Source organism: Streptomyces sp. NPDC007875 (assembly GCF_042868035.1).
GTDB classification, from domain to species: Bacteria; Actinomycetota; Actinomycetes; order Streptomycetales; family Streptomycetaceae; genus Streptomyces; species Streptomyces antimycoticus.
Map to the genome: position 1 here is coordinate 1 of NZ_JBIADZ010000042.1, position 55773 is coordinate 55773.

The 55773-nt window shown below is 68.6% G+C and carries 47 protein-coding genes, 1 tRNA gene and 13 pseudogenes (1 of these 61 only partly in view); 31 read left to right on the plus strand and 30 right to left on the minus strand.

Going from position 1 to position 55773, the window contains the following annotated elements; all coding sequences use genetic code 11:
* Positions 1-109: 109 nt before the first annotated feature.
* From ACFYOY_RS44420 to ACFYOY_RS44430, 3 genes and pseudogenes are all read right to left on the minus strand, one after another.
* On the minus strand, positions 110-472 hold the full coding sequence (locus ACFYOY_RS44420; protein WP_388593647.1) for a hypothetical protein: 363 nt from the start codon (positions 470-472) through the stop codon (positions 110-112).
* Positions 370-1482, minus strand: a pseudogene (gene pgi / locus ACFYOY_RS44425) (glucose-6-phosphate isomerase); the annotation flags it as partial. The gene ACFYOY_RS44420 and the pseudogene pgi, both read right to left, overlap by 103 nt.
* 426 nt (positions 1483-1908) lie before the next feature.
* A complete protein-coding gene (locus ACFYOY_RS44430; protein WP_351902737.1) occupies positions 1909-4149 on the minus strand; it encodes an FUSC family protein in 2241 nt (746 codons plus the stop codon).
* A 449-nt stretch (positions 4150-4598) separates the two neighbouring features.
* On the opposite strand from ACFYOY_RS44430, the pseudogene fbaA reads away from it, so the two are divergent.
* The 3 genes and pseudogenes from fbaA (at position 4599) to ACFYOY_RS44445 (ending at position 7223) form a co-directional block, all read left to right on the plus strand.
* Positions 4599-5619, plus strand: a pseudogene (fbaA, locus tag ACFYOY_RS44435) (class II fructose-bisphosphate aldolase).
* Positions 5620-5784: 165 nt separating this feature from the next.
* On the plus strand, positions 5785-6252 hold the full coding sequence (locus ACFYOY_RS44440) for a YkgB family protein (protein WP_388593588.1): 468 nt from the start codon (positions 5785-5787) through the stop codon (positions 6250-6252).
* A 512-nt stretch (positions 6253-6764) separates the two neighbouring features.
* Complete coding sequence (locus ACFYOY_RS44445; RefSeq protein ID WP_351902741.1) at positions 6765-7223, plus strand: hypothetical protein; 459 nt, start codon at positions 6765-6767, stop codon at positions 7221-7223.
* A 300-nt stretch (positions 7224-7523) separates the two neighbouring features.
* Here ACFYOY_RS44445 and ACFYOY_RS44450 read toward each other — a convergent pair whose 3' ends face one another.
* Positions 7524-7745 (minus strand): helix-turn-helix transcriptional regulator, encoded by a 222-nt coding sequence (locus ACFYOY_RS44450; protein WP_037952025.1) that lies wholly within the window; start codon positions 7743-7745, stop codon positions 7524-7526.
* On the minus strand, positions 7745-8236 hold the full coding sequence (locus ACFYOY_RS44455) for a DUF2975 domain-containing protein (RefSeq protein ID WP_388593593.1): 492 nt from the start codon (positions 8234-8236) through the stop codon (positions 7745-7747). The genes ACFYOY_RS44450 and ACFYOY_RS44455 overlap by 1 nt, the downstream gene beginning before the upstream one ends.
* Positions 8237-8777: 541 nt before the next feature.
* Here ACFYOY_RS44455 and ACFYOY_RS44460 point away from each other — a divergent pair.
* The gene (locus tag ACFYOY_RS44460; protein WP_388593595.1) at positions 8778-9206 is read left to right on the plus strand and encodes a hypothetical protein; all 429 of its coding nucleotides are present in this window, start codon (positions 8778-8780) and stop codon (positions 9204-9206) included.
* Between the two features lie 417 nt (positions 9207-9623).
* Here ACFYOY_RS44460 and ACFYOY_RS44465 read toward each other — a convergent pair whose 3' ends face one another.
* Positions 9624-10004 carry a helix-turn-helix domain-containing protein gene (locus ACFYOY_RS44465; protein ID WP_351902749.1) on the minus strand — a complete coding sequence of 127 codons (381 nt, stop codon included), beginning with the start codon at positions 10002-10004 and terminating at the stop codon, positions 9624-9626.
* A 77-nt stretch (positions 10005-10081) separates the two neighbouring features.
* Here ACFYOY_RS44465 and ACFYOY_RS44470 point away from each other — a divergent pair, with 77 nt between their 5' ends.
* The 5 genes and pseudogenes from ACFYOY_RS44470 to ACFYOY_RS44490 all read left to right on the plus strand — a co-directional run.
* Positions 10082-10240: a hypothetical protein gene (locus ACFYOY_RS44470; protein ID WP_388593597.1), complete on the plus strand. Its 159-nt coding sequence runs from the start codon at positions 10082-10084 to the stop codon at positions 10238-10240.
* A complete protein-coding gene (locus ACFYOY_RS44475; RefSeq protein ID WP_388593599.1) occupies positions 10237-10905 on the plus strand; it encodes a DsbA family oxidoreductase in 669 nt (222 codons plus the stop codon). The genes ACFYOY_RS44470 and ACFYOY_RS44475 overlap by 4 nt, the downstream gene beginning before the upstream one ends.
* 270 nt (positions 10906-11175) lie before the next feature.
* Positions 11176-11817, plus strand: coding sequence for an NAD(P)H-dependent oxidoreductase (locus ACFYOY_RS44480; RefSeq protein ID WP_351902758.1), 642 nt, complete (start codon positions 11176-11178; stop codon positions 11815-11817).
* 107 nt (positions 11818-11924) lie between these two features.
* Complete coding sequence (locus tag ACFYOY_RS44485; protein ID WP_388593601.1) at positions 11925-12539, plus strand: DUF1330 domain-containing protein; 615 nt, start codon at positions 11925-11927, stop codon at positions 12537-12539.
* 40 nt (positions 12540-12579) lie between these two features.
* Positions 12580-12828: pseudogene (locus tag ACFYOY_RS44490) on the plus strand (GNAT family N-acetyltransferase); the annotation flags it as partial.
* Between the two features lie 1061 nt (positions 12829-13889).
* On the opposite strand, the gene ACFYOY_RS44495 reads toward ACFYOY_RS44490, so the two are convergent.
* Entirely contained in the window at positions 13890-14729 is an 840-nt protein-coding gene (locus ACFYOY_RS44495; RefSeq protein WP_388593603.1) for a class I SAM-dependent methyltransferase, read from the minus strand.
* 89 nt (positions 14730-14818) lie between these two features.
* On the opposite strand from ACFYOY_RS44495, the gene ACFYOY_RS44500 reads away from it, so the two are divergent.
* Positions 14819-14959: a hypothetical protein gene (locus ACFYOY_RS44500; RefSeq protein WP_351902767.1), complete on the plus strand. Its 141-nt coding sequence runs from the start codon at positions 14819-14821 to the stop codon at positions 14957-14959.
* Between the two features lie 400 nt (positions 14960-15359).
* On the opposite strand, the pseudogene ACFYOY_RS44505 reads toward ACFYOY_RS44500, so the two are convergent.
* The 3 genes and pseudogenes from ACFYOY_RS44505 to ACFYOY_RS44515 all read right to left on the minus strand — a co-directional run.
* Positions 15360-16129 (minus strand): annotated as a pseudogene (locus ACFYOY_RS44505) (IS5 family transposase); the annotation flags it as partial.
* Between the two features lie 123 nt (positions 16130-16252).
* A complete protein-coding gene (locus ACFYOY_RS44510) occupies positions 16253-17443 on the minus strand; it encodes an alginate lyase family protein (RefSeq protein ID WP_351902770.1) in 1191 nt (396 codons plus the stop codon).
* Between the two features lie 158 nt (positions 17444-17601).
* Positions 17602-17894 (minus strand): annotated as a pseudogene (locus tag ACFYOY_RS44515) (hypothetical protein); the annotation flags it as partial.
* A gap of 339 nt (positions 17895-18233) precedes the next feature.
* On the opposite strand from ACFYOY_RS44515, the gene ACFYOY_RS44520 reads away from it, so the two are divergent.
* Positions 18234-18428 carry a helix-turn-helix domain-containing protein gene (locus ACFYOY_RS44520; protein WP_351902773.1) on the plus strand — a complete coding sequence of 65 codons (195 nt, stop codon included), beginning with the start codon at positions 18234-18236 and terminating at the stop codon, positions 18426-18428.
* Between the two features lie 480 nt (positions 18429-18908).
* Positions 18909-19436 carry a hypothetical protein gene (locus ACFYOY_RS44525; protein ID WP_388593607.1) on the plus strand — a complete coding sequence of 176 codons (528 nt, stop codon included), beginning with the start codon at positions 18909-18911 and terminating at the stop codon, positions 19434-19436.
* 905 nt (positions 19437-20341) lie between these two features.
* Here ACFYOY_RS44525 and ACFYOY_RS44530 read toward each other — a convergent pair.
* Positions 20342-21247 carry a LysR family transcriptional regulator gene (locus tag ACFYOY_RS44530; RefSeq protein WP_351902779.1) on the minus strand — a complete coding sequence of 302 codons (906 nt, stop codon included), beginning with the start codon at positions 21245-21247 and terminating at the stop codon, positions 20342-20344.
* A gap of 214 nt (positions 21248-21461) precedes the next feature.
* Between ACFYOY_RS44530 and ACFYOY_RS44535 the strand changes: the two genes are divergently transcribed.
* Positions 21462-22400 (plus strand): SDR family NAD(P)-dependent oxidoreductase, encoded by a 939-nt coding sequence (locus tag ACFYOY_RS44535; RefSeq protein WP_388593610.1) that lies wholly within the window; start codon positions 21462-21464, stop codon positions 22398-22400.
* Between the two features lie 274 nt (positions 22401-22674).
* The gene (locus ACFYOY_RS44540; RefSeq protein ID WP_351902785.1) at positions 22675-23433 is read left to right on the plus strand and encodes a glucose 1-dehydrogenase; all 759 of its coding nucleotides are present in this window, start codon (positions 22675-22677) and stop codon (positions 23431-23433) included.
* Positions 23434-23814: 381 nt separating this feature from the next.
* Here ACFYOY_RS44540 and ACFYOY_RS44545 read toward each other — a convergent pair.
* A pseudogene (locus ACFYOY_RS44545) lies at positions 23815-23889 on the minus strand (helix-turn-helix domain-containing protein); the annotation flags it as partial.
* Positions 23890-24148: 259 nt separating this feature from the next.
* On the opposite strand from ACFYOY_RS44545, the gene ACFYOY_RS44550 reads away from it, so the two are divergent.
* From ACFYOY_RS44550 to ACFYOY_RS44565, 4 genes are all read left to right on the plus strand, one after another.
* A complete protein-coding gene (locus ACFYOY_RS44550) occupies positions 24149-24490 on the plus strand; it encodes a helix-turn-helix transcriptional regulator (protein ID WP_351902788.1) in 342 nt (113 codons plus the stop codon).
* Complete coding sequence (locus ACFYOY_RS44555) at positions 24487-25443, plus strand: hypothetical protein (RefSeq protein WP_351902791.1); 957 nt, start codon at positions 24487-24489, stop codon at positions 25441-25443. The genes ACFYOY_RS44550 and ACFYOY_RS44555 overlap by 4 nt, the downstream gene beginning before the upstream one ends.
* 94 nt (positions 25444-25537) lie before the next feature.
* Positions 25538-26461 (plus strand): phosphatase PAP2 family protein, encoded by a 924-nt coding sequence (locus ACFYOY_RS44560; RefSeq protein ID WP_388593613.1) that lies wholly within the window; start codon positions 25538-25540, stop codon positions 26459-26461.
* Positions 26462-26727: 266 nt separating this feature from the next.
* Positions 26728-27267, plus strand: a complete 540-nt coding sequence (locus ACFYOY_RS44565) for a GNAT family N-acetyltransferase (protein WP_351902797.1) — start codon at positions 26728-26730, stop codon at positions 27265-27267.
* Positions 27268-27495: 228 nt separating this feature from the next.
* Here ACFYOY_RS44565 and ACFYOY_RS44570 read toward each other — a convergent pair whose 3' ends face one another.
* Positions 27496-27750 (minus strand): hypothetical protein, encoded by a 255-nt coding sequence (locus tag ACFYOY_RS44570; protein WP_351902800.1) that lies wholly within the window; start codon positions 27748-27750, stop codon positions 27496-27498.
* 487 nt (positions 27751-28237) lie between these two features.
* Between ACFYOY_RS44570 and ACFYOY_RS44575 the strand changes: the two are divergent.
* Positions 28238-28378, plus strand: a pseudogene (locus ACFYOY_RS44575) (DUF6192 family protein); the annotation flags it as partial.
* Between the two features lie 65 nt (positions 28379-28443).
* On the opposite strand, the gene ACFYOY_RS44580 reads toward ACFYOY_RS44575, so the two are convergent.
* The gene (locus ACFYOY_RS44580; RefSeq protein ID WP_388593615.1) at positions 28444-29046 is read right to left on the minus strand and encodes a CGNR zinc finger domain-containing protein; all 603 of its coding nucleotides are present in this window, start codon (positions 29044-29046) and stop codon (positions 28444-28446) included.
* A 77-nt stretch (positions 29047-29123) separates the two neighbouring features.
* On the opposite strand from ACFYOY_RS44580, the gene ACFYOY_RS44585 reads away from it, so the two are divergent.
* Positions 29124-29927, plus strand: a complete 804-nt coding sequence (locus ACFYOY_RS44585) for an MBL fold metallo-hydrolase (RefSeq protein WP_351902806.1) — start codon at positions 29124-29126, stop codon at positions 29925-29927.
* Between the two features lie 249 nt (positions 29928-30176).
* Here the strand turns inward: ACFYOY_RS44585 and ACFYOY_RS44590 are convergent, their stop codons facing one another.
* Positions 30177-31070 carry an NADP-dependent oxidoreductase gene (locus tag ACFYOY_RS44590; protein WP_388593617.1) on the minus strand — a complete coding sequence of 298 codons (894 nt, stop codon included), beginning with the start codon at positions 31068-31070 and terminating at the stop codon, positions 30177-30179.
* Between the two features lie 70 nt (positions 31071-31140).
* Here ACFYOY_RS44590 and ACFYOY_RS44595 point away from each other — a divergent pair, with 70 nt between their 5' ends.
* Entirely contained in the window at positions 31141-31749 is a 609-nt protein-coding gene (locus ACFYOY_RS44595; RefSeq protein ID WP_351902811.1) for a helix-turn-helix domain-containing protein, read from the plus strand.
* Between the two features lie 700 nt (positions 31750-32449).
* Here the strand turns inward: ACFYOY_RS44595 and ACFYOY_RS44600 are convergent.
* From ACFYOY_RS44600 to ACFYOY_RS44625, 6 genes and pseudogenes are all read right to left on the minus strand, one after another.
* Positions 32450-33150: pseudogene (locus tag ACFYOY_RS44600) on the minus strand (ATP-dependent DNA helicase); the annotation flags it as partial.
* 187 nt (positions 33151-33337) lie between these two features.
* On the minus strand, positions 33338-33871 hold the full coding sequence (locus ACFYOY_RS44605) for a hypothetical protein (RefSeq protein ID WP_351902814.1): 534 nt from the start codon (positions 33869-33871) through the stop codon (positions 33338-33340).
* A 55-nt stretch (positions 33872-33926) separates the two neighbouring features.
* Positions 33927-34163, minus strand: coding sequence for a hypothetical protein (locus ACFYOY_RS44610; protein WP_351902817.1), 237 nt, complete (start codon positions 34161-34163; stop codon positions 33927-33929).
* Positions 34164-34235: 72 nt separating this feature from the next.
* Positions 34236-35069, minus strand: a complete 834-nt coding sequence (locus ACFYOY_RS44615; RefSeq protein ID WP_351902820.1) for a PIG-L family deacetylase — start codon at positions 35067-35069, stop codon at positions 34236-34238.
* Between the two features lie 363 nt (positions 35070-35432).
* A pseudogene (locus ACFYOY_RS44620) lies at positions 35433-35551 on the minus strand (IS5/IS1182 family transposase); the annotation flags it as partial.
* Between the two features lie 7 nt (positions 35552-35558).
* Entirely contained in the window at positions 35559-36125 is a 567-nt protein-coding gene (locus ACFYOY_RS44625; protein WP_351902823.1) for an HAD-IA family hydrolase, read from the minus strand.
* A 358-nt stretch (positions 36126-36483) separates the two neighbouring features.
* Between ACFYOY_RS44625 and ACFYOY_RS44630 the strand changes: the two genes are divergently transcribed.
* Positions 36484-37476: a GlxA family transcriptional regulator gene (locus ACFYOY_RS44630; protein ID WP_388593622.1), complete on the plus strand. Its 993-nt coding sequence runs from the start codon at positions 36484-36486 to the stop codon at positions 37474-37476.
* Between the two features lie 50 nt (positions 37477-37526).
* Here the strand turns inward: ACFYOY_RS44630 and ACFYOY_RS44635 are convergent, their stop codons facing one another.
* Positions 37527-40493, minus strand: coding sequence for a multifunctional oxoglutarate decarboxylase/oxoglutarate dehydrogenase thiamine pyrophosphate-binding subunit/dihydrolipoyllysine-residue succinyltransferase subunit (locus ACFYOY_RS44635; protein WP_388593625.1), 2967 nt, complete (start codon positions 40491-40493; stop codon positions 37527-37529).
* A gap of 74 nt (positions 40494-40567) precedes the next feature.
* Here ACFYOY_RS44635 and ACFYOY_RS44640 point away from each other — a divergent pair.
* Positions 40568-41005 (plus strand): annotated as a pseudogene (locus tag ACFYOY_RS44640) (molybdopterin cofactor-binding domain-containing protein); the annotation flags it as partial.
* Between the two features lie 427 nt (positions 41006-41432).
* On the opposite strand, the gene ACFYOY_RS44645 reads toward ACFYOY_RS44640, so the two are convergent.
* Positions 41433-42137 carry a GNAT family N-acetyltransferase gene (locus ACFYOY_RS44645; RefSeq protein WP_388593627.1) on the minus strand — a complete coding sequence of 235 codons (705 nt, stop codon included), beginning with the start codon at positions 42135-42137 and terminating at the stop codon, positions 41433-41435.
* A gap of 279 nt (positions 42138-42416) precedes the next feature.
* Between ACFYOY_RS44645 and ACFYOY_RS44650 the strand changes: the two genes are divergently transcribed.
* The 3 genes and pseudogenes from ACFYOY_RS44650 (at position 42417) to ACFYOY_RS44660 (ending at position 43746) form a co-directional block, all read left to right on the plus strand.
* Positions 42417-42494: transfer RNA gene (locus ACFYOY_RS44650), tRNA-Trp, on the plus strand.
* A 245-nt stretch (positions 42495-42739) separates the two neighbouring features.
* Positions 42740-42928: pseudogene (locus tag ACFYOY_RS44655) on the plus strand (hypothetical protein); the annotation flags it as partial.
* A 284-nt stretch (positions 42929-43212) separates the two neighbouring features.
* Complete coding sequence (locus tag ACFYOY_RS44660) at positions 43213-43746, plus strand: GNAT family N-acetyltransferase (protein ID WP_351902835.1); 534 nt, start codon at positions 43213-43215, stop codon at positions 43744-43746.
* A gap of 218 nt (positions 43747-43964) precedes the next feature.
* Here ACFYOY_RS44660 and ACFYOY_RS44665 read toward each other — a convergent pair whose 3' ends face one another.
* Together ACFYOY_RS44665 and ACFYOY_RS44670 are read right to left on the minus strand one after the other, a co-directional pair.
* Positions 43965-44921 (minus strand): phosphotransferase family protein, encoded by a 957-nt coding sequence (locus ACFYOY_RS44665; RefSeq protein ID WP_388593629.1) that lies wholly within the window; start codon positions 44919-44921, stop codon positions 43965-43967.
* 195 nt (positions 44922-45116) lie between these two features.
* On the minus strand, positions 45117-45617 hold the full coding sequence (locus ACFYOY_RS44670; protein ID WP_351902841.1) for a MarR family winged helix-turn-helix transcriptional regulator: 501 nt from the start codon (positions 45615-45617) through the stop codon (positions 45117-45119).
* A 136-nt stretch (positions 45618-45753) separates the two neighbouring features.
* On the opposite strand from ACFYOY_RS44670, the gene ACFYOY_RS44675 reads away from it, so the two are divergent.
* The 3 genes from ACFYOY_RS44675 to ACFYOY_RS44685 all read left to right on the plus strand — a co-directional run bounded on the left by ACFYOY_RS44675 (position 45754) and on the right by ACFYOY_RS44685 (position 48414).
* A complete protein-coding gene (locus tag ACFYOY_RS44675) occupies positions 45754-46506 on the plus strand; it encodes an SDR family oxidoreductase (protein WP_351902844.1) in 753 nt (250 codons plus the stop codon).
* A gap of 19 nt (positions 46507-46525) precedes the next feature.
* The gene (locus ACFYOY_RS44680) at positions 46526-47383 is read left to right on the plus strand and encodes an NAD-dependent epimerase/dehydratase family protein (RefSeq protein WP_388593632.1); all 858 of its coding nucleotides are present in this window, start codon (positions 46526-46528) and stop codon (positions 47381-47383) included.
* 173 nt (positions 47384-47556) lie between these two features.
* Positions 47557-48414, plus strand: a complete 858-nt coding sequence (locus ACFYOY_RS44685) for an alpha/beta fold hydrolase (protein WP_388593634.1) — start codon at positions 47557-47559, stop codon at positions 48412-48414.
* A gap of 109 nt (positions 48415-48523) precedes the next feature.
* Here ACFYOY_RS44685 and ACFYOY_RS44690 read toward each other — a convergent pair.
* Together ACFYOY_RS44690 and ACFYOY_RS44695 are read right to left on the minus strand one after the other, a co-directional pair.
* A pseudogene (locus tag ACFYOY_RS44690) lies at positions 48524-49109 on the minus strand (Tn3 family transposase); the annotation flags it as partial.
* A gap of 212 nt (positions 49110-49321) precedes the next feature.
* Positions 49322-50494 (minus strand): epoxide hydrolase family protein, encoded by a 1173-nt coding sequence (locus tag ACFYOY_RS44695; RefSeq protein ID WP_351902853.1) that lies wholly within the window; start codon positions 50492-50494, stop codon positions 49322-49324.
* Positions 50495-50597: 103 nt separating this feature from the next.
* On the opposite strand from ACFYOY_RS44695, the gene ACFYOY_RS44700 reads away from it, so the two are divergent.
* Complete coding sequence (locus ACFYOY_RS44700; protein ID WP_351902856.1) at positions 50598-51173, plus strand: CGNR zinc finger domain-containing protein; 576 nt, start codon at positions 50598-50600, stop codon at positions 51171-51173.
* Positions 51174-51541: 368 nt separating this feature from the next.
* Here ACFYOY_RS44700 and ACFYOY_RS44705 read toward each other — a convergent pair whose 3' ends face one another.
* From ACFYOY_RS44705 to ACFYOY_RS44715, 3 genes and pseudogenes are all read right to left on the minus strand, one after another.
* Positions 51542-51697: a hypothetical protein gene (locus ACFYOY_RS44705; protein ID WP_351902858.1), complete on the minus strand. Its 156-nt coding sequence runs from the start codon at positions 51695-51697 to the stop codon at positions 51542-51544.
* A gap of 134 nt (positions 51698-51831) precedes the next feature.
* A pseudogene (locus ACFYOY_RS44710) lies at positions 51832-52544 on the minus strand (NADH:flavin oxidoreductase/NADH oxidase); the annotation flags it as partial.
* A gap of 81 nt (positions 52545-52625) precedes the next feature.
* Positions 52626-54233 carry a glycoside hydrolase 43 family protein gene (locus ACFYOY_RS44715; RefSeq protein WP_388593650.1) on the minus strand — a complete coding sequence of 536 codons (1608 nt, stop codon included), beginning with the start codon at positions 54231-54233 and terminating at the stop codon, positions 52626-52628.
* Between the two features lie 707 nt (positions 54234-54940).
* Here ACFYOY_RS44715 and ACFYOY_RS44720 point away from each other — a divergent pair.
* Positions 54941-55773, plus strand: partial view of a triacylglycerol lipase gene (locus ACFYOY_RS44720; RefSeq protein WP_388593637.1) — the 5' portion only. It continues 91 nt past the right edge of the window; 833 of the gene's 924 nt are visible here — the first part of the coding sequence; it begins with the start codon at positions 54941-54943; its stop codon lies beyond the right edge, outside the window.

Consider the following 55773-nt stretch of genomic DNA (forward strand, 5'->3'; position numbering starts at 1 on the left):
AGCGGGTACTTCCTCGGGGCAGGCATCGTCAGAGCTCCTCTCGTGAGCCCCATCTGACCTGCTGTCACCTCTCCCCGCATCTCGGGGGAACCTCATGGAGCTACCCGCCTCACACACTTTCAGAGTCGGCCTCGGCCAGGACCCCGATGGCATCTTCGCCGGCGCCTGGCAGATACCACTGGTGTGGCGCGATGAGTTCGCTGACGGCCGGTTCGGAGCCCCACGAGCCAGGGGCGTGCGGCTGGAGCGGCGGGGGGTTGTCGAGCAGAGGGGTCGACGCCTCCCAGATGTGTTCAATTCCGTCCGAGCGGGTGAACAGCGACTGGCCGCCGAGCATGGCGTCCAGGATCAGTCGTTCGTAGCCCTGAAGTCCGTGGGCCTGGCAGAAGGAGTCGTTGTAGCGGAAAGCCGGGTTCCCTGGTGGATGAGCTGGTAGAAGCTGTGCTGGCCGTTGGTGCCCGGCTCTCCCCAGTAGACGGGTTGGGTGTCGTAGTCGACCGCGTGGCCGTCCACGGTGACGTGCTTGCCGTTCGACTCCATGGTGAGCTGCTGCAGGTAGGCCCGGAAACCGTTTCAGATACTGTTCGTAAGGCATGCCGCCGATGGTCTGGACCCCGAAGAATTCCACGTACCAAAACGGCGAGGAGCCCCATGAGCACGGGGAGGTTCGCCTCGAGTGGAGCCGTGCGGAAGTGTTCGTCCATGGCGTGGAAACCCGCGAGCATGTCGTGGACGTGTCGGGCCCGATCGCGATCATGGTGGACAGGCCGATGGCGGAGTCCATCGAATAGCGACCGCCGACCCAGTCCCAGAACGCGAACATGTTGTCCGTGTCGATGCCGAAATCCGCTACGCGCTAGGCATTGGTCGAGATCGCGACGAAGTGCCGTGCGACCGCCTCGTCGCTGTCGAGCGCACCCACCAGCCAGTCGCGTGCCGAGCGGGCGTTGGTCAGGGTCTCCAGGGTGCCGAAGGTCTTGGAGGAGATGATGAAGAGAGTTTCCTCCGGGGAGAGGTCGCGGGTCGCCTCCACGAAGTCGGTCGCGTCAAGGTTGGAGATGAAACGCAACGGCAGGTCACGCTGACTGCAGTGGCGCAGTGCCTCGTACGCCATGACCGGCCCGAGGTCGGAGCCACCGATGCCGACATTGACGATGTTCTTGATCGTCTTCCTTGTGTGGCCTCTCCACTGGCCCGACCGGATGCGCTGGGCCAACGCGGCCACGCGGTACAGGACGGAATGCAACTGGGCGACGACATCGACGCCGTCGACGACGAGTGAGTGCCCGCGCGGCATGCGCAAGGCCACGTGGAGGGCCGGGCGGTCCTCGGAGACGTTGTGATGTGCTCCCCGCGGAACATCCTGTCTCTGCGCTCCTCAAGTCCGCACTCCCGGGCGAGCTCGCACAGCAGGCGCACCGTCTCGTCGGTCACCCGGTTCTTGGAGTAGTCCAGATACAGTCCTGCCGCTTCCGCGCACAGGCGCTCACCGCTGCATCAAAGGGCCGACAACCCGGGCCTTCCCGGCGGCGGAGGAATTCGTCGAAGGGCTCCTTCCAGGCCGCCGCATGCACCACCGCAGTCTTGGTCAATACCCCATCCAGATCGGACAGACACGCGCATATGGCATCCGGGATACCCGGTCTTGTCATGATTTTCCATGCCCGTTCTGCTGCTCGTTAATCCCCGAGTCCGTGAACGGCAATACCGACAGGTCGGCCGTCGGAGCAGGCCCCGGACGAGACGACATCGCGTAATTCGCAGAGGATGAGGGGCTCCTCGAAATCGGCAGTGATGCTCTTCCTGTCAGTTGCTTCGGCCTTGAACAATGTGGGGATGGTGCCGACATTGGCCGTCAGGATCGTGGACTACTTCAGATACCGCTGGCTGGTCACCTGGAACCGGGGTTCATCCTTGACTGGTCATGGCTCGGCGTCCGCCAAGCCATGACCAGGGCAGGCACTGCCGAGACGCTGCTTGCGCGGGTCCCAGGATTGTTTCCTGCAGGCGTCTGACGGCGTCAATGTGGTCCTCGGTCCATATCATCTTCACGGCTGCTGCGGTTCCACGTCCGTCCGCTTCGCTGAGGTCGCGGCGCACCGCCTGGACGAGGAGGCAGGTAGGGAGCCGGCTTTCGATGCGGTCGGGAACGGTGCCCGTGCCCGCCAGCGCTCGTGCTGTCTTCTCGTACCAATTGACAAGCGGCACGCTTGCCTCAAGGACCTCTGCGCGTTCCGCGGTACGATCCCCTTTGGGCGCCGAGTCCTCGCCCCTCCAGAGGTGGAGGACGGCGTCGGCTGTAAGCCGGATGATGACGCCCGCATTGATCAATGTTGTTACACCCGCCAGGGGGACGTGCTTCGTGCCGCGTTCAGCGAGGAAGCCGCGGAAGGCTTCGTCCAGTCGGCGTGCCGCCGCTACTGCACGGTCTCTGTCGTCGCTTGGTATCGGAGCCGTCGGCACGCGTGCGTCGTAGCGGGTGAGGCTGCATTCGATCGCGCTGCGCAGGTAGCGAGCGCTGTCGGAGAAAGTCTCGGACAGGGCCTTGCCGAGTGTGGAACCTGCCCCCCGTGGCCAGAACAACCCCCCGGCCACGAGGCTCACTGCGCAGCCGATGGCCACGTTCTCAAGGCGAACGAGCCCGATGTTCCATCCCCCGGGCTCGACAATGTTGTACAAGATCAACAGTGCGGTGCTGAAACCGGCCTGGCTGACGGTGAACGAGACAGCTTCGGGTGCGATTCCGGCGAAGGCCACGGCTGGCGGGAGTAGCAGCCAGAGGGTTATGGGGTGCATGCCCAGAGCGATGATGAGCCCTCCGCCGATCAGGAACCCGACGGCGTTTCCCAGCAAGCCGCGTAGGGCGTTCTGTCCGGTGTTCAGCGCACTGGAGCGCAACACGGTCAGCGCGCCGAAGACGACCCAGAACGAATGTTGGACGCCGGTGAACTCGGCCACGAGCACGGCGAGGCACAAGGCGGTCGCCCCTCGCACACTGTTGTGGAGCCACACCGAATGCCGGTCGGCCTGCGCACTCACGCGTTCCCGCGCGGAGGAGAGCGGGGACTCCACCCCCTCGGTCCGACACCCCAGAAGGTGTTGCCACCAGCTGCGCTGGTGGGCAGCCACGGCGACTTCGATATTCACGGAGATGGCCGAGATCGCGCAGGCCATCTGCTGGGCGTGAAAGCTCGGCTGCAACGACCTGACAAACTCCGACACCGCCACGTCCGGAACCGCCCACGGGGATGTCTCGCCGCGGTGCAGTGGAACGAGAGACGTGACCGTGCGCTCCATGGCTCCCCGTGCCTGTTCCAGACGCCTCAGACCGGCGTCCAGCTCGCTCGGATCGCCGACGACTGATTCCAGCAATACAGCGCCCCGCTCCAGCAGAGCCGCAGATTCCAACTTCACTGAGCAAACCGCTGTCGCGGCCGGCCCGGGCTGAGACTCCAGCGGCGCTCGCTTTAGAATCGTATTCAGCCACACCACCTGGTCGATCACCCGAATCAGGGCGCGCGCTGCCGTGCTGAGTCCGGTTGGCCGGTAGGACGTGCTGAAGAAGGACGTGCGCACGGCTGTCACGGCAGCGGCGGCCTCTTCGGTCAGCGCGTCGAGCGCCGCTCTGCTCTGCGGTTCAAAATCTCCGCGAACGCATTCGGCCTCGGCGCGCAGCCGCCGAGCAAGCAATCCGCACGCGTGAGCGGCCGACAGCCGCAATGGCTCGCGCACAGGTGCAGGCCAAAGCACGGCGATGGCGATCAGCGAGGCCGCCCCGCCCAGCAGCCAGCCGCCGAGCCGGTCCGGGATCGCACTCACCGAGCCAGGCATCGTGACCGGCAGGATGAAGCTCACAAGGAGGGCGGTCGTCGCGCTGGCCAGCACAGAGCTGACCACGCCGACGAACAGAAGCGTGGAGACGATGGCGAGGGTGGCCGCCGCAGCGGCCCAGATCACCTGGGACGCCAGTGTTCCCAGGCAGACCAAGATGGCCCCGGACAGCACCAGACCGGTTTGCGCTGACAGCCGTACGTGCATCGGACCGCTGAAGTCAACAAACAGCAGACCTGCCAGGGCACCAAATGCCGCGAAGATCGCAAAATCCCGGTCGCCGACGAACTCGACGGCAATCGCTACGACTGCGGGCATGACAACTCCGATTCGCACCGCTCGTCGCAGCGGCGAAGGCCCCGCGGCGCGAGCACGGAACCATCGAAAGATCCGCGTGTACGCAGGACAGCGATGCCTCCAGTTCTCCGGAGAATCGAAGCCCCGTGACACCGCGCTCACGCCTTCCATTCTCTGCCCACAGGCAGCGCCCCGCATGAGCCGACTGGAATCACTGCTGCACTTGCACGCCGACAGCGCCGCGGAGGCCCCAAGACGCCGCCTGGCCAGAACGCAGAGGCCGCTCTGCTGCCCGGCCCACAGCCTGGCGGCCGTCACTGACCTGGAGCTTCCACAGCGAAGCTCAGCACGAATGTTTCGGATGCTCGGCGCGGTTACTGTGGAACTCTGGCCGGGGCCTACGAAGATGAAAGCTGATGGCGTCTCCGGCATCCCGCGCTCTATGCCGCCGCACCGTAAGGAGCGGACAAATGCCCATCGCAACCCCCGAGGTCTACAACGAGATGCTGGACCGGGCGAAGGCTGGCAAGTTCGCCTACCCGTCTTACCAACGTGACCTCGTCGCAGACGCTGCACGCCACTCTGCGCGGCTTCGCCCAGGCGGAGAGCGACGGCATCGTCCAGATCTCACCTGACGGTGCGGAGTTCCTGGGCGGCCAGTACAGCAAGGACATGGTCACCGGTGCCGTCGCCCAGGCGGAGTTCGCGCACATAGTGGCTGAGAAGTACCCGGTGAACGTCGCCCTCCATACCGACCACTGCCCGAAGGACAAGCTGGACGGCTACGTGCGCCCCGCTGCTGGCGATGTCCTGGGAGCGCGTCGCCAAGGGTCGCTCTTTCAGTCACACATGTGGGACGGCTCGGCGGAACCCCTCGCAGCCAACCTCGCCATTGCCCAGGAGCTGCTCGCCGAGGCCGCAAAGGCCAAGATCATTCTGGAGATGGAGATCACCCCCACGGGCGGTGAGGAAGACCGCGTCTCCCAGGAGATCAACGACAAGCTGTACACCACGGTGGAGGATGCGCACCGCACCGCACCGCCGAGGCGATGGGCCTGGGCGAGAAGGGCCACTACCTGCTCGCTGCCCACTTCGGCATGTGCACGGCGTCTACAAGCCGGGCCACGTCGTGCTCCGCCCGGGTCTGCTGCGCGAGCTGCAGGACGCGGTCGGACAGAAGCACGGTAAGCCTGACCCGTTCGACTCGTCTTCCACGGCGGCTCTGGCTCCATGATCGAGAAGATCAATGAGGCCCTGGACAACGGCGTGGTCAAGATGAACGTCGACACCGATACCCAGTACGCCTTCAGCCGTGCTGTCGTCGGCCACATGTTCCGCAACTACGACGGGGTACTGAAGGTGGACGGTGAGGTCGGCGACAAGAAGGCCTACGACCCGCGCACCTGGGGCAAGGCCGCCGAGGCAGGCATGGCCACCCGGGTCGGCATGGCCTGCGAGAACCTGCGCTCCGCGGGCAAGAAAATGAATTAATCGCGCGGGGGCGTCCCCCCGGCTGAGCACCGGCACCTCACCAGATAAGACGTCCTCTCAGTAAATGCGGAAAAGGCTCCGGAGTCGGCGTGCCAGTAGGTGGGACCTGACGTACGCTGAGCAGATGCAGGGAGTTCTGCGGTGCACATGTGAAGGGACACCCGTATGAGAATGCGTTCCACGGTCGGTAAGGGCCTTCAGAGCACAGGATTCTCAACGATCCGCTATGGACTGGCGCTCAATCTCCTGTCGATTGGGCGGCTCAAGTTCGAAAATTATGAGGTCGAGAACATTCGGCCCTTGGTCACCGCGAGCCCTGTATTCTCGCGACTCCTCACCGGACTCGGCGAACAAAAACTGGCCAGGGTCATCGGCGTAACAGAGATGGTTACCGGATCCCTGATTGCGGCGAGACCGTTCGCGCCGAGAGCCTCGGCGCTAGGAAGCCTGGGGGCTGCTGGGATATTCGCCACGACTCTCAGTTTCCTGGCCACAACGCCCGAGGCATGGCAGGAGAGGCGCGGAGAACCAAAGCTCTCTCTCGCCGGCCAGTTCCTGGTGAAAGACATCGTGTTGCTGGGGGCTTCCCTGCTCACGGCTGCCGAGTCTCTGCAGGCCGGACAGCGCACGTAGTCCACAATGCGATAGCGACGAACCCCAGGGGTCTTTTCACATGCAGGGGTGAATTGTAGCTCGGGAGTGAATTGTGATGGCCGACTGTAGGCCTAGGCTAGCTCAATCCTCCGCAGGTCACTCTTTTGCACAGCCTCCGAGCTCGACCGCGATCCTGAACTGATTGTGCTTCTGCGGCTTCCGCAACTCGGGCTGCTGCGCTGACCGGTGGCTGACCAGCCGCGATCAGTTGTTCTTCCCGAATGGGTGGCCCTGCGGAGAGCGGAGCTATCCAGGGGCGACCTGGCGGGGAGCAACGAGCCGTGCGTGATCACACCTGCAACTCGTCGCAGGATACCGCCATGTTGTCAGATAAGTCCCAGCCCATTATCAAGGCGACGCTTCCGCTGGTCGGTGCACATATTCAGGAAATCACCACGCGCCCTTCTACGCACACCCGTTTTCTACTCGCCCGGAACTGCTGGATGGCATATCCAACCGCGGCAACCAGGTAAAGGGCACCCCGGGCCGCCATGGACCGGCTCCTGCGCAGCGAGATCCCGCCCGGCGGGAAGTGCGACATCAAGACCCTCGCCCGCGAAGCGAACGTCGACCGCACCGCCTTCAACGGCACCCGCCCCTACGCTCACCTTCGCATCGAGTTCGAGCGACGCCTTCAGACCCTGCGGCAGGCCGACGACATTCCCGATCCCCGCGAGGCCCAGCCCTGTCGCGAATACCTGCGGCACCGGGGCACCCGGCACACGATCCCGGAGAAGACCGACAGCCAGGCAGCCCGCTTACGCAAAGGCTCACGCGGCGGGCGGCCACCGAGCTTCGACGAAGAGCGGCACAAGAAGCGGAACACCATCGAACGGGCCATCAACAAGCTCAAGCACGCCCGAGCCGTAGCCACCCGCTACGACAAACGCGGCTACGTCTTCCTCGGCACCGCCACCGCAGCGGCCCTCGTCGTCTGGCTGCGAACTTGATCGACCGGACAAGTCCTAGGTAGGCCCACCTCCGGCGAGGTGACAGCTCGATGAACACCGCACGGGCCTCGGGCGCGTGAAGCACGAGCCGTTCGGTCGTGATCGGGGCAGGTGGCCAGGCGACGGACTCAGAACTCGAGGCGGTAGCGGGGCGCGAGGACCGCGTCCAGGCCCTCGATGAATCCGTAAGCCCAGCCGTGCGTGGAGTCGAAGTGGATGTCATCACAGACGTCCGTGCGGTCCACATGCCGTGTCGCGGGCCGGTGGTGCCAGGCGTTTTCACGCCCGCCCGGGGGCACGTCATTCGCCCGCGGCGTCCTCGGCCTCCCAGCGCAGCAGGTCGCCCGGCTGGCACTTGAGCACCTCGCAGAGCGCGGCGAGCGTCGCGAAACGCACCGCCTTGGCGCGGCCGTTCTTGAGTACCGCCAGGTTGGCGGGCGTGATCCCTACGCGGTCCGCGAGGTCGCCCACGGACATCTTCCGCCTGGCCAGCATCACGTCGATGTCGACGACGATCGGCATCAGATCACCTCGTCCAACTCGGCCTGCATCTGTGCCGCTTCGACGTCGCGCGCGACGGCCTGGGCAAGCAGCATCCGCAGCACGAGCACGATGAGGGCGACCCCCAGGATGGCCACGCCAACCCCGCCCATGATGAGGGTGACGCCCGGGTCGGCCCGCTGGCCCGGCGCGTTGAGGGCCGTGACCGCGAACCACAGGAGGGCAGCCGCCACGATCGCGCCGACCACGGCGTCCACGTACCGGAAGGCGGCATGGGAGAACACGGTTCCCCGTCGCACCATCGTCACCAGCCGCCATACGCTGACCAGGGCGACCTGGGCCGAGCCCATGCCCAGGATCGTGATCACGCGCAGCGCGGTCGGCGGGAGCGACCCGTCCTCCGGGTCGCTCCCGCCGACCAACACCCACACCATCAATGCCTGCACGAACACGGTGCCGGCGAGCACCACCACGAGCACGGCACGAAGCGCACGCACTGCCAGCTGTCCCATGCCCCATCCTTCCATCGAGTTACGATGGGAATCTATCGAATATCGATAGATGAATCAAGGATTGAGGCAGAGGACGGGCGGTGGGCTACGTTGAAACCCTGGCCCGAGAAGCCGGACCTCACGGAGGCCGCGTCGAATGCGGTGATCGCCCTGCGCGATGTCCGTTCCGCACTCGACCGTCTGCAGTGGGCTGCGGGGAACCGACAGCATGACACTGGGTGGTAGGGCTGGCACCGGGCCGAGGGCGGGGCGGGTCCGCGCTTGCTGGGCTTGGTGAAGCAGGCGGTGCAGACGCCGGCCGCGGTGTCGGGGAGGCGTGCTCGCCGTCCGTGAGTCAGGAGTCCGGCTGCCGCCCAGTGCGGAGGCATTGGGGACAGGTCCACGCCTGTCCGAGGAGCGACCCCTCAGAGGGGTAATTGCCGCACATCAGTGCATCCTTGGAGGCGCTGATAGGGTCCTGATCATGTCCAGTCAACAACAGCCAGGATGGAACGACGCTGGTCAAGGGGGGCCTACTGGGCACGGCCCCGCTCCGCATCAGGTGCAGCCGCCCTACCAGCCGTATCCGAACGGCCCCGGGGCCCTGCGCGAGTACCACCACCTCCAGCCGATGGCGATGCCGGGGCAGGTCCGGGCCGCGCAGGTGCTGTTCTTCGTGATGGGCGGGTTCGGCCTGCTCGCCATGGTGCTCGCCATCGTGAGGGGGCATGCGGAGGCGGCCGGCTCGATCTCCGTAACGTCTCTCCCGGCGTTCATCGGCCTGTTCTGCGCTCTGCGCTTTCCCAAGCGGAAGCCCAACTCACGGGGTACGGCGATCTTCCTCGCTTCGCTGATGCTCTTCATCGGGTTCGGCACCATGGGGCAGGGGCAACCCGTCGGGCTGGTCCTGTGCGCAGCTGGTGTCACCATTGTGATCCTGCTGTCCCAGCGGCGGTCCGGTCACTGGTTCCGCCGTCCAGTGCGCCCCTGACAGGCCGGAACCTGCAGAAGAACAAACGCACTTCGCCTCCGCCGCCAGCCCGGTCCGGTCGAGCCGCATCACGGCACCCCAGGTACTGATGACGCGACCGCGCTCCTTATCCGCCGGAACAGGCGGCCTCTCCTTCGCCGGGATCACAGGGGGCGCCGCAGGCGCGGCGGGGCCGGCCCAGGCAGGTGGGGCGTTGGGGGTAGGGGCCGGCGACGGGACGGCTCCGCGTTGCGGCTTCTCGTGGAGAGCACGGTCGAAGTCGGGGCGAGGGAGAACCGCCGGCCGACCGGCAACGGACGCGGTTGGCCCCTTATGGCCGTCCCGTTCGGGAGACGGCCGTCCTCGGTGACGGCTCCTGCCTTGACAGTGCGACAGCCGCGTGCAGTCCTGGCCGGACGCACGCTTCCACAGCACGCTTCAGGAGGCCTGGTCGTGGCGTCGGCGGGCGGCCCGGATCTCTTCGCGATGGGTGTTGGCCCAGGTGTCCAGCGCCGTGAGGGGGCCCAGCAGGGTCCGGCCGAGGTCGGTCAGCTCGTAGTCGACCCGGGGCGGGACGGTCGCGTGCGGGGTGCGGGTGATGAGGCCGTCACGGGCCAGCGCGCGCAGGGTCAGGGTGAGCATGCGCTGGCTGATCCCTTCGATGGCGCGGTGCAACTCGGAGAAGCGGTGTGTGCGCCGGCCGAGGAGGACGACGATCAGCACGCTCCACTTGTCGCCGACCAGGTCGAGCACCTCACGGACGGCGCAGTCGTCGGTCGGCTTGATCGTCTCGGGCACATTCATGTTCGTGACTGACATCAAAGTGCCTCCTTCCAGTTCCTCCCATGCTGCCGCAGACTGAGGTTGCGCACAATAAGTAACCCAAGGAGGATCCCGTGAGCACCTCACTGGATGAAGTCCCCGGGCCCGGGGCGCAGCCCGGTCCCGCGCCGTCCGACGAGCAACCGGCCCCCGCCCCCGCCCCTGCCCCTGCCCTGGTCGTCGTCGGGGCCGACGACGCTCCCCTCTGCTCGGACGGGGTGTGCCCGCTGTGAGCGAGCAGCAGCGATTGCGGATCGAGGTGTGGTCGGACGTCGTGTGCCCGTGGTGCTACATCGGCAAGCGCCGGCTGGACAAGGCACTCGACCAGTTCGGGCACGCCGACGAGGTCGAGGTGGTGTGGCGCAGCTTCCAGCTCGACCCCGCTCACCGTGAAGGCGTGCGGGAGCCCGTATACGACGCCCTTGCCAGGAAGACGGGCGGCTCGCCGGCGCAGGTCCGTGCGATGACCGGGCAGCTTGTGGAGCTGGGGGCGGCAGAAGGGCTCGCCTACGACTTCGACCGGGCCGTCCTCGTCAACACCTTCGATGCCCACCGCCTGAATCAGCTGGGCCATGCCCACGGCCTCGGCTCCCAGATGCACGAACGGCTGATGCGCGCCCACCTGATCGAGGGCGAGGTCCTCGACGACGTCGAGACCCTCGTCCGGATGGGGAACGAGGCCGGGATCCCGGCCGACGAGGCACGCAAGGTTCTCGCCGGTGACGCCTACGCAGCCGACGTCCTGGAGGACACCCGCCAGGCTCAGGCGCTCGGCGCGAGCGGAGTGCCGTTCTTCGTCCTGAACCGCGCATACGGCCTCTCCGGCGCGCAGCCGGTCGATACGTTCCTGTCCGCGCTGCGCAAGGCCGCTGCCGCGCCCGGCACGGCAGCTCGCTGAGCGTCTCGTCTACCTGCCGCGGCGGACAGGAAAAACCGCCCCGGTCCCGCCGGGGCGCCCCCGGACGCCGCTCATCACCTCCGGCACCCCGTCACCGGCCGCTTCCCGGCCGGGAAGCCGGCACCCCGCGCGTTTTCCTGAGGCAATCCCCGCGGCCCGCACCGTCCGCAGGCCCGAGAGCTGCGCGGTCCGCATGCGCGTAGCGACGGGTGCCGACGCGCCTGCCCGTCCGTCCTGACACACACCGAAACCGAAAGAGACCACACAGCTATGTCGTACCTGCTCCACATCGATACCTCGGCCACTCCCGGCGACGGATCCGTCTCCCGCAAGGTCGCCCGGTCCTTCCGTGCCTCCTTCACCGGCCCCGTCATCCACCGCGACCTCGGTCTGGCACCGGTCCCGCACCTCACCGCCGAGAGCATCACCGCCCGCAGCACCGACCCCGCCCAGCACACCCCGGAGCAGGCCAAGGCACAGGCCCTCCAGGACGAACTCATCGAGGAGTTCCTCGGCGCGAGCGCCTACCTGTTCACCGTCCCGCTGTACAACCTGACGATGCCCTCGGTGTTCAAGGCATGGCTCGACCAGATCATGATCTTCGGCCGAACCCTGGCCATCGGAGCCACTGCGCCCACCGCCGGCCGCCCCGCCACCGTGATCACCGCCCGGGGCGGCAGCTTCGGACCCGGCACCCCCAACCACGGCCTGGATCACCTCGTACCGTCCCTCGAGGCCATCCTCAACCGGATGCTCGGCCTGGACCTGTGCATCATCCTGCCCGAACTCACCCACGCCCCCCGCGTCCCCGCGATGGCCGACCTCATCCCGCTCCACGAGACGGCCCTGGCCACCGCACACGAACAGGCCGCCCAGCAAGGCGAACTCCTCACCAAGCGCTTCGCCGCCTGAAACATGCCCACCCGCATGAGGACGCGGGCAGACCATCACCCCGCCCAACGGAAACCCACCCCTATTCGCCCAGGTGCGAACCCCCGGCGCGCGGCTACCACTTCGGGATGCGCTTCTCGATCAGCCCCATCAGCCAGCCCGGCGGACCCATGGTCGCCGCCAGCAACACACCCGACGTCGCCGAAGGCTACGGGGAGCCCGACACGAACCTCGCCAACGTCGAATTCCCGACCATGGACCGCGCACGCGAGCGGTACCACTCCCCCGCATACGCGGGAGCGCTCAAGATCGCGCAAACAGAAATGAACCGACGCCTGGTCTTCTCCGAGGGCTACCCCAGCTCGCCCTGGCTGTCCGCGCTGATGCCGCCCGGCAGCGCAACGATGGCCGTAGAGCGGCACGTCGTGGGCCATCGTGTCCCGGCGGATCGAGCCGGGAACCGTGCCCGGGCCTGCTGCGGCATGCCGCCCGCGATCTGTGGAACGGGCGGCCTCTCTGGCGCCCGGACCCGCACTGACCTGGTCATCTCCCGGACGCGGACGTTCACCGGCCCCTCCCGAACGGATCGTTGGGGGCCTCTGTCCGGTACCCGGCGGCCGGGACCGCCGGCACTCCGGCCCGATGGACCTGCCGCTCATGGTGTGCGCGGACCGCCTCAACCGCCGTGCATGAAGATCACTCCGGCACTCGCCGGCGCCGACTGGCAGGCAGCGTGGTCATGAAGCGGACCGGTCCAGCCACGAATCCGCAGAAGTCGGCTACTGGACGGCAGCCCACGCCCGAGACCAGGGGGTGGCCTCTCGCGCCCTCGAAGCTCTCACCAGCTGGGCCTTCGATGTCTTCGCGGTCGAAGGTCGGGAACGTCTCGACCTGCTCCATCAGGTGGACAAACCCGCCTCGTGCCGGGTTGCGGAGAAGGCCGGATACGGGTTTCACCGGGTCCTTCCGGCTCGGTCTCCTTTCCCCAGGGAGCGCCACTTGCCTATACGACGGGCCGGCACTGCGGCCTGAGGACCAGGACACGCTGCCTGCCGCCCGCGTTGTCAACGGCATGATCCGATCACGGTGATACGGGCGCCGGGAAGCCGAGTCACCGATGCCGTCTCAGTGGCCGTGGTCCGAAAGTGGACGATCTCTTCGTGTTGGGCGGCGAGCCGGGCCAGAGCCGGGGTGTGGAAGTCCGTGAGCTCGGTGACCGTCTGCTCCGATCGGGTCAGACACTCCCTGAGCCGGGCGTTCTTCGCCTTGAGGCGGCAACTCGGTGGACAGCCGTACGTCAAGCGCGCCTCCGATGGCAGCGTCAAGCACCTGCCGGACTACATCCGCAGTCAGGGATGCTCCGTGATCAACAACTCAGGCAAGACCGCTCAGGTTGATGCGCCTCGTGCGTCAAACCTCTCCGTGCACGAGCCGGGCCTGGTAGTCCTGGACATCACGGCCCGGAATGCGGAAGCCGCGGCGGCGGTGACGCCCGGCCGCAGGCCGTCGAGCGTCCGATCCGGGCCACCGCCTCGGCCGAACAGGGCTGGTGGGACGGGACCCTGCCCGACTGCTCGCTGGTCGAGTTGCGGAGCGAGCTGACTGCCGCCCGCGCCGAGTTGGCCCAGGATCGGACCCGGATTGCGGACCTTGAGGTCCGGCTGGGCCAGAACTCCACCTTCTCGTCCGGGCCTCGGCCCTGCTGCTCGTAGCCACGGGCGCCACCGGGGCCCTCGCCCAGGAGGGCACACGCCTCCTGGGCCGGCGGCTTCCATGCTGTCGTCGGCGTGGTCATCCTTGGCCCGGTCACCTGGATCGGCGTCCACGCCAGAAGCGGGAGGCTCGTGAGAGGTGAAAGGCCCCGCACGCCAACGACCTCCCCGACCCCGACGATCACACCGGCTCGGAATGGATGGCGGGGTGTCCACCCTGTGGTGTGCGGCTCGCAAAGTCATCGCTGCAGGTGAGCAGAGGTGGCCGTGGTTGTCGGTGGTGGCTGGGACGCTGTCGTGATGATCGTGTCGCTGCTGTACCGCGCCGCCCGCGCGCTGCTGTCGCGGCTCTCCAGTGCCGTGCGTGGACGTGCACCGTGCTCAGCGGCGTGCCGCGGAGATCAGGCCGCCGTGCCTCGGCGGCCGCTCCTCGGGCGCCGTGACCGGGCGTCCGTACGCCGCCGCGCGTTCACGCAGGGTGTACGCGCGGGCGTCCCACCCGAGACCGGCCAGCCAGGCGATCGGGTCGGGCGGCATCTCGGAGACCCACATCGACGCCGCGGTGCCGGTGTCCTGCGCGAAGCGCTGGACGACACCGGGTTGACCCAGCGTCAGGCCCATCCGGCTGCCGGTCGCGGACAGCTCCCCCACCTGCCCGAGCAGGCGTTCGACCGCATCCTGCGGCAGGTAGATCAGCAGGCCCTCGGCGATCCACACCGTGGGTAGCGCCGGATCGTGCCCGGCAGCGGCCAGGGCACCGGTCCAGTCCTCGCGTAGGTCGACCGGTACGGTGATCCGCTCGCAGCGCGGCTCGGCCCGCTCGGCCCGGAGCACCGACTCCTTGAAGCCCAGCGGCTCCGCCGTGTCGATCTCGAACAGACGGGTCCCCGACGGCCAGTCGAGCCGGTAGGCCCGGCTGTCCATACCGGCACCGAGCAGGACCACCTGGCGGCAGCCCGCGTCGGCCGCGTCGCGCAGCAGGTCGTCGAGGAAGCGGGTGCGGACCACGATCGAGAGCGCGACCGTGCCCCAGCGCCGCCGGGCCGCGTCGTCCACGGGCACTCGCGGCGGCTCCCCGTCCAACGGCAGGCCGCCGGCGGCGGCAAATGCCTCCGCGAGCGGGTCCAGGAACAAGGGGTTCTCGCGCCGGGTCTCGCGTGCCCGCACCCGGGCGACCCCGACGGCCGTGGCCCAGACCCCGGACGGCTTCGCTGTCGTCATGACTCTCCCCTCGTCAACGAGGCGGCTTCTCGCCCGGCTCCGTAGAGCCCTGACGGCCGAGCCCTGACCACGGAAGGTACTACGCCGCCTTGAGGACCGCCGACGCCGCCCGCGCCACGGGCGTAGAGAGGGTCGCCGACCGGGTCAAGGCCGGGGAGCTCAAGGCCTTGCGGGCGGCGGTCCGCGACAAAGTGGAGGCCACCGCCGCGTGCTCCTCGAAGACCGAGTGAAAACACAACGCCCTGTTCAAGCGACTGCACATCTGCCGGGACGACTACCTGCGCCGGGTCCACGACCTGATCCTGCCCTTCGACAACAACCCGGCCGAGCGGACGATCAGGATAGCGAAACTGCGAATCAAGGTCTCCGGAAGCCGGCGGACCCTGCTCGGCGCCCATGACTTCGCAGCGATCCGGACCTACCTGGCCGCCACCGACCGCCACGGCCAGAACATGCCCGATGTCCTCGGCCAGGCCATGCGCAGCAGACCCTGGACGCCCGCCGCCTGATCTCCACCGGTCCCACCGATCAGGCATGCCCCCGAACACGGGCAGCCATCCAGTCACCCGTTCCCGAGCCGCACGCGCTCACTCACCGTGAAACCACCGGCTGTAGTACTTGGGTCCGTCTTCAAACGGATCTGGCCCAGAGCAGGAACGACGCGAGCGTAACCGCCGCTTCGCAGGAAGTGGCGGTCTTCTCGTATCTGGTAGCGATCCACGAAAGCCCTTGAGCCGGTTGAAGCAGCACTCGGTGATGTTGCGCCGGCGGTAGGTCTCCGGGTCGAATCCCCGTGGCCGCCCTCCACGACAACCGCGATTGTGCCGGTGCTGTCGCTGGTCGTTCTTTCCGGGATGGTGTGCGCGATGCCGCGTTTTCGCAGCTAGGTACGGAAGCCCCGGGAGCCGCAGGCCTTATCCTCGATGACCCGATCCGGCCTGCGGCGGGGTCGACCAGGGCCGGTGCGGGGAACGCGGATGCGTTCGCGGAGAGGGCGTGCGCAGATACCGTGCGTGGCGCTGGCCCGGCGTCACCAAAATCGCGAGGGGACGGCCGAGACCGTCGCAGGCGAGGTGGATTTTGGTGGTCAGGCCTCCGCGGGATCGGCCGAGGGCGTGATCGTCTGGTTCGGCCGGCCGGTACTGCCCCCTTTTCGGCCCGTGGCGGCAGCGTGCTGGTGGGCGCGGACGATCGTGGAGTCGATCCGGACGAGCCAGTCGATGTCACCGGCGACGTCCGCCCGGGCCTGGATCTGTTGCAGGGCCCGGGTGAACACGCCCTCCTGCCGCCCAGCCTTCGCCCCCGTGATGGCGACCGGAATCGTGTCCCAACTGGCGGCGGTGGGCGCCCCACGACTGTCGGGCATCCTGCCAGCCGTGGCCGCGGTGCTCTACGGCGGGCTGCCGGCGGGGCCGGTGTGGCTCGCCGCCGTCCTGGTCGCCGTGCTCACCGCCACCGTCATGAGTCGTCCACCGCTCCCGCACCCCGGCCCCGGCTGCGGCGGGGGCCGGGGTGCGGCTCGGTCAGGACGGGTTGTCCGCGTGGGTGAGGGTCGTCCAGGCGTTGAAGTAGTTGTCCGTGCCGGACGGGCGGTGGGCCTCGGTGTACTTCTGGGTGTTGGACATGCTGATGCCGAGGCGGTTGTGGAGGGCGTTGAAGCCGACCTCAGTGACCTGGTCCAGGCCTTTCCTGACGGTGCCGCCGCACAGCCAGGAGGGCACGGTGGTGCCGTTCTCGTAGGCCGTGTGGAAGCCCAGTGCGTAGCGCAGCCGGTCCTGGATCTTCGGGTAGAGGTCCTGGCCCTGGATGCGGCTGGTCTCCGCGATGTCCGCGATGGAGGCGATGCCCCAGCCGGTGTGCCCGAAGTCGCGGCAGGTCTCCTGGGCGAGGCCGTCGGCGAAGGTGCTCTGGCCCTGCCAGTACTTGATGATCTCGGCCTCGGTGTCGATGCTGCTGTCCGCGGGCGGCTTGGGCAGGTCGCCGTCGCTGGTCAGGTACACGTACGCCGGGACGCGGTCGAGGTAGATGCTGACCGCCTTGTCGTAGGCGGAGCGGTCATCGAGAAAGACCGCGATGCCGATGGCCGCCTCGGTCATCACCAGTTCCCAGTTGCCGTTCTTGGTGGCGGCGCCGTTGATCACCTCGGGGAGGTACACGTTCCGCAGCATGGTGGCGAAGCGTCCGGCGCCCGGCCAGCCGCCGTCGTAGGTGTACTTGATGATCTCGGCGGCGCGTGGCCAGGTGGCGCCTGACCAGCCGGACTGCAGCGGGGCGTTGCTGTTGGTGTGATCAGTGATCGTGGAGGACCAGGCGTCCATGATCTCGATCGACTTCTTGGCGTACTTGCTGTCCCGGGTGAAGTACCAGGCGAGCGCGTCGGTGTAGGCCGCGATGGCGTCCTGGCGCTCCTCGGTGCACCCGTGGTTGGGGTTCGACGACGAGCCGCACTCCACGACGGCGCGCGGTTGGGGGGTGCGCGACAGGGAGGCGTAGGAGCTGCCCATCATGTCGTCGTAGGCGGCCTTCCAGGGCTGCTGGTCGGCCTGCACCTTGGAACGGGCGTAGTCGAGTTGGGCCCGGCTCACCAGCACCCCGGGGTGGGTGAAGGCGGCCGGCGCGGCCGTGGCCCGCGGGGCCGGTCCGCTGAGCTGGAGGCTCAGCAGCCCCGCCAGCAGGGCGAGAACACTGAGTAACGCGGTTCTGGTTCGTGCCATCCGATGACCTCTTCTGTTCATGGATGAGAACACAGTTCCCACATACGGACAGGATGGCCTGGACCATAAGGACCGTTCGTGAACATGTCAATGCCTGCGGGCGATGGCCGGGAAATCCTCTCCGACCCCAGCCGAGCACTCCTGGTCCTGCCCCCTCGGAGGCCGCGGGTGGTGATGTCGCCATGGGAGGTGGTCGCGCGAATGCCGAGTTCGGCGGCGCCATCGTCCTCGAGGACGTTGCCGACGCGGCCGCAGCCGGCGCCGGCGTCCAGGGCGGCCGAAACACCGACTGCGGCGCCGCCCGAGATGTCCCCGGACTGAGTGCCGAGCACGACCCCGCCGCGCACCGTCGCGGCGATCCGGATGCCGCCCCGTGCGGTGCCGACCTCCGCGGGCCGCCCATCCCGCCGACCTCAACGTCGCCCTCGATCGCGGTGAGGCGGACACAAGCCCTACCTCGACGACCGCTGGAACCAGGGTTGCACCAACGCCTGGAAGGCATGGGAGGAGATCATGCCGCTCGGCTACACCGGCAGCTACCAGCGCGTCCGCGGCCTACTTCCGCACCGAGCGTCTGTCGGCAGATCCGGCACCGCACCCCCGCCGTCCCCTCGCGCGGTCGCCGGCTGGATCCTCAGCCATCCGGACACCCTCACCGAGGTCGAACAACTTCGCCTGAAGGCCGTCCTGGTCCACTGCTCCGGCGCCGGGCCGCGGCCGGGCGGCTGGGTGGTAAGAATAGGTACGTGCCAAAAGGGGTCCAGGTCAGCGCCGGGCGCACGCGTAACCGTTGGGGGAGGGCGAGTGGCTGCGCGGGGAGATCCTCGCCGCGGCCAGCCGGTTGCTGTCCGAGCTCGACGGGGAGGACGGGCTGACCATCCGCGGCGTCGCCCGCACCGCCGGTATCGCGCCGGCCGGCATCTACCAGCACTTCACCGATCGTGCCGCGCTCGTAGCGGGCCTCACCGACCACGAGTTCGCCTGACTGCACACCGCGATGGAGGCGGCCGAGGATCGTGGACTCTGGCGACGTGGTGGGCCACGTGCGGGCGATGCTCCACGCCTCCTGCCGGTTCGCGATGCCTTGTTCATCAGCCGATCACGCAAGGCACCCACGAGGGCCTGGCGGAAGCTCGCGCACGAGGCAAACGCCCGTGCCCACATCTGAGGAGGAAGACAGGAAGAGCCAGCCACACTGCCCGCGGCGGGTTTGCCGGGCGGGTCACCACGGCGGCGCACTGAGTTTTCGATCCGGTATTCCCTTGGAAGGGTCGCCTGGGCGGTTGACATCAGACAGGGTTGGGCACATGTCAGATGCTCTCTATGGACTGGTGGGTGCGCTCGGGGGCTCACTCGTCACGGCGGAGTCGCTTACTGGGGTCCTCTGCATCAGCAGCGCGAAGCAGCTGAGCGGGCCCGGAGAGAGGCTGAGGACCAAAGAGAAGCCGACCGTAGGTTGGCGGCGATGCAGATCGAAGCCTCTCGCGCTGAAGCGGAGGAGGCGCGCAAGGAAGTCGCGAAGCAGGAGAAGATCAGTCGCCTGGTTGAGATCCGTACGGCACTCCGTGAATGGCAAGAGGTGCTGGACCGGGCGGTTCAGCACATGTGGAGCGGCGCTTCTTTTGATCTTGAAACCTTCGATGATGCCGAGAACAGTGCAAGCAGGAAAGCTTCGCGGGCTATCGACGCCGTCATGCATGACGAGTGGTTCATCCCGCAGTCGAAGTACGACCGTCCTGGGCCGGGGGGACGCCATGAGACCTCGGTCAACGCACAAGTCACGACTGCGCTGAGGGCCTATCGAGACCTGATCCGGGAGAACCTGCTCTCAGGCTCTCGAGTCAGCCCGGACCGCTTGCGAGAACTGATGTACCGCCAGGACGGCGCTACCAAGATGCGCGGCACGATGAGCACCGTGATCGAGAGCCGTGTGCGGGCAATCCATAGAGGCGAGGACGAGGACCCGGGCCGGATAATCCCGAGAGACTGGTGATCAGGCGGCTCGGGCGAGCGTTGATCGACTCGGTGCGCACGCTACAGGCCGCCTCGGTCCGCGACGTCGTGCAGGACTCGTGGCGCGAACAGGCCCCGGCCACCGGCGTCACAGTCCGCGACGACATGCGCCAGTAAGTCTTCCGCCCGCTCCCCGCCCACCTCGGCGCACTGGACGAGACCCTGACATGGTGCGGCGAAGCCGCCGAGGCGGCCGACACCCGCATCGACGTCAAGCTGACGGTTCAGCACAGCACACCGCACGTCTGGCTCGGCCTCGACAAGGTGGACGTCCAGGCGGCCTGCGACGATTTCGCCCGCCTACTGTCCCGCACCCCTGCGCACACCGACTGCCTGGTCGGCGACGACCACGTACTGCTGCGCCTGCACGGCGATCCAGAGACGGCTCCTATCCATCCCTCGGCCGCAGCGGGCATGAACGCCTACATCTCCAAACCGCTGCGCCCACGGCCGCTCACTGAGGAAGTCGCCGACCAGCCCCTAGGAACACAAGACGAGCAGCCGTAGAGCCAGCCCACCGGCTCCAACTGCCCCGTCGCCGCAGTTAAGAGGGCGGGTCATCACGAGCCGTACCTGTCGTGGACGCGGCCCGAGGGGACCGGGGAACATCAGCCTATCCGGCCCCGACACCCGCTGCCGCCGCGCACCGTGAAGACGACCGCGGCGACGTCGATGGCGCGAGCGCGGTGTCCCACCAGCGGGTCCAGCCGGGCCCGTCTCGCCGATCCGGCCGCCCGGTAACGCATAAGAAGCCACTGCCAGCTACTTGCTTGCCGAAGTTGAGGATCACGGACGTCCGCCACCACGCGCGCAGCTGCTCCATGGGGGCCGCCGGCCTTGCCCCGTATCGGGTCGAATTCGCCCAGTCGGTCACGGGGCGCGAAGTCAGCCGCCCTCCGTCAGGTCGGTGGTCGCGGCCAGGTCGGTGACGATGTCGAGTAGCCGGTGCAGGGGCGGGGAGGTGTTGCCCGGCAGCCACACCATCTCGGTGTGCGCGTACGCGTCCTTGAGCGGGACGAAGACCACGCCGGTGCGACGCAGGCTCCGTGAGGAGCGGACGAGCCGGGCGACTCCAAGCCCGGCGGCGACCAGACCGAGGAGGCCCTGCACACTGGCTTCCTCCTGGACAACGTTCGGTGTGAAGCCTGCTGCACGGAAATGCTCGTCGTAGGCGCGGTGCCAAGGTGCCCAGGAACTGCGCGGAGTCATCACCCACGGTTCCTCCGCCAGCTCTGTCAGCTCCAGTTCCGTGCGGGCGGAGAGCGGGTGGTCCGTCGGCAGCACCGCGCACACCGGTTCGGTCGTCAGAATCCTCGACTCCAGGCCGGGGACGAGCGGGTGGCGGGTGAAGGCGACGTCCTGGCGTCCGTCGAGGACACCCTGCACCAGCGGCGCGATGCTCGTGGACTCCGTCGTCAGGTGCAAGTCCGGCAGCTCGCGGTGCACGGCCCGGACGACGGGCGGCAGGAGCTGGTTGGCGACGGTGGTCAGGAACGCGAGCCGGAGGTTGCCGACCTCACCCCGCAGGGCTCGGGACACCACGGCGACTGCCTCGTCGGCCCGGTCGACGACGGCCCGCGCCTCCTGGACGAACAAGGCGCCGATGTCCGTCACCTCCGTTCCTCTGCTGCCGCGGTCGAAGAGCCTTGCGCCGAGCAGGCGCTCCAGGGCGCTGATCTGCTGGGACAGCGATTGCTGCGCGATCATCAGACGCCCGGCGGCCCGCGTGAAGCTCCGCTCCTCCGCGAGAACGAGGAAGTAGCGCAATTGCCGCAGCTCAGGAGTGGTCACAGGAACAGACTGTAGCTCCGGCAGCCAGCATCTGTTGGACCGGTACACGGACCGTCGCGCACTGTGGTCACCGAGCCGATACCGGCAGACGGTCCGCTCGGACAGCGAGTCGACGACTCGCAGGGCGAAGAGCCGTGCGTGCCCGGTCGTCAGCGGGTTTCCCCCGGTCGGCGTCCGGATCAGGCAACGACAATGCGCGACAACAGGGAAGATCATGAACGCACCCCGTATCACCACCCCGTTCACCGCCGGTTCCACCGCCGCCGAGATCGTGGCCGGCGTCCGGCTCACAGGACGACGTGCCATAGTCACCGGCGGCTCGTCGGGTATCGGCGTGGAGACCGCCCGGGCCTTGGCCCTCGCGGGCGCCGAGGTGACCTTGGCGGTTCGGGACGTCGAGGCGGGCGAGAAGACGGCAGTGGACATCCGCGCCACCACCGCGAGCCGACTGGTCCGGGTCGCTCCGCTCGACCTGTCCGACCAGAGGTCGGTCGCCGCGTTCGTCACCGCTTGGGAAGGCCCCCTGGACATCCTGATCAACAATGCCGGTATCGCGGCGGCCCCCAAGGCGCGGACGCCGGAGGGCTGGGAGTTGCAGTTCGCCACCAATCACCTCGGCCACTTCGTCCTCGCGACCGGCCTGCGCGGCGCGCTGGCAGCCGCCGGCCGGTCCCGGGTCGTGTCGCTGAGCTCGAACGCCCACCTGTACGCGCCAATGGTCTTCGATGACATCGGCTTCCGGACGCGGCCGTACGACCGCATGCTCGCCTACGGTGAGTCGAAGACTGCCACCTCGCTGTTCGCGGTCGAGGCGAACAGGCGATGGTCCGTCGACGGCATCACCGTCAATGCCGCCAACCCGGGTGCGGTCACCACCAACCTCGGGCGTCACCTCACCGCAGAGGACATCGCACAACTGCCAGCGTTCGCCTACAGGACCCCGGAACAGGGCGCCGCTTCCTCCGTGCTGCTCGCGACGTGGCCGGAGCTGGAAGGTGTCGGCGGCCGGTACTTCGAGGACTGCAACGAGGCATTGCCCTTCACCCCTGGCAAGCCGACGCAGGGCGTTGCCAGCCACGCCGTTGATCCCGAGGCGGCCGCCCGTCTGTGGCAGGTCTCACTCGATATGCTCGCCGCCGCCGGGCGAGGCTGACCTCACGGCTGCCGCCGGCCGCCAGGCCCCAGCCGGCGCCGCGTCACCGGACGCATCGAGCACGAAGTTCTCCGGCGGAGACGGAAGCCGGTCCGCGTGCCCCGGACATGCCCCTCACCAAGTCCCAGCGAGGCGCGCTGGACAACCTGCCCGATCCCGCGCCAAGCGTCCCGCCCGAGAACGGCAGGACGTCGGCGCCGAGAATCCAGCTCCCCGCTCACCAACTCAGACACGTACATCACGACACCCGGCCGTTGAGCCGGAAAGGAAATCCATGTCACAGCAGTTCGCGGGCAAGACGGCCTTGGTCACGGGAGGTGGTTCTGGTATCGGGAGGGCGACGACTCTGGCGCTCGCCGCCGAGGGCGCGCTCGTCACTATTTCGGGACGTACCGAAGAGAACCTGAAGGAGACCGTGCGCCTGGTCGAGGCCGCTGGCGGCTCCGCCCGCTACATCGTGGCCGATGTGTCCGATGTGTCCGTGGTTGAAGCCATGGTCCACGCGGCCGTCGGTGACACGGGGCGACTGGACTTCGCCGTGAACAACGCGGGCTATGACGGAGAGTTCCAGCTCACCACGGACTACTCGACCGAGATGCTGGACCATATGATCGCCGTCAACATCCGCGGCGTCTTCCTGTCGATGAAGTACGAACTCCGGCAGATGGTGGTGCAGGGCTTCGGCTCGGTGGTGAACATGTCGTCCGGCGCGGGCCTGGTAGGTGTATCCGGATTCTCCGGATACACGGCCACCAAGGCCGCCGAGATCAGCATGACCAAGAGTTCGGCGCTCGAGGTCGCATCGCAGGGCATCCGGGTCAACGCGCTGTGCCCCGGTCTGGTCGACACCCCGATGATCGCGACGATGGACCCGAACGAGGAACCCATGAAGTCGATCATCGCGGCCCACCCCATGGGCCGGATCGCCAACGCGCAGGAGGTCGCCGACGCCGTGGTCTGGCTCTGCTCGGAGAAGGCGGGCTTCATCACGGGCGTAGCGCTGCCGATCGACGGCGGTTACTCGGTGCCGTAATCAGGCGGTCTGCGTACTGGTGCCGCGGCTCGGGGGACGCGACGGCCTGTCCCACCGAACGCGCAGGCGTGCGACCCAATGCGGCAGCGGCTGCTGATGCCCACGGCCTTCACCGATCCGATGGGGGAGAGAGGTCGCATGCCATTGAACGGCGAGTACGAACCGAGTGCCTCGGACATCGCCCAGGACCAGGTCGCCAGCGAAGCGACCGCAGAGCGGCGGGACCGCCGTGGCCGCCGAGCCGTGCCGCCTGCCCGCACCATGCCCGGCCAGGCTGTCGCCGCGCATCTCGGCGACAGCGACGACCTGGACTGGACGACCGGCACGACGTCCTGGACGAGGACGTCTCCCGGCTCTCCCCGCTCAAGCACGCCAACCGCACAGCTTGGCCAGGCTCCAGGTCGAGAACGGCAGGCCGTGCTCGGCTGGCTTGGACTTGGCGATCTTCTTGATCTCCCCGCCGGGCCGGGCGAACAGAGTCCATGGAAGATTCAACGGAGGCGAGACGGGTCCGGCGGACACGGTGGGAATGACATTCCGCTCGGCCCGGACCAGGTCACGGCGAGCATCCGCCAACGCCGCGCGGGTGCGTCGAGGAGACCGCCGTCGCGCCCGCCGGCCGGGAGAGGGTGACGCTCGCCGCGGGCGTGGAGGTGCTGCCGGTGATCACCCAGGGCTGGCAGATATATTTCGTAGCTCGATATATGCTCGATGCATGACCAAACAGAATCCGCCCTTGACGGAACCGCAGTACTTCATCCTTGCTGCACTCATGGATGGTCCGTTGCACGGTTACGGCATCATCAAGGCTGCCGAGCAGGCCACCGACGGGCGGCTCCGGATCGCTGTCGGCACGCTCTACGGCGCGCTGGAGCGGATGGAGCGGGCCGGGCTGGTGGCCGCCGGCCATGAGGAGATCGTGGACGGGCGGGCGCGGCGCTACTACCGGCTCACCGAGGACGGCACCGAGGCGCTCGGCCGGGAGGCGCTGCGGATGCAGCAGGCGGCGGCCGTCGTCATCGGACGCTCGCGGGATGCCGGAGCGGCCCCGGCATGAATCGTCTGCTGCTTGCGGCCTATCCCGAGCCCTACCGTTCCCGGCAGGGAGAGGAGGTGCTGGCCTGCCTGTCCGAGGCGTATCCCGGCCGCTCCTGGCCCCCGCCGCGGGAAGTTGCCGCCCTGGTGCGCGCCGGGGTGCAGGCCCGCGCCCGTGCCGTCGTCGACGACACGGCCCGGCCGTGGTGGCTGGACGGCATCCATCTGGCCGCCCTGGCCCTCGCCGTGCTGGCGCTGGTTCCGTACTTGCAGGATGTGTGGCACTGGGCACTGCACATCGACCCCGGACAGCACGCCATCGCCTTCCACTTCTCCGGCTGGTACCCGTGGGCCGAAGGTCCCACGCGGATACGGCTGCTGCCCTACGGGCTGCTCCCGCTGGGCTGCCTGATCGCCCTGCTGCGCGGCAGACCGTGGATCGCGCTGCCGGCCGCGGCAGCCATGATCTGGGCCGGCGCCACGTTCCACGGCCGCACCCTCTTCGGCGACGAGGGCAAGGCGGGCCTGGGCTACTACGGTCTTGGCGCCCCGATAACGGCCCGTGACCTGGTGCTCTCGGGGACACTGTGCGCCGCGTGCGCCGTGCTGGCGCTCTGCCGTCCCAGCCGTCTGCGACGCCGCTCGTACCGCTGGCTGGCCCCCGTCGTGCTCGCCATGTTCGTGGCCGGGGGCCTGCACATCATCTCCGTCAGTCCGGCTTTCCAGCGCGGTTTGTTCGTGCTCGAAGTCGCCGCGCTGATCGCCGCGTGGGTGGCGACGGCCGCCACCGGCGACCACCGGTGGCTGATCCCCGTCGCGGCGTTCGCGATCGTCCGCACGCAGGCGATCGTCGTCCGGCCGGACGCGTTCATGCAGTCCTTTCCGGACCTGGTCGTCCTCATCCTGCTGATCGCACCCCTCCCCGCCCTGGCGATCGCCGCCCAGCGCCGACAGGGGCAGGCACTCGCCGAATAGGAGCGGACCCCCGGTGGGCCAGCCGAGCCCGGCGGCCCACGTCGTGCCGCAAGACGTGCGTGACCGAACTCCCCCCAACGGAAGAAACAGAGCGATGACTCAGCACGATTCTCAGTCCCTGCCCGCGCACCGTCCGGGGGCCTCAAGGCAGGCCCCCGAGGCCCCCGACGACCCCAGTCCGTCGCGTACGACACGGCCGTGGATGCCGGCTCTGCTGTACACCCTGGGGTTCCTGACGGTCTACCTGCTCGCCATCTGCACCCCGTGGGGGCAACGAGCTGAGAACGCCCTGTTTGATCTCGGTAAACAGGGCGGCGAAGAAGCATGGATCTACCCCCTGTCAGGAGCGGCCTACGGCTCGACGCCCCTGCCGCCGCTGGAATTGAGCGCCAAGCCCACCCTGATGGTGGGCCTGGCCGTCATCGTGGTCCTCACCCTGGTGCGACGGTGCTGGGGGCAGGGGTGCGCGGCGCTCGGGGTCGTCATTCTCACGACCGGAGGCAAGGAGGTGCTCAAATCGACCATCCTGCCCCGCCCCGATCTGGTGGGCGCGCCGGAGAATCTCCTTGATCAGGGGTTCCCCAGCGGGCACACGGCCATCCCCGCCGCGCTGACCCTCGCCGCCGTCCTCGTGGTTTCCCCCCGCATCCGCCCTTACGTCGCCACGGCCGGTGTGCTGTGGCTCGCCTGCATCGCCGCCGCCAGCGCGACCATGGGCGGCCACCGGCCCAGCGAAGTGCTGGGAGCCACACTGTTGGCCTGTGCCTGTTACGGCCTCGCGACCTGGCTGCTGCCGCCAGCCGCCGCGCCAGGCGCCACGCGGAGCCCCCGTGCGCTGCCCGTCATCACCCTGACGCTGGCACTGGCCGTCGCCCTCGTTTCCGGCGCACGGAACGACACCCTCGCAAGGTCACTAACCTCCGCGGCGACGGCCTTCATATGTGCGGCCCTGGTCTGGTACGCCGCAGTCGGGCGGCCCGCACACACCGCACGCCGCACACGCCCCGCACTGGGCTGACCACTCGGCCGGCTCCGGGCGGGAACCGGCGCATCCTGGCAAAGCGGCCGTCCGACGCCACCGCCCAGTCGTAGAAGCGGTCGACGCCCGAGCGGGGGATGCGCTCCCGCCCGGCGTGTCCTCCCGTAGTCCGGTCAACAGGCCGGTGTCGCCCGGCGCGGCACCCGGACGACACCTCACCACAAGGCGAACGTTGCCTGATGCGGCACCAGGTGCAGTTGAGCGTTTCCCGTTCGGTTGGTTTGACCACCTGTTAGCGTGCGCGGATGGAAGACCTGGGACCCGTGGCTTGGCCGCCTGAGCCGATCAGGACCGAGAGGCTCGTGCTCCGTGAGCCTGAGACCCGGGACCGTGCGGCGTTCATCAAGCTGCTCGCCTCGCCAGAGGTGCACACCTACCTCGGCGGCCCCCGGCCGCGTGACGAGCTTGAGCGCGAGACACCTGAGGTGCCCGAGCGGTGGCCCGGGAACTTCGTCGTTGATCTCGACGGGTCGATGATCGGCCAGATCCTGCTCAGGAGAGCAACGGGGCACCGTCGCCCGGCTGCCGCGGGGAAGGCCGATCTCGGCTACCTGTTCCTGCCGCGGGCGTGGGGATTCGGGTACGCCGCCGAGGCGTGCGCGGCGGCACTCGGCTGGCTCGCCGACGCGCTTCCCGGTGAGCCGGTGGTGCTCACCACCCAGACCGCCAACGCCGGCTCGATGCGTCTCGCGGCGAAGCTGGGGTTCACTGAGGTAGAGCGGTTCGAGGCCTGGGGCGCCGAGCAGTGGCTCGGCATGCGGTCCCCGGTCACGCCCTCCGGTTGAATTTGCGACGGAACCGCCTGGGAGTACCCGCACATCAACGCGCGAGGGGCCTGCGGGCCTGCGGGCCCGCAACAGCACCTTGCCCGCGCGCGCTCCTCCACACGCGTCACTAGCAGCCGCCCCGGCGACTCACGCTCCAGTTGCGCCTCCACCTGTCGGACGGCGATCACGGTCGATCACCCCGGCAGCAACTTCCACCCGCGAGGGAACGACCAGCGGTTTTCATTCTCACCGCGCGCCGGAGCGGAGCTTGGTGGTCGAGGGCATGCCGAGATCGGTAGGACCGCCCTGGCCGGTGCTTCGACTGCGTTCGAGGGCAACGAGCTTCTCCTTAGCCTTGGCGAGGCTGACGTGAAATCCTTGGACTTCGCCCAGCCAGCCATTCGTCCGCGCTTCTGCGATGCGCTCGGCGAGGTTGCGGATGATCTCGACCAGCCGGGCCGCTGTCTCGGGGAAACCCGTCGCATCGGGCAGCGCAGGCACGAGTGCTCATGCTGGCACGGACTTCCGTAGGGCCGTGCACAGCTGATGTCCAAGGAGAGATCGCGCGGTCCCGGTTGGAGCGAAGGGCGCCGAAGAGGTCGTTCCACCGCTCGTCGGGGATCTCGCGCGGCCTAGCCTTGCCGACGTGGCCCTGTCCCACTCGACCTGAACAACGGGCAGCCACCGCAGCCACGCGTACGCATAGCTGCGTACGGAGCCGGGCCGGTTCCGAGCGACAAAGTCCAGCAGGTACCGCCGAACAGGCTCGAGCAGCGCCCCAGCTGGATCGATCACGAGCCAGGGCCCCACGCCTTCCGACGGCACGACGTTGCCCCACCGCGGCAGACGGATCGAACCGAGATCACGTTCCACCTCATCCAACGACCTCACGCAGCTCTCCTTCTGTTCGCTGCCTGAGATCTATCGGTCAGCCCATACCCGATCGCTCCAATGCCTCGGAGTGTCGTCCGGTGGTCCGGTCAACAGAGACACCACCCGCTTCCAGGTCAACCGTGCCCAGGCCGAACGCGGCCGGCAAGCCCGCGAGGACTTCGACCAGACCAGCCCGGTCGCCCCGGCCGTCCGCAACATCGACCGGTTCCTGGACCTGGTCACCGCCCGCCACTCCGTACACACCCCCGCGTGCTGTCCCAGGTTCAGATCATTCACAGGGGCTGGTGCCGGGTGGCAGGGTCACGCGGGGTTGGTGCGGCGGGCGTAGGCGCGGGCGGCACGCGCTCGGTCGCCGCAGCGGGTGGAGCACCAGCGGCGGCGGCCTTGGCGGAGGAGGTAGCGGTTGCAGGGAGTGGAGCCGCAGGCGGTGAGGCGTTGCGTGTCGGGGGAGGTGAGCAGGTCGGCGGCGTCGGCGGCGAGGGTGGCCAGTGCGTGGTCGACGATCGCGGTGGTGGGGTGGGGGGTGGTGCGGTAGGGACCGGTCGTAGCGTCCCACTGCAGCAGCGGTGCGGTGGGGACGCGGGTCATCGCGTCGTTGATGGCCGTGACGGCGGCGGGGAGAGCGGGGAGCCCCGCGGTGTGGGAGGCGAACAGCGACCTGATCTGTTCGCGCAGCGAGCGCAGCTGCGTCGCGCACATCTCGCGCATGCCGGCGTCGGCCGGGGCGAGGCCGCGTTGTGTCAGCCAGTGGTTGGCCTGCGCGGGAGTGCCCAGGAGATCGAGGGTGTGCCCGCCGGGCAGCGCGATCGCACTGTTGGCGAGGGCGAGGGAGAGATGGTCTTCCTCGCCTTGTGCGGGCGGCAGGCCGGGGGGTTCGATCACGGGCTCTTTCACGTTCCTCATGGTACGGCTTGCATGCATCCGTGAGAAGCGGCTACGTTCGCCTCACGGTTCGACTGCATCTATCCGTGAGGTGCCTGGTGTCTTCTCTCCCCGCAACGACCAGCCGGTTCCCTGTCCGCGTCTTCGGGGGCCCGACCGCCCTCCTCGAGTACGGCGGCCTGCGGTTCCTGACCGACCCGACCTTCGACGGCCCCGGCGACTACGGCCGGCCCGGCCGCCCGCTCCTGACCAAGACCGCCCCCTCCGCCACCACCCCCGCCGACCTCGGCCGCATCGACGTGGTGCTGCTCTCGCACGACGAGCACGCCGACAACCTCGACCACTCCGGCCGGACCTTGCTCGCCGACGTCCCCCTCACCCTGACCACACCCGGCGGCGGCGAACGCCTGGGCGGGCAACTCGGGGACAAGGCCAGGGGTCTGGCCGACTGGGAGTCCATCGAACTGGACCGCCCCGGCGGCGGCACGATCACCGTGACCGGTGTCCCCGCCATCCACGGCCCCGGCCCCCGCGAGGAGGTCGAGCCGGTCGCCGGCCAGGTCGTCGGATTCGTCCTGACCGGCCAGGGCCTGCCCACCGTCTACGTCAGCGGCGACAACGCCTCACTCGATGCGGTCCGCGAGATCGCCGGCCGCTTCCCCGCGGTCGACACCGCCCTCCTCTTCGCCGGGGCTCCCCGCTTCCCCGTCCTCTTCGACAACCAGCTGATCGTCCTGGACAGCGCCCAGGCCGCCGAGGCCACAACGATCCTCGGCGCCCGCCGCGTGGTCCCCGTCCACTACGACAGCTGGGCCCACTTCACCGAGGGCCGCGACGACCTGACGGCCGCCTTCACCGCCGCCGGGCTGGCCGACCGCCTGGACTGGGGCCGGCACAACTGACCCGGGGCGCCTGGAGCGACAGGGAAAGCGACAAGATATCTCCCGCGCCGCTCACCCCGCCGGGGCCCGGAGGGCGTGAGCCCCGCCGGGGCCCGGAGGGCGGCCGGGCCCCGGCCCGGAGACCGCGTGGAGGTCAGGTCGGTACGGCCGGGACCGGCGGCCATAGTGGCTCCGGCCGAGCCGGCCGCCGACGTACTCCACCGCCAAGGATTTCAGCCTGCCGGGCCCTGCGACTGCGCGGGAGAGGGCTCAGATGACCACGACCCGGCGCCCGCGCGTGTGACCGGCCTGGCTGTCGATGTGCGCCGCGGCCGCCTCGGCGAGCGTGTACGACTTCTCGACCGGGATATGGAGCTTCCCCCGCGAGATGAGACCGGCCGCCTCGGCCAGCGCCTCCGGCACACTCCCGGCCACACCGGAGAACCGGACACCGAACTCCGGCGCACCGAGATCCGCGATGGAGACCACCTTCCCCGGATCCCCGGTCAGCTCGACGAGCTCACGGATCACCCCCGAACCGGCCAGATCCAGCGCCGCGTCGACACGACCGAGCCGGCGCACCCGCTCCACCCAGCCCTCGCCGTACGTCGTGGCAACGGCACCCAGACTCCGCAGATAGTCCTGGTTCGCCGCCCCGGCCGTGCCGATCACCGAGATGCCGCGCTCGCGGGCGATCTGCAGCACCGCCGATCCGACTCCCCCGGACGCACCGCTGACCAACAGCGTCTGCCCGGGCTGCACACCGACCTCGCGGATGATGCGCAGCGCGGTCTCCACCACGGACGGGTATCCGGCCGCCTCCTCGAACGACAGGCCCTCGGGCATACGGGCCCAGGCCGACAGCACGGCGAACTCGGCATAAGTGCTCGAACCTTCGCCGAACACATGGTCACCGATCTCGACCCCTTCGACCCCCTCACCGACCTCGTCCACCACCCCGGAGGCATCCAGCCCGACCCCGGAGGGCAACTCGACCGGATGGGCCCCCAGGATCTGGCCCTCCCGGATCCTCCAGTCGACGGGATTCACACCCGCCGCCCGCACAGCGATACGTACCTGGCCGGGGCCCGCATGGGGCTCCTCGGCGTCCACGAGTTGCAGAACATCCGGACCGCCGAACTCGGCGAAGCTCACTTTCTTCATGCCATCGACCGTAACACTAACGGTTAGGATTTAAGAACCGTTCTGGATTCGTATCTGATAGTGTCAGAGCATGACCGTGCCGACCGGACGCCGTGAGCGCAAAAAGGCCGCGACCCGCCAGAAGATCGCCGACACCGCCCTGCGGCTCTTCCTGGAACACGGATACGACACGGTGGGCATCCGCGACGTGGCCGCCGAGGCCGACGTAGCCGTCACCACGCTCTTCTCCCACTTCGCCTCGAAAGAGGCCCTGGTATTCGAGCAGGACGAAAACTTCGAACAACGCCTCACACAGGCCGTCACCGGCCGGGCGCCGCACGAGCCCCTCATCCCCGCACTGCGCCGCGAGATCCAGGCCATGGTGCGACATTGCATGGCGGACAGCGCCGCCCCCATCTGGCACATGATCGACGCATCACCCGCCCTGCGGGAGTACGAGGAATCGATGAGGCTGCGTCACGCCGAGTCGCTGGCAGCGGCCATCGCCGCCGATCCCGACCTGTCACAGACCACAACCGCCTGTCGCGCGATCGCAAGGTTCGCGATCGACGCCTTCTCACTGGCCCGCGAAGCCGCCGACCCACAGGCCGCCGTAGACGAAATCTTCCACATGATCGAAGCCGCCTGGGAGGCCACCGACCCACCTCACGGCGCGCCAGGAACCGCTTCCTCCACGTAGGACAAAGGCCCGCCGACGATAAGGACTCAGCTTGCCGTCGGGACGAGCCCGTCCTCTCGCACACGACCGCTGGCACGCATCACCGTGGACCAGCACGAGCGAGAGCCCGCTGCACTCCGCCCAAGCCTCGCGGCGACCGCACTCCCAAGCCACCCACCCGAGACTGCGCGAGACGACTCGGGCGCCGCTGTCTTCCGGCTCAGTGGGCGGTGTATCCGTCGTCGACGTGGAGGACGGTCCCCCTTGCCCACGCAGCGTTCGGCGTCAGCAAGGGAAAGCACCGCGCGCCCGATGGGGAGCGAAGCCGGCGGCCGGAACCCGACCGGATCGGATGCGGCCGGGGATCTTCCGCTCATCGAAAACCCCCGACCTCCCACAACCGTCAGCTCACAGCAACCCAACCGCGTTCGGCGACCTCATCGTGGACGGCGACTCGCCCTCCCCCTGGGACGTCGCCACCTTCGGCCCCCCTCCAACGCTCCGCCCGCCTGCGCCACGTGCCGTGTGGATCGGAACTGACGCCCGTCGTCGCGTGGGGGCGTCGTGGTCGGTTGCCATGTCACCTTCTCTCCGTCTGCGGCGTGTTTACGTGCCTCTCCGGCGCGTGCGGCGCGAAGTGCCGAGCGCGTGCGGGATCGAAGCGGACGGGGGTCCGTCAGGAGGCTGCACCGTCATCGTGCAGAGCCGCTTGGCGGCCCGAGTCGCCCACCAGTGTCATCGCCCGCGCTGGGCAGCGGCGTACGATCATCCGCCATTGCATGGCGGTGAGTTCCTGTGCTTCATCGACGACGACGTGCCCGTATGTCCGCCCAGGCGGGCCGTCGACCAGGCTCGCCGCCTCGTCCAGCAGTGGTACATCGGCGTCGGTCCACGGGTCGTCCGGATCGCGCAGCAGGCAGGACCGCTCGTCATCGGTCAGCCGGGGCAGGTGCTCGGCGAGAGCGTCAGCGTCGGTCAGCAGCGCCCGCACGAGATCGCCCGGCACCAGGCGCGGCCACAGCTTCTCCACGGCGCGGTCGGCGTGAGCGTCGTCCAGTGCCCCAGCCCGGTCGCCACGGCGGCGTCGCGTGCCGTGGCCACCACGTCATCCGGGAGGCACACCGATTCCTGTCCGACGCGCACGGCGAAGCCGCCGTCCGGGGCCTGCTGTGCCTGCTGTGCCTGCTGTGCCTGCTGTGCCTGCTGGAAGCGCACCAGGCCGGCCAGCGCGTCGGCCAGCGCGGAGCCGTCCTCGAGCCGCGCCACGTGGAAAGGCTCCATGGTGTCCGGGAACACTGCGGCCAGTTCCTGGCAGGTCGCCAGACGGACGTCGCGCTCGCCGAGCGAGGGCAGGACCTGGGAGATGTAGTCGAGGAACCGCCCGTTCGGCCCGACCACCCGAAACCCGGGCGCGCCGGACCGAGAAGTACGTCGCGATGCTGGCGAAGGGCGAGAAGCCATACCCGTAGTCACGGAGACGGGCCATTCACCCCGTTCCCCCGCCGAACGCTGAGACCGTGAGCCGCGATTCCCTGGCGAACCGCAAGGGCTACAACGACCGCTTCCTGTCGCACCCCGGCGTCGGCTGGGATGCGGCAGCCGGGTCCGGTCAGCGTCCTCCCCGGCCCTGAGGGAACTGCCCGAGGTGAACCGCACGATGGACGACCGCCGCCAGACCCCGGATGTCCTCGGTGAAGGCATCGACGCGGATCCGGCGTCCGCTGTGCAGCCGGATCTCACACGTAGAGCCCATGCCCCGGGCGTCGGCGAGCGGACGGCCGTCACCGCCAGTGGTACTCACCTGCGCGACGTCCTCCCAGGGGATCACGGTGGCGGTGCCCGCCACCCGGTGGGTGAAACCCCGCTCATGAATGTCAAAGCACTGCTCCCGGGTACGGAACGCCTGCACCAGGCGCCAGATCCCCAGGCCCCACCCCACCAGGCCGACCCCGAGCAGCAACCCCGCCAGCCCCGGGGCCCCCTCGGTGGTGCCCACCGACGCGATCGCCACCGGCACCCCGAAGGCCGTGCCCACGGCCCCGGCCATCAGCCAGATCCCAGCCTGCCGCAGGCGTCGCGCGCCATCGGTACGGTGCTCCCGCACGAATCTCCCCAACTGCTTGGCCGCTTCCGTACGCCTCATCGGGCCCCCTCCCAGGTCGTGGACACCTCAAACTATGCCCCCACCACCGAGCGATTCACTCATACTGCGGGCCTTGGGGCAGCACCGAAGACGTCACGCCGTGGGAGGGCACCTTCACCTGCACCAGGGCTGCAACGGGTACATCCAGAAGGTCAGCCTGCCCGAAGCGCCGTGGGAAGTGCGGGAGCAGGCGATTGATGGCCACGGCGTTCGGTGCGAGCGCATCCGCCTCTTCCCGGACATTGTCCACGGCCAGGAGGAGCTGCTGCCCGGCTTCGGCGAGCGGATTCACTCACTCCCGCTGCCCGACTGGGCCTGGCGCAGGGGCTGATGAGCTTTCCCAGGCCCAGGTCGGACGGTCGGATCAGCGCAGTCCGGCGAAGAGATCGTTCTCAGGTACGGCCGCGCCGGTGGCGTCCTGGACACGTACGAAGGTCTCCATGCCCATCAACTCGCCGAACTTCTCCTTGCCCATCTTGAGAAAGAAGATGTTCTCGCCCTGACTGGCGTGCGCGGCCAGCGCGTCGAACTTCTGACCGCTGAATGCGGTGGTGTCCACCCACGTGGTGACCTCATCGTCGGGGAGACCGATCTCGGCCATCGCGGCGGCCTCGGCAGGATCCGGCTCCGGCATGTCCTCATCGAACTCGCGCACGATCTCCCCGAACCGCCGCACCATCGAGTGGGGCATCGTCGTCCAGTACACCTTCGGTGTCAGCGCGGTCATCTCCAGCGCCGCCATCGTGATGCGGTGGGCCTGGATGTGGTCGGGGTGGCCGTAGAAGCCGTTCTCGTCATAGGTGACGACCACATCGGGTCGGTAGTGCCGCATGAGTTCCGCGAGTCGGGCGGCGCCTTCCTCCACGGGGGTCTGCCAGAAGGACCCTGGGGCGTCGTTGCTCGGCCAGCCCGTCATCCCGGAGTCGGCATAGTCCAGCATCTCCAGATCGCTGACCTTCAGGACGTCACAACTCGCCTTGAGTTCTTGACGGCGCATCAAGGCGACGGCCGCCGGATCGTGCGCGGGATCGCCTGGCTTGACACCCCCCGCTCCGTCACCGCAACCGCCGTCGGTACACGTCACGAGAACCGTACGGATGCCTTCCGCCGCGTACCGCGCGAGGACCCCTCCGGTCCCGGTGGCCTCGTCGTCGGGGTGGGCATGCACTGCCATGAGCGTCAAGGGCCGGTCAGTCATGAAACAGTCCTCCTGCAGAAAATACGTCTTGGTCAGAGCGCGCGGCGGGTGTTCCGCGGTCCCGGGGCCCGGATCCTCTCGGGGCGGATGACCTTCTTCCCACCCGTGCGACGCCGGTCCCTCGGTCGATGCAACAGCGCCGGCCGGACCGGCTGTTCCCGGCGCGGCCGCTTGGCCTTCCCAGGCCTCGGCGTGAGAACGCGAACGCGGCGCAGGCACGACCTGGATGTCTCAGCGCCATGTCGAATCCGCCCCGCAGCCGCACGGGCCCGTTCGGAGTCGTGATCACGTGACTGGGAAAGGGTTGGACGAGGTGATGCTCGGGCCCTCGGCCTCCGGCGCTCATCGCCCGCCCCTCATGTTCGATGTGATCAGCGCCCGGTCTTTCAAAGAAGTCTCCACGGCCGCCCCCTGCGGACCGGGCTCAACCCGGTGAACGGGGCTATCCGGGACGGCTCCGACGCCGTGATCACACCAGCCACACCGTGATCATTCCACTTTGGCTGATCCCCTCAAGCGGGCGAAGGCGAGAATGTCGGGGACTCCTTCGCGCAGGCTCCCGAAGTGACGGTGCAGGCCGCCCACCGCAACCGCGGCGTTGACCCCCCACACCGTCATGCCGGCCCGCAGCCCTGCCTCGACTCCGGAGGGAGCATCCTCAATGACCAGGCAGTCCTCGGGTTCGGCACCGAGCTGCTCAGCGGCCAACAGGTAGGGCACGGGCGACGGTTTGCCTTCCTCCACCGCGGCGGCGTCGACAATGACGCGCGGGAGCGGCAAGCCCATCCGGGCAAATCGCCCGCGTACCCGGTGCTCGTAGTTCGACGTCACGAGCGCCCACGAAGCCGCCGGCAGGGTGTTCAGCAGCTCCGATGCACCGTCGAAGGCCGCATAGACGCCGGACCGGACGTCCTCGTCCTCCAGTTCGTGCAGCGCAGCCAGGCACTCCGTTGGATCCTGGTCCGCAGCTACCTGCGCGAAGGTCTCCATCGGTCGCGTCCGCAGCGCCACCCGATGGACCTCCTCCGCGTCCAGCCGATATCGCTCCGCCCACATTTCCCAGACCCGGCGTTGGTTCCACGGCGCAGCGTCGGCAAGGCGCGGCTAGTACTCGAGTCCGGGTTCGCGATCTTGTGGCGGGTTTGCGGCGGACGAACGGCCCAGCAGGAGCAAGCGGCCGCCGACGCCCTTCACTCCGCTGGCGAGGAGCGGACTGGGAGGCTTTGCCTCCCAGCAGGGAGCTAGCCGGTCGTAGTCGGGTTCTGGTCGAAGGCGCATACTGCAGGCAGGGAAATCCGACGAACGAGGGTCCGGCGTCGGCTGTGATCGGCTCCCTGATCCGTCCTGGAACACTCGCCGGGCAGTGCTCAACGGGGCGCCGGTGCCTACAGCGCGCACGGCCCGGAGGCATCCAATGAACCACAAGCGTCCTGGAACGGGCCCGCTCACCGTGACAGTGTTCGTTTTCCCGGGGGTGCGGCTGCTCGATGTGACCGGCCCCATCGAGGTGTTCGCTTCGGCGAACGAGTTCGGCGGGCGGTATCGGGTGCAGACCGCGTCCGAGGACGGGGCGGAGGTGATCACCTCCGCCGGAACGCGCCTCGGCGCTGACCTGCGTGTCGATGATGTACGTGAGCCGTGCGACGTTTTGGTGATCCCGGGCGGCCCGGAATGGGAAACGCTGCTCAAGGACGACGCGCTCTTGGATGTCGTCCGGCGGCTGCATGAGAAGGCCCGCTGCACGGCATCGGTGTGCACGGGAGCGTTTCTGCTGGCAGCGGCCGGACTATTGGATGGGCATCGCGCCGCGACGCACTGGCGGCAATCACAGCAACTGGCCCTGCGCTTCCCGTCCGTGCGGGTCGAGCCGGACGCCATCTTCGTGCGGGACGGGCCCATGATGACCTCGGCAGGTGTCAGCGCCGGCATCGACCTGTCCTTGGCGCTCGTTGAAGATCACTACGGTGCAGAGGTGGCTCGAGCGGTTGCCAAGGACATGGTCGTCTTCATGCAACGGCCGGGGGGCCAGTCCCAATTCAGCGCGCGCTCCCAGGTCCCGCACTCCCGCCGGGAGACGGTCCGCCGCGTGCTGGACGAGGTCGCCGAGAACCCCGGGGCCAACCACACACTGTCGGCCATGGCGCGCAGGGGAGGCATCAGCGTCCGTCACGTGGCCCGGCTCTTCCACGAGGAGGTGGGAACCACTCCGGCCCGGTATGTGGAGCAGGTCCGGTTGGAAGCCGCCCGAGTGCTGCTGGAGACTAGTGATGACTTCATGGCGGCGGTGGCTCGGCGTATAGGGTTCGGCTCACCCGAGTCGATGCGCAGAGCATTTGTGCGGCACCTGGGGGTGACGCCTGGTGCGTACCGGGCCAGTTTCCGCTCGACCGGCGTAGCTTCTCGCTGAGTCCGTATGTGCGCGGGAGCCCGCCTTCCGCGCCGTGGCAGGCGATGTGGTCAGCGGAAAGCAGATGCCACGAGATCCTTCTGCTCGATGGCATGCCGCCGGGCAGAGCCCCCGGCCGGGGCCGACGCCTGCGGTCGGCTGACGCACCCAATGGGACGGTTTGCCAGCCGCTGCACGTGTGGTCCCACGAAAGACCAGGCTCCTTGGTTCTCCGGCTCCTCTTGCACCCACCGCACCTCGGCGTCGGCGGGGAAACGGGCGAGCTCCGCGCTGAGCTCTCGCTCCGGGAAGGGGTAGAGACGCTCCACGCGGACGATCGCGGTGTCCGTCAGGTTCGAGCTTCGCCGGTAGGCGTCGAGGTCGTAGAAGACCTTGCCCGAGCACACCAGCACGCGCCCGGTCCGGGCGGCATCGGCCGTCTCGTCCGGCAGCACCGCACGGAACGCGCCCGTGGTGAGCTCCGTCAGCGTGGAGGTGGCTCCCTTCAACCGCAGCATCGACTTCGGAGTGAACACAATCAGTGGCCTTCTGTGCTCGCGCTCACCAAGCGCTTGCTGCCTGAGCAGGTGGAAGTAGTTGCCGGGCAGCGAGGGCATCGCAACGCCCATGTTCCGCTGCGCGCACAATTGGAGGAATCGCTCGATCCTGCCGGAGGAGTGGTCCGGTCCCTGCCCTTCCAAGCCGTGCGGCAGCAGCAGCGTCACCCCGGAGCGCTGCCCCCATTTCTGTTCGGATGACGCGATGTATTCGTCGACGACGGTCTGTGCACCGTTGGCGAAGTCGCCGAACTGGGCCTCCCACAGCACCAGGGCATCGGGCCGTGCCAGGGAGTAGCCGTACTCGAACGCGAGTGCTGCCAGTTCGGACAGCATCGAGTCGTAGGGCGTGAAGTCCGCGGCCGACGCGCCGAGGGAGCTCAGCGGTGTGTACTCCACGCCGGTGTGCCGGTCGGTGAGCACAGCGTGCCGTTGCCCGAACGTGCCGCGGCGGGAATCCTGTCCGGCCAACCGCACCGGAACCCCGTCCAGCAGCAGAGAGCCGATGGCGAGAGCTTCCGCGGTAGCCCAGTCGATCGTTCCCGCATCGAGCATCGTGGCACGTCTGTGCAGCTGCGGCAGAACGCGCGGATGCACGGTGAAGCCTTGCGGCCAACTGGTCTGGGACGCGATGACATGCCGGGCGGTCGCCTCAGTGATCGCGGTGGCCACATGAGGGGCGGCCGGGATAGCGGCGTCCATGGGAATGGTCCGCTCCGGGGAGTGGCCAGGCACCGACAGCGCCTGGGTCTCGACGAAGGCACGCTCAAGGCGCTCCCGGTAGTCCCGCAAGGCGCCTTCCACCTGCCGTTCGCTGATGTCTCCCCGGCGGACCAGCGCCTCGGCGTACAGCTTGCGCACCGAAGGCTTGTCGACGATACGGTCGTACATCGCCGGCTGCGTGATGGAGGGATCGTCGACCTCGCTGTGGCCGTGGCGCCGGTAGCAGATCAGATCGACGACGACGTCCTTGTGGAACGCCTGACGGTAGTCGAAGGCCAGCCGTGCGATGCGGACGACGGCCTCGGGATCGTCTCCGTTGACGTGGAAGATCGGGGCTTCGACGGTCCGTGCCGCATCGGTGGCGTAACCGCTCGTACGGCCGTGACCGGGTGAGGTCGTGAAGCCGAGCTGGTTGTTGATGACGATGTGAACCGTCCCACCGGTGCGGTAGCCGGGCAGCTGTGACATGTTCAACGTCTCGCCGACCACGCCTTGACCGGCGAACGCGGCATCCCCGTGGACGACGATGGGCAGGACAGGGAAGGTGTCGCTACCGCCTGCGGTCACCTCCTGCTTGGCGCGGACCACTCCCTGGGCCACCGGCCCCACGATCTCGAGATGCGAGGGGTTCGCCACGACGGAGACGGCGATGGTGTCGCCGTTCAGGGCACGATAGGTCCCCTCCGCACCGAGGTGGTACTTCACATCCCCGGATCCCTGGACCGACCGGATGTCCACCGCGTCCCCGAACTCATGGAAGATCTCCGCGTAGGACTTGCCGACGATGTTGGCCAGAACATTGAGCCGGCCGCGGTGTGCCATCCCGATGACGGCTTCCCCCACCCCGTGCCTGATGGAGCGGTGCAGCAGGGCGTCCAGCAGTACGATCGCGGACTCACCGCCTTCGAGCGAATAGCGTTTTTGGCCCACGTATTTGGTGTGCAGGAACGTCTCGAAGGCCTCTGCCGCGCCCAGCCGGTAGAGGATCTGCAATTGTTCGGCACGGTCCGCCCTGGGGTGCGGCGATTCGATCCGCTGCTGGACCCAGCGACGCTCCTCTGAGCTTTGGATGTGCATGTACTGGGTGCCGACGCTCCGGCAGTAGGACTCCCGCAAGATCTGCAGAACGTCGCGAAGAGTCATGGTGACCTGTCCGGCGAAGTCGTCGACGACGAACGTCCTGTTCAGGTCCTCGTCGCCGAGCCCGAATGCCATGATGTCGAGCTCCGGGTGTGCGCTCCCCCGCGCTGCTGCAAGCGGGTCGGTATCGGCCATCAGGTGGCCACGCACGCGATAGGCATGGATGAGCGCCGCCACGCGAACCGCCTTGACTGCCGCCCCGCCCGTGTCGTCACCCTCGGTGGTCACATCGTTGCGTTCCGGCTGGTCCGTCCCGGGGGCGGAGGAGGCGAACAGGCCCCTCCATGCCTGGTCGACCGAGCCCGGGTCGCGCAGGTACCGCTCGTACTGTTCGTCCACAAGCCACTCGTTGAGGCCGAATTCCAGTCCATACAGCGCCGGATGTCCGGCGCGGGATTGCGACGCCACGGTGTGGATCGCCTTCTTTCCTCTTCCATACGACCAATGGCGGACGCCGTCGGCCTGGCCGATCGCCCCCGTCCCGCCCAAGGGCGCCGCTTCCACCTCGTATCCGCCGCGGAGGCGAACCCAGCCGGCCGCGTCACACCATCGACGGTACGACAGTGGAGGAGACGAGAAGACAGGTAAATGTGCCATAACGGCGGCACATGCGGACATGGCATGAAGTAGGCAGCTTCTGCGTGGAGGCCTGCTACCGCACAGCTGTAGCCTGCATCCGGCACTCCTTCTACGCCGACAACGCCACCTTCGCCGAGGTCTCCGTCGACGCGACGCTGGGCCTGGTGCGGGTGCGGGTGCGGGCGCGGCGCATGCTCGGCGTGTACGACGCGGGCCGCATCATCAGCCCCAAGCTCGCCGAGAGCCAGGCCATCGGCGGCATCGTGGGCGGCATCGGCACGGCCCTCCTTGAACACACGGTCACCGACCACCGCGACGGCCGGATCGTCAACGCCAACCTGGCCGACTACCTCGTCCCCGTCAACGCCGACGTCACCGATCTCAAAGCCATCTACCTCGACGGCGAGGATCGCGAAGCCGACCCGCTCGGCGTCAAAGGACTCGGCGAAGTCGTCCACGTCGGCGTCGCGCCCGCGATCGCCGACGCGGTCTTCAACTCCACCGGCCGCCGGGTCCGCGAACTGCCCATCACCGCCGAGGCGCTGCTCTGATCCCGACACCGAGACCGGCCCGGTGGCAGTCGGTTCCCGTCCGGCTCCGGGCCATCCAGGGCCGCTGCCGTGACCCGCCCCCGTCGGGTGCGGCGGCAGCCCGTCCACCCACACGGAAACGCCAGCCATGCGCAAAGACATGGGGACAGATGCTCTTGCGACCTCCGCAGGCCCCGATGGCCGACGGCGTCGTCACCGGTGAATCACCGCTGCGTCACCGACGACCGCGCGACGGCTGCTGGACCGAGTCGCTTCGCGGAGGTGCGGACCGACGCGTGGCGCTCGAGCACCCGGGGCAGTGCGGATGCGGATCGCTGCTGTTGCCGGGCGCCGGACCCCCCTCGGTCCGGTGGCTGATGCCTCGGCCAGGCCCTGTAGTGGTCAGCCCTGCCGACACGGCGCGCGCTATCCGGGCGGGGCGGCGCGGTCACGGAGTGCGGAAGCCGCGGAAGGTCACGTGCTTCCGGCTCGCGAAGCCGAGCCGTTCGTAGAGCGCGATCGCGCCGGTGTTCGTCTCGGCCGCGTGCAGGAAGGGGCGTTCGTTGCGAGCCAGGACGCGTGCGACGAGAGTGCTGACCAGGCGGGCGGCGTGGCCTCGCCCGCGGGCCTCGGGGGCCGTGCAGACGGCGCTGATCTCGGTCCATCCCGGGGGTCGGAGCCGTTCGCCCGCCATGGCCACCAGTCTGCCGCCATCGCGGACGCCGAGGTAGGTGCCGAGTTCGCGGGTACGCGGCCAGAACGGTCCCGGTTGGGTCTGTGCGACCAGGTCGAGCATCTGGGGCACATCGGCCGCACCCAGTTCCACCACGTCGGCGCCTGCCGCGGCCTCAGGCAGGTCGGGACGGCCGCTGCCGGGCCAGATCATCTGCCGGCCCTCTAGGGTGAAAACCGGCTCCCAGTCCGGAGGAGGGGGCGTTTGGCAGCTGAACATGTCGGCGAACGCCTCTCGACCGAGGAGCCCCGCGAGGCCGGCCCAGTCCGCCGCGTCCGCGTCGGCGGGTACCGCCGAGAAGGTCGCGACTCCCGGCAGGTAGGTGGCAGCCCGGCCGAGTCTGCGCCCGAGACCTGCGTGGCGTCCGCGCAGCGACTCGCCCACCGGGTCGTCGAGTGCCGCGGTGTCACCGCTCGTCATCGTGATGTGCCTTCCCCACTGTGCTTGGTCGGCCGAGCGGCGCGATACCGCCCGGCGCATTTCCCCATCTGGATTCCCGTCGGCCGGTCCGGTTGTAGCGCCGGGGGTGATGGAACCATAACCGCCCCGGCCCGTCGGCCCGCGAGAGGGCGGACGCCCTCCCGGCCTCTCTATGGCCCGGATCGCCCGGCCATCGGCGCACTGGTCGTCATCCACCACTCAGCCGCTCAAAATTCCTGTAGCCGTCACGATCGGTAGGTACCAGACTGACCGCGTCGAAGGGGCGTAGCTCAGCCCGGCCAGAGCAGCGGACTCCAAACCCGCGCGCCGCAGGTTCGAATCCTGCCGCCCCTGCCATGCAATGCGCTGGTGCAGGTGAGCCGAGCGCAACCACCACGCCGCTCCCCCGGTCCGCTCTCCTCTCCCGCCCGCGGAAGTGAGCCGGAGAGCCCATGCCCGACTACTGCGGCGCAGCTCTTCCGCGCGCGGAGGTATGCCGTTGACGACGGGCCTCTGCGCAGGCGGAGGTATCGCAGCTCGTGATTTTGCCGGCGAGCCAGGTGGCCACGGAACCGATCGATATCGGATCGCCTCAGACGGATGTGAGCTGGCAGGCTGCCCCCATGGATCACGGGGAAGTACTGCTCATCGGAGGGCGAGCCGGAGTAGGCAAGACGACGGTGGGGTGAGAGGTATCGGCCGTACTGCGGGCCGCGGCCGTCTCGCACTCGATCATCGATGGTGACTTCATGGGACAGGTCCATCCGGCACCGGCCCGACGGCCAGAGCGTGACCGCCCAGTTCTTCGGCCGCCTCCGGCGCCCCGGCCCTCGGGGCGGCTGGTGGTGCCATCTCCACCTGCCGATGTGGTCCGAGGTGGGTGCAGCTGCCACCGAATCGGTCTCACCTATCGACCGCGCCGTCGAAGTGGCACGTCATCTGCCCGGCAGTCGGCCCGATGTTTCGCCCGTCACGGTGTGCGGTGCAGGCGGCATGATGCCTTGCGTCCCGCAGCGGCAGCACGGGCGAGCGCCGGATTACCGATAAGGCCGTTGTCTTCGGCAGGATGGGCGCCATGACCGAGATCCGCACACCCCGCCTCCTCCTCCGTCGCTGGCATGACGACGACCTCGCGCCGATGGCGGACATCAACGCGGACCCACGGGTCATGCGCTGGATTGACGACGGCACGGTGCGCGACCTGGACCACACGGCGGAGGCCATCGAGCGGTGGGAGGAGGAGTGGGACGAGGAGGGCTTCGGACTCTTCGCCGTCGAGCTGCTGGCCTCGGGTGAACTGGCAGGCTTCACCGGTCTGTCCGTGCCCGAGTTCCTGCCGGAGGTACTGCCCGGCGTGGCAATCAGCTGGCGGCTCGGCTCCCCGTTCTGGGGCCAGGGATACGCATCCGAAGCCGCCCACGCCACGCTGGAGTTCGCGCTCCAGGACCGCGGCCTCGACCACATCATCAGCATCATCCGGGTGGGTGACGACGCCTCCGAGAACGTCATCCGCAAGCTCGGCATGGTGCCCGAGCGAGAGACGGCGCACCCGGTGTATGCCTATCCGCTGCGCGTTCACACCATCGATCTCACCGAGTTCCAGGCATGAACCGGCCGCACCATCGATCATCGCAAGACAGCCGACCCCCCGCTATCCACACGTCCCCGACTGATCGCCACGAAGCGAACACCCAGACGAAGGATGTTACATTTCCGTCGCTGACTTGCGCTTCACGGAACTGCGGCCAGAGCCCCGAAAATCCCCAGGGTCTGCTTGATCCCCCACTTGGTTGAGCAGGCCGGGGCCGCGCCCCGGACCGCCTTGGCTCAGACCAGTGCGTCCATCAGGGCGGTGACATAGGCATCCAGCCGCTCCTCCACGGCGCGCGTCGTCAGCTCCGTCCTCCCCGCCTCCCGCCATGGCTGCGACACCAACCGCACTTCTTCCGAGAACGCCAGCCCACTCCGCACCCGCCAGTACAGCCGCTCGCTCGCGGTCGCGGCCGGCACCCCGCCTGCGTCCTCATACGCCTCGGCGAACCGCAGATCCCACGCCGGGCCGTGCAGCAGCGCGAGAGTGGTGGAGCAGTGCGCCACATCGAGATCCGTCGGGCCCCAGGAGGCCGCTGCCCAGTCGACGACGCCGGTGATCCGGGCACCTGCCGGCCTGGAGGGCGGCACGTCGAACAGCACATTGCCGGGTTGGAAGTCCCGGTGCAGAAATCGCCCCTCATAGGGCGGCGCGGGCTTGCGGATCACGTCGATCGCCGCAGTCCATACCGCCACGTCGACCCCCTTCGGAATCACGACGGTCTCGGCGGTCGTCAACGCCACATACTTCCGGGGACGCACGGCAGGTCGCACCGCGTGGATCGCCACGAGCTGACGGGCCAGCAAAGGGACGTGCGTCTCCAACCCTTCATCGTCGAGGACCGTCCGGCCCGCCAGATGCGTCATCAGGAGCGATGGATACTCGCAATACGCCGCGGTCGGATCAACCGCGACCAGTCCAGGAGCCGGCACGCCGGTCTCCGTGAGCAGGGTCAGGGCGCCGGCCTCCCTGTGCAGCCGGTCCTCAGCGTGCTCCACGTTGACGAAGCTCCGCAGCACCAGGTCACGAGTGCCTCCGTCCCGCCTGCCGATGGTCAGCCTCCGCATTTCGGCAGTGATGCCGCCGTGCAGTGCCTGCGTTCCGACGATCCGTTCACCGGCCTCCAGGTGTCGGCTCACCCAAGCCAGTGTCAACGGTCGGACAGCCGCCGCCTCATCGTGGTTGGTCACCATGCCACCTCAGCATCCGGACGGCGGCACGCGCGAAAGTTTTATAGGCGGTGCGGAGGAAGTCGGCGACCTTGCCCGACATGTCGAGAGCGACCGGCAGCTCCGGGGGCCCCGGAAAGCCAGGGGTCATTGGGCGCCCGCCATGCCTGTCGTCAATCGAACGATTGACGACAGGTATGGCGGGCGCGGGCGGGCGCGTCAGCAGTCTGCTTCGTCAGGAGCGATGGAGTCGCGTTGTGCGGTCTGGGCGACGCGGGATAGCAGGGTGCGCAGCTGATGGGCGTCGTGGTCGTCGAGGTCGGTGAGCAGGCGGGCCTCGGCGGCGGCGAGGCTGTGGCGTACCTGGTCGAGGCGGGCGCGTCCGGTGTCGGTGATCAGGACCAGGCGGGCGCGGCGGTCGCGGGGGTCGGGCCTGCGGGTGACCAGCTCGTGGGCTTCGAGGTCGTCGAGGAGGTAGGTCATCACGGTGCGGTCCAGGCTGACCGTTTTGGCGAGGGCGAGCTGAGAGGGCGGCTCGCCGCCGGCGAGGGCGACCAGGACGAGGTAGGCGCGCGCGCCTCCGGGCAGGTCGGCGACGGATTCGGTGGCCACGCGGCGGAACGCCGAGGAGACCATGCGGATCGCCCAGCCCAGATCGGTATCCAGTGCCAGGTCCGCGGTCTCGCCGCTCGGTTTCTTCTCGGACTTGGATGCGCTCACGCGCACAGCCTACCAGCATGAGCTTGTCAACAGATGTTCTTGTCGACAGAACATCTGCGATGCATAGTGGATTGAGTAACGGCTTCGCGTGTGTGATCCACGCGGCGTGCCATGACCACTACCGAAGGCATTGATGATGAGCACCAGTACCCCTTTGCAGGGCCGTACCGCACTCGTGACCGGGGCGACCTCGGGGATCGGCAAAGCCGTCGCGCAGAACCTGGCCCGCCAGGGCGCGACGGTCGTGCTGCACGGCCGCGACCAAGCGCGGGCCGAGGCCTTGATGAAGGAGATCACGGCCGAGGGCGGCGCCGCGCGGTTCGTCGCCGCCGACCTCGCGGACGCGGACGACACGCTGCGCCTGGCCGCCGAGGCCGGGGCGGTGGACATCCTGGTGAGCAATGCGGGCCTGTACGAGTTCGCCCCGACCGCCGCGACGGACGCCGCGAGCTTCGACCGCCACATCGCGGTCAACACCCGCGCCCCGTTCCTGCTGGTCGGCGCGCTCGCACCGGGTATGGCCGAGCGCGGGCAGGGTTCGATCGTGATCGTCGGTTCCAGCGCGGCCCGCCAGCCCGCCCCGATCGGCGCCGCCTACGGCGCGTCCAAGGCGGGTGTGGAGATCCTCACCCGTTACTGGGCCACCGAGTTCGGCGCATCCGGCGTGCGCGTCAACACCGTCTCCCCGGGCCCGGTCCACACCGAAGGCACCCAGGCGATGTTCGGCGAGCACATCGCGGCCCTGGACGCGACCAACGCGCGCGGCCGGGCTGGTGACCCGGCGGAGGTCGCCGAGATCGTCTCGTTCCTGGCCGGCCCCGCCAGCTCGTATGTCAACGGTGCCGTGCTGTTCGCCGACGGCGGCGAGCGCAGCAACCTTCCGGCCTGACCGTCTGAGGTACCGCGCCATGAACATCTTCGTTATCGGTGCCACCGGCTTCGTCGGCGGCGCCCTCGCTCGCCACCTGGCCGCCGAAGGCCACACGGTCACCGGCCTGGCCGGCACCGAAACCGCCGCCGCCGGCCTCCACGCCCAGGGCATCACCCCTGTCGCGGGAGACCTGGACGAGCGTCGCCCGGCCGTCGTGGAGGCGGCCCTGCAGGCGGACACGGTCATCTACGCCGCCCAGGCCGGAGCGGAGCAGGAGACCGCAACCGTCCAGGACCTCACCCGCGCGCCGGCCGGGACGGGCAAGACGCTGGTCTTCCTGTCGGGCAGCGGGGTGCTGCTGCAGCGCACCGCGGGTGCCTGGAGCCCGGAGGTGTACGCCGAGCACGAGCCGTTCACGCCCGAGCCGCCGGCCGAATTCCGCAAGGCCGCCGAGAACGCGGTCCTGGCCGCCGCCTCCGAAGGGCCGCGCGCGATGGTCATCCGCCCCGGGCTGATCTGGGGCCCCGGCGACCACGGCCACACATCGATGATCTACCAGTCCGTCGCTGCGACCGGTGCCGCCTGCTACGTCGGCGAGGGGCTGAACACCTACAGCCACGTCCACATCGACGACGTGACCCGCCTGTTCAGCCTCGCGCTGGAGAAGGGCCGGCCGGGAGGGCTCTACCACGCGGTGGCCGGTGAGACCCCCAACCGCTGGATCGCCGAACGCGTCGCCGCCGACCTCGATGTGGAGGCGCGCAGCGTCACCCCGGGGAAGCCGCCGGGGTGTGGGGGGAGTTCGGCGCCCTCATCATGGCCGCCTCCAGCCGCATCCGCGCCGTCAGCGCCCAGCAGGAACTCGGCCGGCAGCCCCAGCACACCGACATGCTGACCATGATCGGCGAAGACCGCCTGCGCCGCCTCGCCACACTCAGCGCCTGACCACGGCTTCGCCACCGCCGCGGAACAGCGGCGGTGGCGAAGTCCTCTGCCCTCGAAGCCGCCTCGATACGGCTCCCCCAGTACACCTCTTGATCACTTTCACCCTTGATGGAAGGGCCTCTCGTGAGCACTGCCGACTGGCTTCCCGACGGCTTCCGCGTCCAGCGGATCGCCACCAATGACACTCATCTCTCGGTCGCCGTCGGCGGCAGCGGACCGGTCCTGGTCCTGCTCCACGGCTGGCCGCAGACCTCCCGCGCCGGGGCCCGTGTCATGCCCGCCCTCGCCCAGAACCACACCGTCGTCGTCCCCGACCTGCGCGGCGCCGGCGCCAGCGACCGGCCCGAAGGCGGCTACGCCAAGACCAACCAGGCCGACGACATACGCGGCCTGCTTCACGCGCTGAAGCTGACCGGGCCGGTGGCCGTGGCCGGCCACGGCATCGGCTCCATGGTCGCCCTCGCATGGGCCGCCGCCCATCCCGACGACATATCCCACCTGGTCCTCGTCGACTCCCTCCTGCCCGGACTCGGCCTGGAAGAGGCCATGAACGTCGCCGAGGGCGGCATGTGGCACTTCGGGTTCTTCATGACCCCGCACGTGCCGGAGATGCTCTTCGACGGCCACGAACTGGAATTCGTCACCGCCACGTTCACCGCCATGTCCAGCCCCGGCACCTTCAGCGAAGCCGACCTCGCCGCCTACGCACACGAGTACACCGGCCGGGACCGGTTGCGTGGCGGCTTCGAGCACTACCGCACTCTCCTGGAGGACGGACGCGAGAACCGCGCGCTGCTCGCCGAGAAGAAGCTGCCCATGCCCGTCCTGGCCATTGGCACCGCCCACTCCGGCACCTCCACCGCCCAGGCCCTGGCCCCCCACGCCGACAACGTGCAGGGCACAGTCGCCCCCACCGGGCATTTCATCGCCGGGGAAGACGCCGACTGGTTCACCAAGACGGTGACCGAGTTCCTCACCTGATCGATCCTCCCGCCGGGGGCACTGCCCCGGGCCGGCTGTGCAGCAGTCCACCCGGGTCAGTGCGCGCCGTCGTCGTCCTTCCCCAGTTCCGGCGCGTCCGGGTCGCGCAGCGGGCCTCCTGCGCGGTGAGCTGGTGGTTCATCTGCCGCCGGTCGGTGTGTCGTCGACCGGGTCGACCCCGCGCAGCAGGTGCTCGGTCCCGGCGATCCGCCCGTACTCGGCTAACGCCTGCCCCAGCGGGATCGGCCGGTTCTCCCGTCCGAGTATCCGCTGCAGGTCGTAGGCCCGGGCCTGGTTGGTGACCACGGAGCCGGTGACCTTCAGCCGAGGCGTTGTCGGTGGCCACCATCTCCGTCCCGCCGTCCAGGTTCAGCAGCGCGTCCATGATGTGCAGGGAGTCGTGCGGGGTCCCGGGGACCACCCTCTACCCGATGCCGCGACCGGGTCGTTGAGGGCGTTCAGCCAGGTGATGCCCCGCTTGAAGCCGAAGTACTTCGGCGACGGCGCCGCGCTGACGATCCGGACGGGGACGACGAACCCCGCAGCCCGTCCACGGGCGCGAGCAGGCCCTCGCCCCAGAACCGGACGATGGGCACGGCTGCCCGGGCCTCGATGAGCCTCGCGTTCGCCGCGGCGATGGTGTCGGCGCGCAGGTAGTACTGGTCGACGTGCACGAGCCGGAGCCCAGGCTCACCGTTGTCCGGCGCAAGCCAGCAGCCGCGAGACGGTCGGCCTTGGCAGGCAGCAGGACCCCGTTGGTGGTCATAGCGAGATCGACTTCGGAGATTGACGCGCTGCGCCCTGTCCTACCACGTTCTGCCGTCTCGATGAGCTCGGTCCGGAAGCCGTCGGGCAACGCCTTGAGCCGGATCAGGCGGTGATCGAGTGCCGGGGCGCCGAGCCGCGTTCACCGATGGGCGGCCAGCACTGCCGCGAGGCCCTCTTGCAGATCTCTGACGAAATACTCGGGAACCTCCAGCGACGGGAAATGTCCCCCGGTTTCGGGCAACCTCCATCGGACGATTTGTCGGTACCGCTCCTGCGCCCAGGGGCGCGGGCACTTCTCGACGTCGCGGGGATACATAGTGAGTGCCGACGGGACGTCGACCCGAAGTCCGGGATCGAGCGAGTTGTGGCTTTCATAGTAAATGCGGGCCGCCGATGCGCCGGTCCGCGTCAGCCAATACAGGGTGACGTCGTCGAGAACGCGGTCCATGGAAATCGTCTCGAACGGGCTGTCTTCGGTGTCTGACCACTCGGCGAACTTGTCAAGGATCCAGGCAAGAAGCCCGACCGGTGAGTCGACGAGCGAGTAGCCGATGGTCTGCGGTCGGGTCGCCTGCTGCTTCGCGTACGCCGCGCGATGGCGCCAGAAATGGTGGGTTTCCTCGGCCCACTTGCGCTCCACCGCCGTCAGCCCGTCCGTTGTCAAACCAGGCGGTCCCTCCGCGAACGTCGTGTGGATGCCGAGAACGTGTGCCGGGAACCTCCCGCCGAGAACCGTGGTGATATTGCCTCCCCAGTCGCCGCCGTGGGCTACGAACTTGCTGTAGCCGAGCCTTCCCATCAGTTCCACCCATGCGGCCGCGATCTTTTCGGTTCCCCACCCGGTGGTGGCCGGCTTGTCGCTGTAACCAAAGCCGGGTAGCGACGGGACCACGACATGGAACGCCGGCGCGTCTGCATCTTTCGGATCTGCCAGCTCGTCTACTACATCGATGAACCGGACAATGCTGTCCGGCCAGCCGTGCGTCAAGATCAGAGGAATGGCATCCGCGCGCGCGGATCGGCGGTGCAGGAAGTGGATTCCCAGATCATCAATGGCCGTACGGAACTGGCCGATACGGTTGAGGCGCTCTTCGAACGACCGCCAGTTGTACGCGGTGCGCCAGTAGTGCACGACATCGACGAGGTCAGCGAGAGGAACGCCCTGTTCCCATCGGCGAGGGTCGGGCGCGGCGCGATGGACCGTCTCAGCCTCCGGTAGCCGCGCCGCGGCTAGTCGCGCGCGCAGATCGTCGAGATCAGTGTCAGTGGCGCGGGCTTCAAATGCTTGCACGTCGCTGGTTGGACGGGGCATGAGACCTCCTGGCCATCGTGGAACCGGCTACGACCTACCGCGAACCGGCTAAGGCGGTTCTAGCAGTTCTCCGAGCCACGCCGCAACCGGCTAAGGTGGTTCCATGCGTGCTGGCTTCCCTGACTTCCGCCTCGGTAACGTGCTGGCGACCAGCTTCACGGGGACTCTGTCCGAGCGTCATGGCGACGCTGTGGAGCGCATCCCCACGCCGCACCGACTCATCGACTGGCTGGCAGTGAGCGGCCTCGCCGTGGACTCCTGCACCACTGCCCAGCTCGACCTCGCCCGGGAACTGAGGGAGTCGATTCACGCCGCCGCGACAGCGGCCGCGCTCCAGGACGCTCTCCCTGCGTCTGCCGTCCAAGTCATCAATGACCGCAGCGCTCAGGGTCGGGCCGCGGCGATCCTGACGCCCGACGGTAAGCGGCGATGGCGACTCAGCTCGGCTTCCTGCGTGGAAGATGCCCTCAGCGTGATCGCCGCCGACGCGATCAGCATCATCGCAGGCGAACGAGACGGAAAATTGGCCTTGTGTGCATCACCAACCTGCCAGGCCGCCTTCTTCGACACCAGCCAGAGTCGCACTCGCAAATGGTGCGACATGAACACGTGTGGGAATCGTCAGAAGAAAGCGCGCTTCCATGCCAACCAGCGCAAAAATCCCAGACCAGCGGAGTGATCGTACCTCGGTACATCCAAAGTGGGCCCCACGCCGGCGACACATCTGTCGCGTTGGGTGCACTCCAACGGCACCCCTGAGAGCCATCTGTCGCCTTCGATCAACGTCCTCAATCAGTACGTCTACGTTGACTGATCGGCGACATTCATCGGCTCTTCGCGGTCGGGGGTGTTGGCGGGTAGGCACCCCGGCGGCATGTTCGCGGGCGCGGACGCTGGTGGAGTCGACCGCCACTAGCCACTCGATGCCCCCGGCGGCGTCGGCCCGGCCGGGGCCGCCTGGAGCATCCGCTGGAAAGTGCCGTCCGCCGCCCAGCGGCGAAAGCGGGTGTGCGGCGTGGCCCACAGACCATACCGGGGTACAGGCTGCTAGCCCTCTACGCGCTTCAGGCCGCGCACGGCCGGGATTGCCAACAGCAGGGCGCAGGCGACGAGCGCCATCGACGCGGACACGCACAGCAGCGGCACCGTCCCCGCGACGACCGCGAGCGGCCCCGCCAGCGCCTGCCCGACTGGCTTCATCACCAGCGAGCCGGCCGCGTCGTACGAAACCGTTGTGTCCCCAGGGCCCCCACCGACACGTACACGAAGCAGCCTCTCCATGCACGGCAATGATCGTCCGACCTCGGCCTCGCCCAAGTAGCCCGCCTCCACACCCGCACGCCGTGCGCGGCCAGTTCCTTGGCGAGGCAGACGGTGTCGTCGCCGGTCCAGCCCTCACGCTCGTCCTCCGGATTCTCGGTCAGCCAGTCCGTGGCCGACGTGCGGAAGAAGACCGGCAGGTCGTCGGGCCACACCTCACGAACGGCTTCGACCACCGGGAGCGGAAAACGCAGACGGTTCTCGAAGCTGCCGCCGTAGGAATCGGTGCGGTCGTTGGAGGCCGGAGAAAGGAAGGAGTCGATCAGGAAGCCGTGGGCGCCGTGCAATCGACCACCTGGAAGCCCGCGGCCAGGGTACGCTTCGCCGACTCGGCGAACTCCCGCACCAGCTGCTGGATCTCGTCCACCGTGAGCTCGTGCGGCACGGACCGCCCGGCGAACGGCGCCGGGCTGGGCGCGACCGTCTGCCAGCCGCCCTCGGCCTCGGGTAGGTACTACCGGCCGGTGAGCCAGGGCTTGTCGACGGATGCCTCGCGGCCGGCATGGCCGAGCTGGACGGCCGGGACCGACCCGTGGGAGCGAATGGCTGCGGTGATGCGCGCGAACGCTTGCTGCTGGCGCTCGTTCCGCAGCCCCGGATCCCAGGGGGTGATGCGCCCGTCGGACCGTATCCCGGTGGCCTCGGCCATCACCAGCCCGGCACCGCCGGCGGCCCGGCTGGCCAGGTGGGTGAGGTGGAAGTCGGTCGGCGTCCCGGTCTCCGGCCCGTCCGGGGTGATGGGAGCGCTCCCAAAATTGGCCGTACGAGTGCGTTCGCGACCCTGTTCGGACAGTGGCCCGGAGAGGGCCGGTCAGGGGGTGGTGATTTCGAACCGGGTGACGTTGACCGAGCCGCCGAGCGCCTGGGTGGCGTGGTTGAAGATGGCGTACCGGTAGCCCATGAAGAACCGCCAGTCGTTGCCCATGGTGAACGGGGGCCCGAGGCGGGTGAAGCGGGTGCCGTCGGTGCTGTAGGAGAAGGTTCCCTGCCGTCCCGCGCCGGGGCGGATATCGGCGGTGGCGCGCAGCCAGATGCGGCCGCCCTGGACAGCGGCGCTCGCGAGCTCCGTTCCGGTGCCGGTGGTGTTCCAGTTGCCGTCCATGGTCAGCCCGCCCACCATCGCCACCCGGGTCGCCCCGCCGTCCCGTTTCACACCGATCCACGCGGACGAGTCACGCAGCAGCGCCAGTCCGGCCCGGTCGCCGTCTCGCATCGCCGAGTGGTCGAGCTGGACGGTGGCGGTGGAGGTGGGCCCCTGGATCCGGTGAGTGAGGGTGTTGCGGGCCCCGTACAGGTCGTTCGTGACCGTCGCGGTGCGCAAGGTCAGGCCGTTGTTCACCGACCACTTGGTGTTGTCCGGGTTGTGGTTCCACTCCCACGTCGGCTTCAGGGACGTACCGTCGAAGGTGTCGACGCCGGTCAGCGGGGCGGCCTGGAGGGGTGGGGCCGGGACGACGGCCGGACTGGGATACGAGGCGCCCCAGGCACCGTTGACCAGTTCCACCACCGGCCAGCCGTCGGAGGTCCACCCGACCGGGGCCAGCACCGGGATCCGGCCGCCGGGGTAGGCGTCCACGAAGGCCATGTAGTACCAGGCGCCGCCAGGAGTCTGCACGAGCCCGCCCTGATGCGGCACCCCGCCACCGGGGACCGGACCGCGCAGGTCGAGCAGCACCTGCCGCATTGTGTAGGGGCCGAACGGGCCACTGGTCGACTTCAGGATGTACTGACCGTTCGCCGGACGGGTGAGGAAGATGTAGTAGTTGCCATTGATCTTGTAGAAGCGGGAGCCCTCCAGGGTCCCGACGCTCGACGGGGCGGTGAACACCTGCTGCGCTCGGACCTGGGTGCGCCCGTCGGCGGAGAGCTGGGCCACGCTGATGATGGTGTTCCCGTAGGACACGTACATGGTGTCGTCGCTGTCGATGAGCAAGCCCGCGTCGTAATAGGCGTTGTTGATGGTGGTGAGCCTGTTCCAGGGCCCTTCGACGGACAGGGCCGTGTAGATGTAGGACTTGGAGAACTCGATGCAGCCGAGCCAGTAGAACGTCCGGTTGCTCGGGCGGTAGGCCAGCGACGACGCCCAGACGCCCTTGACGTAGGCGCGGGAGCCGCCCAGGTCGTACGCGGGGCCGAAGTCCAGCACCGGCACCGAGTGGCCGGCGAATTCCCAGTTGACCAGGTCGTACGAGCGGAGGATGGGCGCCCCCGGCGAGTAGTGCATCGTGGAGGCCGAGTAGTAGTACGCGTTGCCGACGCGGATGATGTCGATGTCCGCGAAGTCCTGCCAGATCACCGGATTCATGTATTGCGCCGCAGTGGCCGAGAGGGCTGTGGTCGCGGCGTTGCCGCTGGAGGCGGCGGCGCGAGCCGCGAAGGCGGCGGGGGCCGCGGCCCCCGCGATCACGCCGGTGGTCATAGCCAGGGCCGCGCGGCGGCTGTGCTCGTGACGACGCCATGGCACGGAGGATCACTCTCCTTCTGGCATGAGCGGAGAAGTCACAGGGGCGACGATGTACGTACGGCATCACATGCGCGTGGATGAGCCTCGCGCCACGGGCATGCCCGTCCCACCCAATGACTATTCGACATACCGAACAACAATCGGAAGTTCGGACAAGCATGGATGATAGGCAGGCGGCGAGAGACGTCAACACCCCTCGCGCAACCCGTGTTTGCTACCCGTGCCTGCCGGCGGGCGATCCGCGGCCGGCGGGTGGAATCGATGCGCACGGCATCACCCGCCAGACCCAGGACGCCTTCGCGCTCACCAACTACGAGAAGCGGCACGAGCCTGGAAGGGCGGGGCGTACGACGCCGAGGTCCTGCCCTGTCCGGACACCGAGCTCGTCCGGGACGAGACCATCGGTGAGAACACCTCGCCGGAGGCCCTCGCCAAGCCCAAACCCGACTTCCGCGAACCCCGCGGCACCGTCACCGCGGACAACTCATTTCCCTTCCGCTGGGTAGAAACCCGACTTCAGGCTGTCTGTGGCGCACTTTACGCTGCGGGGCGCGCTGCGCTTCCGGCAGCGCGCACCCGCGCCGCATCCTGGAGGTCCATCGATGCGTCCAACCCGTCGTTCGTCCAGAAGGACTTCGCCGTTACGGTCCCGGCCCCGTGTCGTGGCCGTGCTGTTCGTGCTGGCGACCACCCTCGCCTCGGCGCTGTTCGCCGTCTCGGTCACACCGACCGCGGCCGCCGTGCGGCAGCCCCAGAGCAGGCCCGCGACCGGACCGTCCACCGAGAGCGCTGCCGTCCGCGCGGCGACCCCGAATCCGACCACCGCTTCACTCGAGGCCACGAACGGGCCGCTGACCACCGCCACCTACACCGTTCCGCGTCCGAGCGGGTACGGGTCCGGCACGATCACCTACCCGACGGCCAGCGGCTCGTACCCCGGCGTCGTGCTGATGCCGGGCTATCAAGGCACCCAGCAGAACCTGCAGTGGCTCGCGCCCCGGCTCGCTTCCTGGGGCTTCGTCGTCATCAACGTCGGCACCTCCACACTGGGCGACGATCCCGCGTCGCGCGGCCGCCAGATCAGCGCCGCCGGCACCCAGCTGATCTCGCTCAGCTCCACCGTCGGCAACCCGATCTACGGGAAGGCAAACGGCACGCTCGGCGCGGCCGGGCACTCGATGGGCGGCGGTGGCGTCATGGCCGCCCTCCGGGACGACTCCCGTTTCAGGGCGGGCGCACCCCTGGCACCTTACTACCCGAACCAGAACTTCTCCGGAGTCACCGACCCCACCTTCTTCATGACCTGCCAGAGCGACCCCGTCGCTCACGGCAACACCTACGCTCTGCCCTGGTACAACTCGATGTCCCGGGCCGAGAAGCTCTACATCGAGGTTCCCGGCGACCATCTCTGCCCGATGACCGGCTACGGCAACAAGGCCAAGCAGGGCAAGTGGATCGTGTCGTTCTTCAGCCGCTGGCTGCACGGCGACACCCG

Bases quoted from the DNA above. Each gene is read 5' to 3' on its own strand.
- ACFYOY_RS44645 (WP_388593627.1), bottom strand. From the start codon at position 42,137: ATGACGAGCGGTGACACCGCGGCACTCGACGACCCGGTGGGCGAGTCG.
- ACFYOY_RS44485 (WP_388593601.1), top strand. From the start codon at position 11,925: ATGCGCTTCTCGATCAGCCCCATCAGCCAGCCCGGCGGACCCATGGTC.
- ACFYOY_RS44665 (WP_388593629.1), bottom strand. From the start codon at position 44,921: ATGGTGACCAACCACGATGAGGCGGCGGCTGTCCGACCGTTGACACTG.
- ACFYOY_RS44510 (WP_351902770.1), bottom strand. From the start codon at position 17,443: ATGGCACGAACCAGAACCGCGTTACTCAGTGTTCTCGCCCTGCTGGCG.
- ACFYOY_RS44630 (WP_388593622.1), top strand. From the start codon at position 36,484: ATGAACCACAAGCGTCCTGGAACGGGCCCGCTCACCGTGACAGTGTTC.
- ACFYOY_RS44555 (WP_351902791.1), top strand. From the start codon at position 24,487: ATGAATCGTCTGCTGCTTGCGGCCTATCCCGAGCCCTACCGTTCCCGG.
- ACFYOY_RS44635 (WP_388593625.1), bottom strand. From the start codon at position 40,493: ATGTCCGCATGTGCCGCCGTTATGGCACATTTACCTGTCTTCTCGTCT.
- ACFYOY_RS44550 (WP_351902788.1), top strand. From the start codon at position 24,149: ATGACCAAACAGAATCCGCCCTTGACGGAACCGCAGTACTTCATCCTT.
- ACFYOY_RS44440 (WP_388593588.1), top strand. From the start codon at position 5,785: ATGAGAATGCGTTCCACGGTCGGTAAGGGCCTTCAGAGCACAGGATTC.
- ACFYOY_RS44525 (WP_388593607.1), top strand. From the start codon at position 18,909: ATGCAGATCGAAGCCTCTCGCGCTGAAGCGGAGGAGGCGCGCAAGGAA.
- ACFYOY_RS44595 (WP_351902811.1), top strand. From the start codon at position 31,141: ATGACCGTGCCGACCGGACGCCGTGAGCGCAAAAAGGCCGCGACCCGC.
- ACFYOY_RS44590 (WP_388593617.1), bottom strand. From the start codon at position 31,070: ATGAAGAAAGTGAGCTTCGCCGAGTTCGGCGGTCCGGATGTTCTGCAA.
- ACFYOY_RS44625 (WP_351902823.1), bottom strand. From the start codon at position 36,125: ATGTGGGCGGAGCGATATCGGCTGGACGCGGAGGAGGTCCATCGGGTG.
- ACFYOY_RS44605 (WP_351902814.1), bottom strand. From the start codon at position 33,871: ATGAGGCGTACGGAAGCGGCCAAGCAGTTGGGGAGATTCGTGCGGGAG.
- ACFYOY_RS44465 (WP_351902749.1), bottom strand. From the start codon at position 10,004: ATGTCAGTCACGAACATGAATGTGCCCGAGACGATCAAGCCGACCGAC.
- ACFYOY_RS44565 (WP_351902797.1), top strand. From the start codon at position 26,728: ATGGAAGACCTGGGACCCGTGGCTTGGCCGCCTGAGCCGATCAGGACC.
- ACFYOY_RS44675 (WP_351902844.1), top strand. From the start codon at position 45,754: ATGAGCACCAGTACCCCTTTGCAGGGCCGTACCGCACTCGTGACCGGG.
- ACFYOY_RS44615 (WP_351902820.1), bottom strand. From the start codon at position 35,069: ATGACTGACCGGCCCTTGACGCTCATGGCAGTGCATGCCCACCCCGAC.
- ACFYOY_RS44445 (WP_351902741.1), top strand. From the start codon at position 6,765: ATGGACCGGCTCCTGCGCAGCGAGATCCCGCCCGGCGGGAAGTGCGAC.
- ACFYOY_RS44430 (WP_351902737.1), bottom strand. From the start codon at position 4,149: ATGCCCGCAGTCGTAGCGATTGCCGTCGAGTTCGTCGGCGACCGGGAT.
- ACFYOY_RS44540 (WP_351902785.1), top strand. From the start codon at position 22,675: ATGTCACAGCAGTTCGCGGGCAAGACGGCCTTGGTCACGGGAGGTGGT.
- ACFYOY_RS44495 (WP_388593603.1), bottom strand. From the start codon at position 14,729: ATGACGACAGCGAAGCCGTCCGGGGTCTGGGCCACGGCCGTCGGGGTC.
- ACFYOY_RS44695 (WP_351902853.1), bottom strand. From the start codon at position 50,494: ATGCCCCGTCCAACCAGCGACGTGCAAGCATTTGAAGCCCGCGCCACT.
- ACFYOY_RS44680 (WP_388593632.1), top strand. From the start codon at position 46,526: ATGAACATCTTCGTTATCGGTGCCACCGGCTTCGTCGGCGGCGCCCTC.
- ACFYOY_RS44535 (WP_388593610.1), top strand. From the start codon at position 21,462: ATGAACGCACCCCGTATCACCACCCCGTTCACCGCCGGTTCCACCGCC.
- ACFYOY_RS44450 (WP_037952025.1), bottom strand. From the start codon at position 7,745: ATGCCGATCGTCGTCGACATCGACGTGATGCTGGCCAGGCGGAAGATG.
- ACFYOY_RS44700 (WP_351902856.1), top strand. From the start codon at position 50,598: ATGCGTGCTGGCTTCCCTGACTTCCGCCTCGGTAACGTGCTGGCGACC.
- ACFYOY_RS44580 (WP_388593615.1), bottom strand. From the start codon at position 29,046: ATGAGGAACGTGAAAGAGCCCGTGATCGAACCCCCCGGCCTGCCGCCC.
- ACFYOY_RS44660 (WP_351902835.1), top strand. From the start codon at position 43,213: ATGACCGAGATCCGCACACCCCGCCTCCTCCTCCGTCGCTGGCATGAC.
- ACFYOY_RS44715 (WP_388593650.1), bottom strand. From the start codon at position 54,233: ATGACCACCGGCGTGATCGCGGGGGCCGCGGCCCCCGCCGCCTTCGCG.
- ACFYOY_RS44560 (WP_388593613.1), top strand. From the start codon at position 25,538: ATGACTCAGCACGATTCTCAGTCCCTGCCCGCGCACCGTCCGGGGGCC.
- ACFYOY_RS44455 (WP_388593593.1), bottom strand. From the start codon at position 8,236: ATGGGACAGCTGGCAGTGCGTGCGCTTCGTGCCGTGCTCGTGGTGGTG.
- ACFYOY_RS44480 (WP_351902758.1), top strand. From the start codon at position 11,176: ATGTCGTACCTGCTCCACATCGATACCTCGGCCACTCCCGGCGACGGA.